At 64.9% G+C, this 55,885-nt stretch carries 56 protein-coding genes (2 of these 56 only partly in view); 32 read left to right on the forward strand and 24 right to left on the reverse strand.

Going from position 1 to position 55,885, the window contains the following annotated elements; all coding sequences use genetic code 11:
- Both ACFQU1_RS07995 and ACFQU1_RS08000 read left to right on the forward strand, forming a co-directional pair.
- Nucleotides 1–708: the 3' portion of a sugar porter family MFS transporter gene (locus tag ACFQU1_RS07995; RefSeq protein WP_378131092.1), read on the forward strand. 633 nt of this gene lie to the left of the window's left edge; 708 of the gene's 1,341 nt are visible here — the last part of the coding sequence; the start codon falls outside the window, past its left edge; its stop codon occupies nt 706–708.
- Nucleotides 705–2,090 carry a sugar porter family MFS transporter gene (locus ACFQU1_RS08000; protein WP_378131094.1) on the forward strand — a complete coding sequence of 462 codons (1,386 nt, stop codon included), beginning with the start codon at nt 705–707 and terminating at the stop codon, nt 2,088–2,090. Before ACFQU1_RS07995 ends, ACFQU1_RS08000 begins: the two co-directional genes overlap by 4 nt.
- Here ACFQU1_RS08000 and ACFQU1_RS08005 read toward each other — a convergent pair.
- On the reverse strand, nt 2,087–3,874 hold the full coding sequence (locus tag ACFQU1_RS08005; protein WP_378131096.1) for a carbamoyltransferase C-terminal domain-containing protein: 1,788 nt from the start codon (nt 3,872–3,874) through the stop codon (nt 2,087–2,089). The genes ACFQU1_RS08000 and ACFQU1_RS08005 overlap by 4 nt on opposite strands.
- Nucleotides 3,875–4,124: 250 nt before the next feature.
- On the opposite strand from ACFQU1_RS08005, the gene ACFQU1_RS08010 reads away from it, so the two are divergent.
- A complete protein-coding gene (locus ACFQU1_RS08010) occupies nt 4,125–5,210 on the forward strand; it encodes a radical SAM/SPASM domain-containing protein (RefSeq protein ID WP_378131099.1) in 1,086 nt (361 codons plus the stop codon).
- 238 nt (nt 5,211–5,448) lie between these two features.
- On the opposite strand, the gene ACFQU1_RS08015 is transcribed toward ACFQU1_RS08010, so the two are convergent.
- Nucleotides 5,449–6,483 (reverse strand): aldo/keto reductase, encoded by a 1,035-nt coding sequence (locus ACFQU1_RS08015; protein WP_378131101.1) that lies wholly within the window; start codon nt 6,481–6,483, stop codon nt 5,449–5,451.
- A gap of 253 nt (nt 6,484–6,736) precedes the next feature.
- Nucleotides 6,737–7,087: an ArsC family reductase gene (locus tag ACFQU1_RS08020; RefSeq protein ID WP_378131103.1), complete on the reverse strand. Its 351-nt coding sequence runs from the start codon at nt 7,085–7,087 to the stop codon at nt 6,737–6,739.
- Nucleotides 7,088–7,205: 118 nt separating this feature from the next.
- Between ACFQU1_RS08020 and ACFQU1_RS08025 the strand changes: the two genes are divergently transcribed.
- The 10 genes from ACFQU1_RS08025 (at nt 7,206) to ACFQU1_RS08070 (ending at nt 16,636) form a co-directional block, all read left to right on the forward strand.
- A complete protein-coding gene (locus tag ACFQU1_RS08025; protein WP_378131105.1) occupies nt 7,206–7,532 on the forward strand; it encodes an MmcQ/YjbR family DNA-binding protein in 327 nt (108 codons plus the stop codon).
- Nucleotides 7,533–7,631: 99 nt separating this feature from the next.
- Nucleotides 7,632–8,552, forward strand: a complete 921-nt coding sequence (locus ACFQU1_RS08030) for a LysR family transcriptional regulator (RefSeq protein WP_378131107.1) — start codon at nt 7,632–7,634, stop codon at nt 8,550–8,552.
- Between the two features lie 81 nt (nt 8,553–8,633).
- Nucleotides 8,634–9,332 (forward strand): GntR family transcriptional regulator, encoded by a 699-nt coding sequence (locus ACFQU1_RS08035; protein WP_378131109.1) that lies wholly within the window; start codon nt 8,634–8,636, stop codon nt 9,330–9,332.
- Nucleotides 9,329–10,255 (forward strand): dihydrodipicolinate synthase family protein, encoded by a 927-nt coding sequence (locus tag ACFQU1_RS08040; protein ID WP_378131111.1) that lies wholly within the window; start codon nt 9,329–9,331, stop codon nt 10,253–10,255. The genes ACFQU1_RS08035 and ACFQU1_RS08040 overlap by 4 nt, the downstream gene beginning before the upstream one ends.
- Nucleotides 10,256–10,336: 81 nt before the next feature.
- Entirely contained in the window at nt 10,337–11,521 is a 1,185-nt protein-coding gene (locus ACFQU1_RS08045) for an extracellular solute-binding protein (RefSeq protein ID WP_378131113.1), read from the forward strand.
- Nucleotides 11,522–11,589: 68 nt separating this feature from the next.
- Complete coding sequence (locus ACFQU1_RS08050) at nt 11,590–12,666, forward strand: ABC transporter ATP-binding protein (RefSeq protein WP_378131115.1); 1,077 nt, start codon at nt 11,590–11,592, stop codon at nt 12,664–12,666.
- Between the two features lie 20 nt (nt 12,667–12,686).
- Nucleotides 12,687–13,592, forward strand: coding sequence for an ABC transporter permease (locus ACFQU1_RS08055; RefSeq protein ID WP_378131629.1), 906 nt, complete (start codon nt 12,687–12,689; stop codon nt 13,590–13,592).
- A 3-nt stretch (nt 13,593–13,595) separates the two neighbouring features.
- Complete coding sequence (locus ACFQU1_RS08060) at nt 13,596–14,438, forward strand: ABC transporter permease (protein WP_378131117.1); 843 nt, start codon at nt 13,596–13,598, stop codon at nt 14,436–14,438.
- A gap of 61 nt (nt 14,439–14,499) precedes the next feature.
- Nucleotides 14,500–15,705 (forward strand): mandelate racemase/muconate lactonizing enzyme family protein, encoded by a 1,206-nt coding sequence (locus ACFQU1_RS08065; protein ID WP_378131119.1) that lies wholly within the window; start codon nt 14,500–14,502, stop codon nt 15,703–15,705.
- Nucleotides 15,706–15,802: 97 nt separating this feature from the next.
- A complete protein-coding gene (locus ACFQU1_RS08070) occupies nt 15,803–16,636 on the forward strand; it encodes an NAD-dependent epimerase/dehydratase family protein (RefSeq protein WP_378131121.1) in 834 nt (277 codons plus the stop codon).
- A 50-nt stretch (nt 16,637–16,686) separates the two neighbouring features.
- On the opposite strand, the gene eutC is transcribed toward ACFQU1_RS08070, so the two are convergent.
- From eutC to ACFQU1_RS08120, 10 genes are all read right to left on the reverse strand, one after another.
- Nucleotides 16,687–17,487: an ethanolamine ammonia-lyase subunit EutC gene (eutC, locus tag ACFQU1_RS08075; protein ID WP_378131123.1), complete on the reverse strand. Its 801-nt coding sequence runs from the start codon at nt 17,485–17,487 to the stop codon at nt 16,687–16,689.
- Complete coding sequence (locus ACFQU1_RS08080) at nt 17,484–18,878, reverse strand: ethanolamine ammonia-lyase subunit EutB (protein WP_378131125.1); 1,395 nt, start codon at nt 18,876–18,878, stop codon at nt 17,484–17,486. Before ACFQU1_RS08080 ends, eutC begins: the two co-directional genes overlap by 4 nt.
- A 28-nt stretch (nt 18,879–18,906) precedes the next feature.
- On the reverse strand, nt 18,907–19,701 hold the full coding sequence (locus ACFQU1_RS08085; RefSeq protein ID WP_378131127.1) for an ABC transporter permease: 795 nt from the start codon (nt 19,699–19,701) through the stop codon (nt 18,907–18,909).
- A 10-nt stretch (nt 19,702–19,711) separates the two neighbouring features.
- Nucleotides 19,712–20,581 carry an ABC transporter permease gene (locus ACFQU1_RS08090; RefSeq protein ID WP_378131631.1) on the reverse strand — a complete coding sequence of 290 codons (870 nt, stop codon included), beginning with the start codon at nt 20,579–20,581 and terminating at the stop codon, nt 19,712–19,714.
- Nucleotides 20,582–20,595: 14 nt separating this feature from the next.
- Nucleotides 20,596–21,717, reverse strand: coding sequence for an ABC transporter ATP-binding protein (locus ACFQU1_RS08095; protein ID WP_378131129.1), 1,122 nt, complete (start codon nt 21,715–21,717; stop codon nt 20,596–20,598).
- A gap of 11 nt (nt 21,718–21,728) precedes the next feature.
- A complete protein-coding gene (locus tag ACFQU1_RS08100; protein ID WP_378131131.1) occupies nt 21,729–22,772 on the reverse strand; it encodes an ABC transporter substrate-binding protein in 1,044 nt (347 codons plus the stop codon).
- A 79-nt stretch (nt 22,773–22,851) separates the two neighbouring features.
- Nucleotides 22,852–23,517: an RraA family protein gene (locus ACFQU1_RS08105; protein WP_378131133.1), complete on the reverse strand. Its 666-nt coding sequence runs from the start codon at nt 23,515–23,517 to the stop codon at nt 22,852–22,854.
- Nucleotides 23,518–23,530: 13 nt separating this feature from the next.
- On the reverse strand, nt 23,531–24,334 hold the full coding sequence (locus tag ACFQU1_RS08110) for a carbon-nitrogen hydrolase family protein (RefSeq protein ID WP_378131135.1): 804 nt from the start codon (nt 24,332–24,334) through the stop codon (nt 23,531–23,533).
- Nucleotides 24,335–24,432: 98 nt separating this feature from the next.
- The gene (locus ACFQU1_RS08115; RefSeq protein ID WP_378131137.1) at nt 24,433–25,359 is read right to left on the reverse strand and encodes a LysR family transcriptional regulator; all 927 of its coding nucleotides are present in this window, start codon (nt 25,357–25,359) and stop codon (nt 24,433–24,435) included.
- A 680-nt stretch (nt 25,360–26,039) separates the two neighbouring features.
- Nucleotides 26,040–26,969 (reverse strand): LysR family transcriptional regulator, encoded by a 930-nt coding sequence (locus ACFQU1_RS08120; protein ID WP_378131139.1) that lies wholly within the window; start codon nt 26,967–26,969, stop codon nt 26,040–26,042.
- Between the two features lie 129 nt (nt 26,970–27,098).
- Between ACFQU1_RS08120 and ACFQU1_RS08125 the strand changes: the two genes are divergently transcribed.
- The 8 genes from ACFQU1_RS08125 to ACFQU1_RS08160 all read left to right on the forward strand — a co-directional run bounded on the left by ACFQU1_RS08125 (nt 27,099) and on the right by ACFQU1_RS08160 (nt 33,835).
- Nucleotides 27,099–27,746, forward strand: a complete 648-nt coding sequence (locus tag ACFQU1_RS08125) for an isochorismatase family protein (protein WP_378131141.1) — start codon at nt 27,099–27,101, stop codon at nt 27,744–27,746.
- Between the two features lie 86 nt (nt 27,747–27,832).
- Nucleotides 27,833–28,804, forward strand: coding sequence for an ABC transporter substrate-binding protein (locus tag ACFQU1_RS08130; RefSeq protein WP_378131143.1), 972 nt, complete (start codon nt 27,833–27,835; stop codon nt 28,802–28,804).
- The gene (locus ACFQU1_RS08135; RefSeq protein ID WP_378131145.1) at nt 28,804–29,589 is read left to right on the forward strand and encodes an ABC transporter permease; all 786 of its coding nucleotides are present in this window, start codon (nt 28,804–28,806) and stop codon (nt 29,587–29,589) included. Before ACFQU1_RS08130 ends, ACFQU1_RS08135 begins: the two co-directional genes overlap by 1 nt.
- Entirely contained in the window at nt 29,589–30,443 is an 855-nt protein-coding gene (locus tag ACFQU1_RS08140) for an ABC transporter ATP-binding protein (RefSeq protein WP_378131147.1), read from the forward strand. The genes ACFQU1_RS08135 and ACFQU1_RS08140 overlap by 1 nt, the downstream gene beginning before the upstream one ends.
- A complete protein-coding gene (locus ACFQU1_RS08145) occupies nt 30,440–31,243 on the forward strand; it encodes an ABC transporter permease (RefSeq protein WP_378131149.1) in 804 nt (267 codons plus the stop codon). The genes ACFQU1_RS08140 and ACFQU1_RS08145 overlap by 4 nt, the downstream gene beginning before the upstream one ends.
- Before the next feature lie 41 nt (nt 31,244–31,284).
- On the forward strand, nt 31,285–31,929 hold the full coding sequence (locus ACFQU1_RS08150; protein WP_378131151.1) for a polysaccharide deacetylase family protein: 645 nt from the start codon (nt 31,285–31,287) through the stop codon (nt 31,927–31,929).
- A gap of 30 nt (nt 31,930–31,959) precedes the next feature.
- Nucleotides 31,960–32,805 (forward strand): fumarylacetoacetate hydrolase family protein, encoded by an 846-nt coding sequence (locus ACFQU1_RS08155; protein ID WP_378131153.1) that lies wholly within the window; start codon nt 31,960–31,962, stop codon nt 32,803–32,805.
- A 436-nt stretch (nt 32,806–33,241) separates the two neighbouring features.
- Entirely contained in the window at nt 33,242–33,835 is a 594-nt protein-coding gene (locus ACFQU1_RS08160) for a hypothetical protein (protein ID WP_378131155.1), read from the forward strand.
- Nucleotides 33,836–34,327: 492 nt separating this feature from the next.
- Here the strand turns inward: ACFQU1_RS08160 and minE are convergent, their stop codons facing one another.
- The 9 genes from minE to ACFQU1_RS08205 form a co-directional block, all read right to left on the reverse strand.
- A complete protein-coding gene (gene minE, locus ACFQU1_RS08165) occupies nt 34,328–34,603 on the reverse strand; it encodes a cell division topological specificity factor MinE (protein WP_378131157.1) in 276 nt (91 codons plus the stop codon).
- Nucleotides 34,600–35,415: a septum site-determining protein MinD gene (gene minD / locus ACFQU1_RS08170; RefSeq protein ID WP_378131159.1), complete on the reverse strand. Its 816-nt coding sequence runs from the start codon at nt 35,413–35,415 to the stop codon at nt 34,600–34,602. Before minD ends, minE begins: the two co-directional genes overlap by 4 nt.
- A 23-nt stretch (nt 35,416–35,438) precedes the next feature.
- Nucleotides 35,439–36,155, reverse strand: coding sequence for a septum site-determining protein MinC (gene minC, locus ACFQU1_RS08175; protein ID WP_378131161.1), 717 nt, complete (start codon nt 36,153–36,155; stop codon nt 35,439–35,441).
- Between the two features lie 376 nt (nt 36,156–36,531).
- Nucleotides 36,532–36,744, reverse strand: coding sequence for a hypothetical protein (locus tag ACFQU1_RS08180; protein WP_378131163.1), 213 nt, complete (start codon nt 36,742–36,744; stop codon nt 36,532–36,534).
- Nucleotides 36,741–37,496 carry a COG4280 domain-containing protein gene (locus ACFQU1_RS08185; protein ID WP_378131165.1) on the reverse strand — a complete coding sequence of 252 codons (756 nt, stop codon included), beginning with the start codon at nt 37,494–37,496 and terminating at the stop codon, nt 36,741–36,743. The genes ACFQU1_RS08180 and ACFQU1_RS08185 overlap by 4 nt, the downstream gene beginning before the upstream one ends.
- Nucleotides 37,497–37,535: 39 nt before the next feature.
- Nucleotides 37,536–38,576, reverse strand: a complete 1,041-nt coding sequence (locus ACFQU1_RS08190; protein ID WP_378131168.1) for an ABC transporter ATP-binding protein — start codon at nt 38,574–38,576, stop codon at nt 37,536–37,538.
- A complete protein-coding gene (locus tag ACFQU1_RS08195) occupies nt 38,576–40,369 on the reverse strand; it encodes an ABC transporter permease (protein ID WP_378131170.1) in 1,794 nt (597 codons plus the stop codon). The genes ACFQU1_RS08190 and ACFQU1_RS08195 overlap by 1 nt, the downstream gene beginning before the upstream one ends.
- Before the next feature lie 13 nt (nt 40,370–40,382).
- Nucleotides 40,383–41,384, reverse strand: a complete 1,002-nt coding sequence (locus tag ACFQU1_RS08200) for an ABC transporter substrate-binding protein (protein ID WP_378131172.1) — start codon at nt 41,382–41,384, stop codon at nt 40,383–40,385.
- A 56-nt stretch (nt 41,385–41,440) separates the two neighbouring features.
- Nucleotides 41,441–42,367, reverse strand: a complete 927-nt coding sequence (locus ACFQU1_RS08205; RefSeq protein ID WP_378131174.1) for a MurR/RpiR family transcriptional regulator — start codon at nt 42,365–42,367, stop codon at nt 41,441–41,443.
- Nucleotides 42,368–42,648: 281 nt separating this feature from the next.
- Between ACFQU1_RS08205 and ACFQU1_RS08210 the strand changes: the two genes are divergently transcribed.
- The 5 genes from ACFQU1_RS08210 (at nt 42,649) to ACFQU1_RS08230 (ending at nt 47,878) form a co-directional block, all read left to right on the forward strand.
- Entirely contained in the window at nt 42,649–43,308 is a 660-nt protein-coding gene (locus ACFQU1_RS08210) for a response regulator transcription factor (protein ID WP_378131176.1), read from the forward strand.
- Entirely contained in the window at nt 43,308–44,621 is a 1,314-nt protein-coding gene (locus ACFQU1_RS08215) for an ATP-binding protein (protein ID WP_378131178.1), read from the forward strand. The genes ACFQU1_RS08210 and ACFQU1_RS08215 overlap by 1 nt, the downstream gene beginning before the upstream one ends.
- A 187-nt stretch (nt 44,622–44,808) precedes the next feature.
- Complete coding sequence (locus ACFQU1_RS08220; protein WP_378131180.1) at nt 44,809–45,558, forward strand: hypothetical protein; 750 nt, start codon at nt 44,809–44,811, stop codon at nt 45,556–45,558.
- A 115-nt stretch (nt 45,559–45,673) separates the two neighbouring features.
- Nucleotides 45,674–46,252: a cytochrome b gene (locus tag ACFQU1_RS08225; protein ID WP_378131182.1), complete on the forward strand. Its 579-nt coding sequence runs from the start codon at nt 45,674–45,676 to the stop codon at nt 46,250–46,252.
- 387 nt (nt 46,253–46,639) lie between these two features.
- Nucleotides 46,640–47,878, forward strand: coding sequence for a Zn-dependent hydrolase (locus ACFQU1_RS08230; protein ID WP_378131184.1), 1,239 nt, complete (start codon nt 46,640–46,642; stop codon nt 47,876–47,878).
- Here the strand turns inward: ACFQU1_RS08230 and ACFQU1_RS08235 are convergent.
- Nucleotides 47,875–48,759 carry a MurR/RpiR family transcriptional regulator gene (locus ACFQU1_RS08235; protein ID WP_378131186.1) on the reverse strand — a complete coding sequence of 295 codons (885 nt, stop codon included), beginning with the start codon at nt 48,757–48,759 and terminating at the stop codon, nt 47,875–47,877. The genes ACFQU1_RS08230 and ACFQU1_RS08235 overlap by 4 nt on opposite strands.
- 253 nt (nt 48,760–49,012) lie before the next feature.
- On the opposite strand from ACFQU1_RS08235, the gene ACFQU1_RS08240 reads away from it, so the two are divergent.
- From ACFQU1_RS08240 to ACFQU1_RS08265, 6 genes are all read left to right on the forward strand, one after another.
- Nucleotides 49,013–50,605, forward strand: coding sequence for an ABC transporter substrate-binding protein (locus ACFQU1_RS08240; RefSeq protein WP_378131189.1), 1,593 nt, complete (start codon nt 49,013–49,015; stop codon nt 50,603–50,605).
- A 25-nt stretch (nt 50,606–50,630) separates the two neighbouring features.
- Nucleotides 50,631–51,587, forward strand: a complete 957-nt coding sequence (locus ACFQU1_RS08245) for an ABC transporter permease (protein WP_378131191.1) — start codon at nt 50,631–50,633, stop codon at nt 51,585–51,587.
- Nucleotides 51,588–51,591: 4 nt separating this feature from the next.
- Nucleotides 51,592–52,473, forward strand: a complete 882-nt coding sequence (locus ACFQU1_RS08250) for an ABC transporter permease (protein ID WP_378131194.1) — start codon at nt 51,592–51,594, stop codon at nt 52,471–52,473.
- A 35-nt stretch (nt 52,474–52,508) separates the two neighbouring features.
- Complete coding sequence (locus ACFQU1_RS08255) at nt 52,509–53,783, forward strand: M20 family metallopeptidase (RefSeq protein WP_378131196.1); 1,275 nt, start codon at nt 52,509–52,511, stop codon at nt 53,781–53,783.
- Between the two features lie 22 nt (nt 53,784–53,805).
- Nucleotides 53,806–54,168, forward strand: a complete 363-nt coding sequence (locus ACFQU1_RS08260; RefSeq protein WP_378131198.1) for a RidA family protein — start codon at nt 53,806–53,808, stop codon at nt 54,166–54,168.
- Nucleotides 54,169–54,233: 65 nt separating this feature from the next.
- Nucleotides 54,234–54,887 carry an isochorismatase family protein gene (locus ACFQU1_RS08265; RefSeq protein ID WP_378131200.1) on the forward strand — a complete coding sequence of 218 codons (654 nt, stop codon included), beginning with the start codon at nt 54,234–54,236 and terminating at the stop codon, nt 54,885–54,887.
- Nucleotides 54,888–55,186: 299 nt separating this feature from the next.
- Here ACFQU1_RS08265 and ACFQU1_RS08270 read toward each other — a convergent pair whose 3' ends face one another.
- Nucleotides 55,187–55,885, reverse strand: the 3' portion of a protein-coding gene (locus ACFQU1_RS08270) for a mandelate racemase/muconate lactonizing enzyme family protein (protein WP_378131202.1). 438 nt of this gene lie beyond the right edge of the window; only the last 699 of its 1,137 coding nucleotides appear in the window; its start codon lies beyond the right edge, outside the window; the stop codon is at nt 55,187–55,189.

The raw sequence follows: 55,885 nt of genomic DNA on the forward strand, positions 1-55,885 counted from the left end.
CTGCGCGAGGGCATCGACCGCGAAAGGATGGAGCCGGCTCCCGCTCGACCATTGCCGTTCCTGCGCTCTCCCGCCGGCATCGGCGTCGCACTGTTTTTCTTTCAGCAGCTCGGCGGCATCAACGTCGTCATCTACTTCTTCCCTACCATGATGATGCGCGTGGGGCTGTCCTGGGGGGACCATGCCCTGACCTCCGCCATCAGCCTCGGGCTCCTCAATTGCCTGCTGACGGTGGCGGCCCTCGCGCTGGTCGACCGCATCGGCCGAAGAAAGCTGGCCATGTGGAGTCTGGCCGGTATGTCCGTCAGCCTACTCATCCTCAGCCTCGGCGAATGGCTTTACGCGCGCGACATTGCGGAGGAAGCGATCGAGTTCATGCTGCTCGCGGGCTTCGTCTCATACATCGGCTGGTTCGCCGTCGGCATGGGCCCCGTGTGCTGGATCGTGATTTCCGAGCTCTACCCACTGCGCAAGCGCGGGGCGCAGATGAGCATCCCCGTCATGGCGCACTGGACGTTCAACCTCGTCGTGTCGGGCTCACTTCCTTACATTCTCAGCATCGGCATCACTGCCTACGCATTCCTCGGCTACGCTTTGATCGCCGCCTGCGGATGGTGGTGGGCGCGCAGGTTCATGCCGGAAACCATGGGACTTTCCCTGGAGAAGATTTCCGCCGGAGGCGCGGTGCACAAGGGGTTCCACCCGTGACCGACGCCGTCCAGAAGCACCGTACACGCTCCATCGTGGTGATGTGTATCGTCGCCGCCACTGGTGGATTCCTGTATGGTTTCGACATCGCCGTCATCGCCGGGGCACTACCGCAGATCTCCGCCATGTGGCGCCTCTCCTCGATCGAGGAGGGAATGCTGGCGAGCGCCATCCTTGGCGGCGGCATGGTCGGCTCGCTTATCGGCGGCGGTCTGGCCGACCGGTTCGGGCGGCGCAGCATCATGATGGGCACGGCTGCTCTTTTCGTCATCGGCGCCTTCTGGTGCGGCCTCGCATCCTCGCTCTGGCCGCTTACGGCGGGACGTGCGCTGCTCGGTGTCGCAGTCGGCATCGTGCTGGTCGCGGTGCCGCTCTATATCGCCGAGATCGCTCCGCCGAACATCCGCGGGGCGCTGGTCTCGATGCAGCAGCTCTTCCTGAGCGGCGGAGTTCTCGTAGCCTATCTCGTCAACACCCTGTTCGCGGCCGATGCGGAAGGCTGGCGCCCCATGTTCATGGCCGGCGCCCTGCCCGGGGTCCTTCTCGGCGTCGGCATGTTGTTCATGCCGGAATCACCGCGTTGGTATCTGAGCCGTGGGCGGCTTGGCAGCGCCAAGCGCATGTTGCGTCGTCTCGGCTACGCGGATGCGGAGGGGCAGGAGGAGATCGCCGCGCTTCAGGGCACGCTCGGCGAGGACAATTCGACCGCCACGTGGAAAGAGCTGTCAGAGCCATGGCTGCGGCCGGCCATGTTCATCGGCGTCGCCCTCATCTTCTATCAGCAGATGAGCGGCATCGGGTTCGTGACCTTTTACACGCCGACCATCTTCGCGTTGGCGGGCTACGAGATGAAGTCCAGCGCAATGCTGCTGACCGTCGGGGTCGGCGCGCTCAACCTCGTGATGACGGCCGTGGCCATGGCCTTGGTCGACCGCATCGGCCGCCGGCCGATGTTCATCGGGGGCCTCGTCGGGATCGTGGTGACGCTGACCGCGACGGGCCTGTCCATCTTCTATGTGGCCGACATTCCGGCCATGCGATGGCTCGTTGTCACAGCCGTCTTCCTTTATATCATCGTCTTTTCACTGAGTCTGGGCTCTGTGACCGGTGCTGTCACGTCTGAGATCTTCCCCCAGCGTGTGCGCGGGCTCGCTCTCAGCGTCGTCGTCGTGGCTGCCTGGCTGTTCGAGATCGCGGTCTCGGCCACCTTTCCGCCCTTCGTCGAGATGTTCGGCGCCTCGGCCACCTTTATCGCCTATGCTTTAGTCGGCGTGAGCGGCCTGGTATTCGGCCTGTTTTACTTACCCGAGACCAGGGGCCGGACCCTGGAGGAGATCGAGGCATTCTGGCGTTCGGGCCAGTCGCCCTCGAGGCTGCGTTAGCCTGGCGTCGCTCCTCCGCCGCGCACCACGCGCCATGGCCCGATCCAGAGGCTGTCGACCCAGCCCTGGCGTAAGTGATCCAGCGCGTCCTCCGGAGAGCCGACGATGGGCAGCCCATGACGATTGAAAGAGGTGTTGAGCACCACACCCACGCCGGTCAGCCCCCGGAAGGCGCCCAGAAGCGCATGCAGCAGCGGATTGTCACGCTCACCCATCACCTGCGGTCGCATGCTGCCGTCGACATGGACGACGGCGGGCACCGTCTCGCGCGCATACTGACTCGCCTCCACTGCGAAGGTCATATAGCGGTAGTCGGTCGGCCCCGCCCAGTGCCGCGAGGCCTCCTCCTCCATCACGATGGGGGCAAAGGGCACGAACGGATCGCGCCCCTTGAGCAGCCCGTTGATGCGGTCCTTGACCGAGGCGTGGCGCGGATCGGCCAGCACGGAACGGTTGCCGAGCGCCCGCGGACCCGCCTCCATGCGCCCTTGGAACGTGCCGATGACCTCGCCCCGCGTGAGCGCCTGGGCGATGTCCTCCGGGCCGGCCGGGCTCACCTCGATGTCGGATGACTGCATCAGGAGATGCTCCACCCGATCTGCAGTGAAGTCGTTGCCGAAATAGGGCATCGGCAACCGCAGAGGGCTCTCGAGCGCCCCCTCCAATTGCAGCGCCATCAGCGCCGCACCTGCCGCATTGCCACTGTCGGCAGCATCCGGAAAGACGAAGAAATGATCGGGCCGCAACGTATCGAGGATGCGCCGGTTAGCCTTCACATTCAGGAAGCCGCCCCCTGCCGCCGCCAGCGAACGGCACCCCGATATCGCCATGGCATCGCGCACGAAGGCGAGCATATTGTCCTCGAAATGCCGCTGTGCCTCGCCGGCAACGACGACCGGCGTCATCCGCTGCAGCAATTCGCCATAGGCGAGCGACTGCACCACCGAGTTCATCGGATTTGGCAGCCGGCGCTGGGGATTGGCCCGGTTGTAGCAGCGGAACTGCCATTTATCGGCTGCGCTGAAGACCCCGTCCCGGCAGCTCACGACGCCGTCAAATGCGTTCGGCCCCTCGCCCTGCGCATCGAGGGCGGCGAGCCCCATGGTCTTGTATTCGCTGTCGATCGGCACGAAGCCGAGTGCCTCGGTGACCGCCTGGTAGAAGCAGCCGAGACTGTCTCTCGACGCTGACGAACGCAGCATGGTGAGCGCGCCGCCCGGTGTTCCGCGATAGATCGTGGCGCTGGCCTTGTCGCCCTTGCCGTCGACCGTGAGTACGCAGGCGTCCTCCAGTCCCGAAAGCAGGAAAGCGGAGGCCGCATGCGAAAGGTGATGGTGCACATGGTAGTGCCGGAGATGCCTGCGGAAAAAGCCGAGTTCCGCCATTTCCTCGACGCGCGCATAGGGGTGTCGCTCGCCGAAGCCCGCCCATATCTCCCCGAGGCGGCGCTCGACCGAGCCGACCGGATCAGCGGCGTCGGGCTGGAAGGCCATATTCTCGGCCGACGGCACCCGAGCGCGCGCATCGAGCCCGACGACGAGGCTGTCCTCATGCTGCGGCAGCACCCCGAACTGGCTGGAGAAGGCGACGATGTCGACGTCGTCGATGGTCAGCCCGCAGTAATCGAGCACGGCGCGGACGGCGAGTGAGGGAAAGCCGCAATAGTGCTTGATGCGATTTAGGCGCTCTTCAGCAATGCTGGCGAGAATGCCGCCGCCGTCACACAGCGTTGCTGAAGCGTCGTGGGCACAGTTGATGCCCAGCGCGATCCGTCGCCCCCTCATCGTCATCCTCCGCATTGACGGCGAGGGCATCTCCCCGCCGGGCGGTTTCGCCCGATCGAAGAGAACTCGCTCCCGCTTCCCGAAAGGTAGAGCATATTCTCACCGTTTCGGATGTTTCCAGCCGTACGGGAAGGGGCCTAGACCAGATTATACTCTAATTATACCGGCAGCAGTCGGAAATATGAGTAGGTTGTCGTGTCGTCGACCGACGTGCAGCGCATACGCCGCCTGTTTACAAGGAGCCGGCCCTATGTCGAACAGATCGTCCGTGAATATCTACCATCGTAGCATCGAGAAGTTTCGTCCCATGCACGAGACGATCCCGAATGCGACGCCGTTCACGATCATGATCGAGCCGACCAATGCTTGTAACTTCCGCTGCCGCTTCTGCCCCACCTCGGACATCAAGCTGCTCAAATCGGTCGGGCGAAAGGTCGGATTCATGCCGATGGAGCTGTTCAAGAAAACCGTCGACGGCATCAACTTTCCCTCCCGCATCGGCAAGCTGAACCTCTACAAGGATGGCGAACCGCTGCTGCACAAGCAGCTTCCCGAGATGGTCGCCTATGCCAAGCAGTCCGGCGCCTTCGACGAGATCGTATTCAACAGCCAGGTCGCGCTGCTGACCGAGGACAAGGCGCGGGCGCTGATCGAGGCAGGGCTCGACACCATCCGCATCTCGGTCATCCACGTCCATGACAAGGGCTACAAGGATCTCTGCCAGACCTACGACAATTACGCGGAGGTGCGTGAGAACATTCATCGGCTCTACCGCCTGAAGCAGGAGTACAAGAGCCCGATCCGCATCCACGTGAAGACCATCGAGACCGGCCTCACCCAGGAGGAGCGCGACCAATTCTATGCCGACTTCACCGGCCATGCCGACACGGTGTTCATCGATCACCTGACCGGCTGGAGCGACTCGGAACGCCACGACTGGACGCTGGGCCTAGATCCCGACGTGGCTCCTGACGGTTTCAGTCCGGTGATCCGCAACCGCAAGGTTTGCCCGACGCCGTTTTACACTCTCTCGGTAAACTGGAATGGCGGCGTCTCGGTGTGCTGCGTCGATTGGGCCTGGCGCACCATCGTCGGCGACACGAATCACGAGACCATAACTGACATCTGGCACGGCGAGCGTCTTCGCGAGTTCCGGCTCATGCATCTACGCGGCCTGAAAGACCAGAATCCGTCGTGCCAGACCTGTCATTACATGCAGGGCCTGCTCGAAATCGACAATCTCGATGACCATACCGAGAAGCTGATCCCGATCATCGAGGCAACGGCGGGCGGCGCGCGGCCTCATAATGAGACGGTGGGGCATGCCGCGGAGTAGACCGCGCCCAAAATCCGAGCGACGGCAAATTGGCCAACCCCCCAAGTGAATTGAAGGGCGCATCGTTCGCGATGACCTGGCTGATGAACAGCGCCGGTCCGCGGATCGTGGCCGGTTGAGGCACGCCAGTCGCCTTCGGTGAGGAAGGCGATGATAGCGATTGCAGATGCTGTGCAACCGTGAAGGCGGTTCGCCGGCTCCCCCTCGGCGAACCGCCTCCGGCTCGGCTAAGGGCGCGTCAGACGGCTGGCATCTGCGGCCCGGCGCCAGCGCCCGTTTCTGCGATGGCGGCCGCGATGGCCGCGAGATCCTCACGGGTTAGCTCGATGCGCGCGGCATCGAGCCAGCCGTCCACCTGCTCCGGGCTGCGGGCGCCGACGATAGCGCCCGTGACGCCGGGCCAGGCGAGCGTCCAGGCAACGGCAACGGTCGCCACAGACGTGCCGTGCCGCTCGGCGATCGGCCTGAAGGCATCGGCGAGCGTCAGATTGCGCATGAGCTTCTCGCCCGAGAATTCCGGATTCCGCGACCGCCAGTCGTTCGCCGGCAAGGCACCCGCGCGCTGTGCGGTGAAGCGGCCGGTGAGGAGGCCGGACTGCATGGGGCTATAGACGATGACGCCGGTCTGATGCGCCGCGCACCACGGCAGCTCCGCGGCGGCGACATCGCGCCGAATGGCCGAGAACGGCGGCTGCAACGTGTCCACATGGCCGAGGCGCTCGGCCTTCTCAAGCTGATCGACCTTATGGTTGGAGAGGCCGACGGCGCGGACCTTTCCTTCCTTTTTCAGGTCGAGCAGAGTCTGCCAGTAGTCTTCCACCGGTGTGCCGTCCTCGGCCGGCCAGTGCATCTGGTAGAGGTCGATGCGCTCGACGCCGAGCCGGCGGAGCGAATTCTCAACCTCGCGCCGGATGCTCGCCCGCGCGCCGATGCGCAGCGGCAGGGCCTTGCGATCGTTCTCGTCCCAGATGAGCCCGCATTTCGTGAAGACATAAGGCCGCCGGTCGGCGGGGATGTCCGCCAGCGCCTGCCGCACGACTTCCTCGGAATGGCCGAGGCCGTAAACCGCCGCTGTGTCGATCCAATTGATCCCGCGCTCGATGGCGTGCCGGATGGCCGCCACCGAATCGCGATCATCCTGCGCGCCCCAGCCCACGGCCCAATCGCCGCCGCCGATCGCCCAGGCGCCGAAGCCGACGCGCGTGATCTCCATGTCGGTGCGGCCAAACCGACGGGTGGACAGTGCTGTGGCTGCGCCCGTTGCTGTGCTCATAAGCGTTCTCCTTGCTGGCGCGTAACCTGGACAGCGGCGGCCTATCAATCCAATAGAATGTAGAGATGCGATTGTTCTGTTGGGCAGATCAGTCCCAGTATCCGTGCTGCATGTTGACGCGGCTATGCCGCCTGTGGCTCGCACGAGCGATCAGCGCCGCTCTCTGCTCATCCCAGGATCCGACAGAAACGCGAGGCGAAGCGCTTGGTTCACGGCCAAGCAACGCGTGCAGAGGAATGGCGCCAGGGCGCTGTCAAGTCACCGCGGCCGCGTAATCAGCCGTCTTGAAGCCGACGATGAGCCGTCCGCCGATGTCGAGCACCGGCCGCTTGATCATCGAGGGCTGGGCGAGCATCAGGGCGATCGCTTTCTCTTGATCGAGGCCCTGCTTGTCATCATCCGGCAGCTTGCGGAATGTCGTGCCCGCCCGGTTCAGCAGCGTCTCCCAACCGACCGCGCCGGCCCACGCCGCCAGCCGCTCACGGTCGATGCCCTCGATCTTGTAATCATGAAATCTATAGGCGACGCCATGGTCGTCGAGCCAGGCACGCGCCTTCTTCATCGTGTCGCAGTTCTTGATGCCATAGATCGTTGCGCTGGCCATGCCGTCCCCGTCGTCACTGCTATCCGCTATAACTGAGTAGCGAGCGGGCGGCGGCATGCAAGCCGGTTCGGCACCAGGCAAATGCGGCCTATGACCACTCCGCCCTGGAGGAGCAGCGATGGCGAGCGGTGAAGATTTGCGCCTGATGGCACTGGCGTTGGAAGGCACGACCGAGGCGCCGCATTTCGAGCGCACGGCTTTCAAGGTCGCACGCACCTATGTGACGCTCGCGCCCGATGGCCGCAGCGCCAATTTCAAATTCTCGCCCGACGAGCAGGAGTTCAAATGCACGTTGGCGCCGGAGGCCTTCCACCCCGTGCCCAATGCCTGGGGCCGGCAGGGCTGGACCACGGCGAATTTTGGCGCGCTGAGCACCGCCGACCTCAAGAACGCGCTCGAGACCGCCTGGGCGCACGCACTGCCCAAAAAGCCGAAGCGGAAATGATCTGACGCCCCGCCTTTGACGAAGAGAACAGCGACCTCTTCCGGCAGGGCCGCCAAGGGTGCTATGCCGGACGCGCCGTTCGGATGATGTCGGAGTTCGATGGTTCGCCCTCATTTGCCGCTCAATGCCTTGCGCGCCTTCGAGGCCTCGGCCCGCCATCTCAGCTTCACCCGTGCGGCGATCGAGCTCTGCGTCACGCAAGCGGCGGTGAGCCACCAGGTCAAGGCGCTGGAGCAGCGCATCGGCGCGCCGCTCTTCCGGCGCCTGCCGCGCGGCCTCGCGCTCACCGACGAAGGCATCGCGCTGCTGCCGACGCTCCGCGACTCGTTCGACCGCATCGCCGATCTCCTGGAGCAGGTCGAAGGCGGCCAGGTGCGCGAGGTGCTGACGATCGGCGCGGTTGGCACCTTCACGGTCGGCTGGCTGCTTCCGCGCCTGCCCGGTTTTCGCGAGGCGCATCCCTGGATCGACCTGCGGCTGTCGACCAACAATAACCGGGTCGATATCGCGGCCGAAGGCCTCGACTACGCCATCCGCTTCGGCAATGGCGCCTGGCACGGCACCGACAGCGAAAGGCTGTTCGAGGCGCCGCTTTCGCCGCTTGCCGCACCGGCGCTCGCGGAGCGGCTGCGCGTGCCGGCGGATCTGGCTCACGAGGGCCTGCTGCGGTCTTATCGTTCGGATGAATGGCCGCGCTGGTTCGAGGCGGCCGGCATTCCCGCCCCCTCCATCAAGGGCCCGATGTTCGACTCCTCGGGACTGATGGTGGAGGCGGCGGTCCTCGGCGTCGGCATTGCACTCGCACCACCTCTGATGTTCTCGCGCCATCTCGCCGCGGGCATCATCCTGCAGCCCTTCGATATCAGCGTGTCCATGGGCTGCTACTGGCTGACCTGGCTGCAATCGCGACAGATCACGCCGGCCATGGCTGCCTTCCGCAACTGGATCCTGGCCATGTCCGCGGACCCTATGATGCGCGCTGAGGAACTCAGACGACCGCAGGAACAACCCGCATTTTGAAATCTGATACTTGATATTTCAGACATCACAGCTATGATGCGCCGATAATAGCCGTTGCAGCGGCAGGTCGGGAGGAGCGTCATGACATCGAGCGCGCGGGTCAGCCCCGTCCAGCCGATCGTCCTCGCCAGCTTGCGCGATCACGTGCATGAGCGGCTGCGGGAAGCCATTATCGCCGGCCGCTTTGCCGATGGCGAACGCATCAACGAGCGCGAACTCGCCAAGGACCTCGGCGTCAGCACCACGCCCGTAAAGGAAGCCTTGCGGCAACTCGAGACGGAAGGGCTCGTCCGCACGGAGCCGCGCCGCGGGGTGTTCATCACCTTCGGCGCGCAGCAGGCCGAGGAAATGTCGCTCGCCCGGGCCGCGCTCGAGAGCATGATCGCGCGGCTTGCGGCCAAGCGCGCCACGGCCGCTCACGTCGATGCGCTGCGCACCCATGTCGCCGAGATGGAACAGGCGACGATCGCTGGCGACGTCGAGCGCCTCATCGCGTTGAACGAGCTGTTCCACAGCCAGATCCACGAGGCCTCGGGCTGCGACTATCTCAGGCGGCTTCAAGGCAAGCAGCAAATGTATAATCACGCCACGCGCCTTGCCCTTCTCGGCGAAGCCGAGGAGCGCGGGCGGGCGCTTGCCGAGCATGGTGCCATCCTGGATGCCATCGCCGTCGGCGATCAGGATGCGGCCGAGCGCATCATGCGCGACCACGTGGTCCGCTCAGGCCAACGGCACATCGCCATCGTTTTCAAATCCGCATCGGCAGGAGAAGCGGCATGAGCATCGCGCGCGTTCGCGCATCCCTGGGTGGGATATCCGGCATTCACGTGACCCCCTATGGACCGGACGGGGCCCTCGACGAAGCTCTATTGACGAAACTGGTGCGCCGCATCGCCGATGCCGGCATTCACAACATCGTGTCGGGCGGCAATACGGGAGAGTTCTTCAGCCTGGCCTTCGAGGAGGTCGTCCGACTCCAGGCCGTTGCCATCGCCGCCATGGGCGAGGCGCCGGTGAGAACAGCCGCCGTCGGCCGCTCCCTCAAGGAGGCGCTCGCGACCGCCCGACTGGCTGTCGCTGCCGGTGCGCAGGCGGTGATGGCGCATCACCCGCTCGACCCCTTCGCGGCGCCCCAGGCGCAGGCGGACTATTTCATCGCCATTGCCGAAGGGGCCGGTGTGCCGGTGGTCGCCTATCTGCGCTCCGACGCGATGCCCGTCGACGAAGTCGTCCGCATCGCGCGACATCCGAATATCGCCGGCATCAAATTCGCCACCCCCAATCTCATGCATCTGGCCGAATGCGTCCGCGCCACGTCGGATTGCCCGGCGGTGTGGGTGTGCGGCCTTGCGGAGGGCTGGGCGCCGGCCTTCTACGCCCTTGGCGCGAAAGGCTTCACGTCCGGCCTCGTCAATGTGGCTCCGGAGCGCTCTTTGGCCATCTGGCAGGCGCTGGATGAGGGGCGATTCGAGGATGCGCGTGCGCTGATTGCTCCCATTGCTCCCTTCGAGGCTCTTAGAATGAAGTACAATAGCGGAGCCAACGTGACTGTGGTCAAAGAGGCGTTGATGTTGGGCGGATGGCCGGTCGGTCCCGTGCGGCTGCCGGGGTTGCCTCGGCTCGCCGAGGCCGATCGCGCCGCTCTCGCCCGGATCCTGTCCGCACTCGGCCAAAAGGTCGTGGCGACGGACGCCGCAGAATGATCCAGCATCCGGAAACGGATGAGACGAAAGCCTCGGGGCTGGCAAGCCTCGATGGCGGACAACAGGGGAAAGGGTGGAAACATGGCATATGACTTGACACGGCGGCACGTTCTCGGCGGTGCGCTGGGGCTGACCGGACTGGCGGGCCTGCCGTCACACGCCGCAGCGCAGGTGCCCAAGCCCGCCTCGCCGCTGACGCTCAACATCATCGATGCGGCAGGGAACCTCGCGCTGACGCAGCCCGCCTTCAACAATTACAAGACCGAGCATCCCGATCTCGTCTCCGGCTTCGCCTTCACCAAGGCACCGGCCCCAGAAATTCCGGGAAAGATCAGGGCACAGCAGTCCGCCAAGCGCGTCGACATCGACATGGTCATCGTCGGCACGGATGCGCTTTCGGCGGGCCTCGCCGACGACATCTATATCGATCTGATCGGCCAATATTCGAATGCGCTGCCCAAGCTGCAGGAGATCTATCTCGAGCCGGCCTGGCAGATGCAGGGCCTCAGCAAGGGCCGCGGCGTGGTGGTGAGCTATTATCCCTCGGGCCCGCTCATCGAATACATGCCCGACCGGGTCGCAAAGCCGCCGACGAGCGCCGAGGAACTGCTGGCCTGGGCCAAGGAAAATCCGAACAAGTTCATCTACGCCCGGCCCGCCAATTCCGGCCCGGGGCGCACCTTCCTGATGGGCCTCCCCTATCTTCTCGGCGACAGCAATCCAAAAGACCCGATGAAGGGCTGGGACAAGACCTGGGCCTATTTGAAGGAACTCACCCAGTATATCGAATACTACCCGAGCGGCACCACCAACACCATGAAGGAGCTTGGTGACGGCACCCGCGATATGATCATCTCGACGACGGGATGGGACATCAATCCGCGCGTGCTCGGCATCGTGCCCAAGGAAGCGAAAGTCGGGACCCTGAAGGGCTTCCACTGGGTGGTCGACGCCCATTATCTCGCGATCCCGAAGGGCGTGGCCGCCGAACGCCTGCCGATCCTCGTCGATCTGATCGGCTTCCTGCTGGAGAAGAAGCAGCAGGCCTATGCCTATGACGAGGGTTATTTCTATCCGGGCCCGGCCGTGAAAGACGTGCCGCTCAGCATGGCGCCGAAGGCGAGCCAGGATGCGATCGCCGAATACGGCCGGCCGGAATACGAGCAGTGGATCGCCGACAATCCGAAGGAACTTCCGCTGGAACCCGAACAGCTCGTCCAGGCTTTCCGCCGCTGGGACGAGGAGATCGGCGCGAAGAAGTCCTAAGCCGTCGCGATCGAGGCGCCCGCAATGGCGGGCGCTTCAACCCCCTCGGAACATAGGGCCTTTAAAGCATGTCCATTCAGGCCGGCCAGTTTCACGAGCTCAGGCTCGATCGCCTGGGTCGTCGCTTCGGCACAGTCAACGCGCTCAACGATGTTTCACTGACGATCCGCAAGGGCGAGTTCGTTGCCCTGCTCGGGCCGTCGGGATGCGGAAAGTCCACGACGCTCAATTGCATCGCCGGGCTTCTCGCCTCCACGTCCGGCGGCATCTGGCTGGACGAAAGGCGGATCGACCCATTGCGTCCCGAGCAGCGCGGCTTCGGGATGGTCTTCCAGAACTATGCGCTCTTCCCGCATATGAATGTCCGCAAGAATATCGCCTTCGGCTTGACCATGCGCGGTGTCGCCAAGGAGGAGATCGAGCGGCGGGTGGAGGAAGCGGTCGCTCTGGTCCGGCTGAACGGCCAGGAGGAGAAGCTGCCGGGCGAGCTCTCCGGCGGCCAGCAGCAGCGCGTGGCGATCGCCCGCGCCATCGTCATCGAGCCGCCTCTTGTTCTCATGGACGAGCCCTTGTCCAATCTCGATGCCAAGCTGCGCCTGGAGATGCGGGCCGAGATGCGGCGCATCCATAATTCGCTGGGCGCCACGACGATCTATGTGACGCATGACCAGGAAGAGGCCCTGTCGCTCGCCGACCGCATCGTGGTGATGCGCGACGGGCGCGTCCGCCAGGTCGGCACGCCGGAAGACCTCTATGCCCGTCCCGATCATCTCGACGTGGCCGACTTCATGGGTTTCCGCAACCGGCTCGATGGCGAGGTCATCGCCGTCGATGGCGAGATGGCGGAGATCGCGGTGGGCAATGCGCGCCTGCGCGGCCGGCTGCGCGAGCCGGTCAAGCTCGGCGCCAAGGCGGTCCTCGCGGTCCGTCCCGACGATTTGCTGGCGGTGCCGCCGCGCGACGGTGCGCTTGCCGCCCCGGTGATCAGTTCGGAATTCCGCGGGCGTGACCATGTCGGCTTCGCGCAGGGGCCCAATGGCCGCGACCTCGTTTTCGCCGCGCCGCGCGCGCTGGCCGCCGGCGAGGCGGTTCACCTCGAGGCGGCGCCCGACAGAGCCCTCGTCTTTGCGGGAGATCGGCCGTGACGAGCGTCGGTTCAACGGGCATGAAGGCCGCCTCCGCTCCGACCGGGGCGGATCGCCCCTCCCTCGGGCAGCGGCTGAAGGCACAAGGGCTCGACGGAACGACGCTGCTCGTCATCCCCGCCGCGGCTTTCCTCATCCTGCTCTTCGTCTATCCCTTCCTTTACGGGCTCGTCCTGTCCTTCCAGCCGCGGGAGGGCGGGACTTTCGCCAATTATGCGCGCTTCTTTTCAGACCCGTTCCTCTACGACACCGTCTCCAAGACGCTATGGCTTGCGGTGCCGGTGACGCTGCTCAATCTGGTGCTCGCGGTGCCGGTCGCGTTGCGCGTCCGCGACATGCGCTACCAGCGCGTGCTGACGACCATCCTCGTCGTGCCGATCACGCTGGGCACCGTCCTCATCGCTGAGGGCTTGCTCAATTATCTCGGCCCGCAAGGCTGGCTCAACCGGACGCTCATCACCTTCGGGATCATCGACCGCCCGGTCCGCCTGGTGCATAATTACTGGGGCGTCTTCCTGTCGCTCCTCATTACGGGCTTCCCCTTCGCCTTCCTGCTGACGCTCTCCTATGTGACCGGCATCGACCGGAACCTCGAGCGCTCGGCTGCAACGCTCGGCGCCGGTCCCCGGCAGCGCTTCCAGCGCATTCTCCTGCCGCTGATCCTGCCGGGACTGGCGATCACCTTCTGCCTCTCCTTCGTGCAGGCCTTCGCGGTCTTCCCGTCCGCGGTGCTGCTCGGGGCGCCTGCCGGCCCGACCCGGGTCATCTCGATCGCGGCCTATCAAGCGGCCTTTGAGCAGTATGACTACTCGCTGGCATCGGCCATCGCCATGGTCATGGGCGCCGTTCAGCTCGCCGTCGTGGCTGTCATCCTCGGAAGCCGCAACTTCCTCTATCGCGGCTCGACCGCCGGCGGAAAGGGCTGAGCCATGATCAAGGACACGTCCGTCTCGGCCCGTCTATGGAACACCGTCGTCTGGGTGTTGGTGGGCTTTTTCGTGCTCAACCTGGCGGCCCTGATCGCCAGCGTCGTCATGAGCTCCTTCGCGACACGCTGGCTCGGCACATGGCTGCCATCGGGATTGACGACGCGCTGGTACAGCTCCGCCTGGAGTGAATTCCAGCTCGGCCCGGTGCTCACGGTCACCTTCCAGGCAGTGTTCCTGGTCGTGTTCTTCTCAGCGGTCCTCGGGGTACCCGCGGCTTACGCGCTGGCGCGGCGCGAGTTTCCGGGCAAGCGGCTGATCATGCTGCTCTTTCTGCTGCCGCTGCTCATTCCGCCGATCACCTTCGGCATCCCGCTCGCGACCGTGCTCTACCAGACGGGCTTTGCCGGCTCGCTCAGCGGCGTCGTGCTCGCCAATCTCGTGCCGGCACTGCCCTTCGTGGTGCTCGTGATGGTGCCTTTCATCGAGCAGATCGATCCCAAGATCGAGGCCGCAGCGCGCGTCTTCGGTGCCAGCACGCCGCGGCTGTTCTTCCACGTGCTGCTGCCGCTGCTGCTGCCTGGCATGCTGGCGGCGCTCCTGCTCGTTCTGGTGCGCACCATTGCGATGTTCGAGCTCACCTTCCTGGTCTCGGGGCCGACCAGCCAGACACTGATCGTGGCGCTCTACTACGCCGTCTTCGCCGCGGGCGTCCGGGCCATGCAGTCGATCGATGCCATGGCGGTCGTCTATATGGTCACGACGCTGATCTGGCTCGTCATCGCCTTGCGCTTCGTGAACCCCACACAGCTCGTCGGACGTCCTCGCAACCAGACGGCCAACTGAGCCTCGCAATCACGCTCCCGCGCCCAGCGTGGGAGCGGCTGACCTGTCCTCACGGATCATCATGAAGATCACCGCGCTCGAAACGGTCCAGCTTCCCCATCTCGACAATATACTCTGGGTGCGGGTGCATACGGATGAGGGTCTCATCGGCTTAGGCGAGACCTTTCGCGGCGCCGATGCGGTCGCGCGCTACATTCACAAGGATGTCGCGCCGCTCCTCATCGGCCGCGATCCGCTGGCGATCGACGCGATCTCCAAGCTGCTCACCGAACCCTATGTCGGGTTCCGGTCCTCGGGCGTGGAGATGCGTGCCGCATCGGCCGTCGACATCGCGCTGTGGGATGTGTTCGGCAAGGCCGCCGGCCTGCCTGTGCACCAATTACTCGGCGGGCTCTCCAGGCCGAAGATCCGCACCTACAATACTTGCGCCGGATATACCTACAACAAGCGCGGCCAACGGCGTTACATCGGCGACAAGGACGAAGGCGCCGAGGGCCCTTACGAAGACCAGATCGCCTTCCATCGCGATGCGGGCGCCCTCGCCCAGAGCCTGCTCGAGGAAGGCATCACGGCCATGAAGATCTGGCCCTTTGATCCCTTTGCAGTGGCGAGCGGCGGCAATTTCATTCACAAGGCCGATCTCGACACGGCGCTACGCCCGTTTCGGCAGATCCGCGACGCCGTCGGCGATGCCATGGAGGTCATGGTCGAGCTCCACTCCATGTGGGATCTGCCCTCGGCGCTCGCCATCGCGCGGGGCCTGCAGGAATTCCGCCCGTTCTGGGCCGAGGATCCGATCAAGATGCAGGACCCGGATGCGCTCGCCCTCTACGCGCAGCGCTCAGGTCTGCCGGTTTGCGCCAGCGAGACGGTTGCGACGCGCTCGCAATTCTTGGAGCTCCTGCGCAAGGGTGCGGCCGATTATGTCATGCTCGACGTGTCCTGGTGCGGGGGGCTGAGCGAAGCCAAGAAGATCGCTACCATGGCCGAGGCCTTCCAGCGGCCGGTCGCTCCACACGACTGCACAGGCCCCGTGGTCTTCGCCGCCTCCATTCACCTCTCGCTCAATCTGCCGAACGCGATTTTCCAGGAATCGGTGCGCGCCTATTACAGCTCCTGGTATCGCGATCTCGTCACCGTCATGCCGCGCATCGAGGCCGGCCATATCCACCCCTTCGAAGGCGTGGGCCTCGGCCTCGAACTCACCCCCTTCGTGCTCGAGCATCCGGATGCCGTGATCCGCCAGACCGGCAAGGACGATATTTGAGCGCTGTTCCAGCTGTGCCGCGACAGCGCGCCCCGTCGATGCAGCGGAGCGGCAGCGCTAGCGTCTCACCGCGATGCCGCACCCGTGAGGTTGTGTGATGGCGATGCTTACTCAGGGAGAGCCCCGCGCCGAGCGGGTGCTGCTGACCGGTGCTTCGGGCACGCTCGGCCGGGTGCTCGCAGCTGGCCTTGCCGCGGCCGGATATCGGCTCATCTTGAGCGATCTCGTCCCCTTCCCCGATCCGCTGCCGGAGGGCGCGACCTTCGCGGCCGCCGACCTCACCGATGCCGACGCGCTGGCGGCGATCTGCCCGGAGGATGTCGGCTCGATCATCCATTTCGGCGGCATCAATACGGAAAAGTCGCTCGATCTTATCTATTCGGCCAATATTTACGGCACGACCCATGTCTTCGAGCTGGCCAAGGCACGGCGCGCACGGGTCATCTATGCGAGCTCGAACCACACCATCGGCTTCTATCCGCGGACGCAGCAGCCGGTCAGCATCGACGATCCCTACCGGCCGGACGGCTACTACGGCTTGTCGAAAGCCTATGCGGAATTGCTCGGGCGGATGTTTTTCGACAAGCACGGCATCGAGAGCATCCATCTGCGGATCGGCTCCTGCCTTCCGGAACCCACCGAGACACGGCATCTCGCGACCTGGCTCTCCTATCCCGATCTCATCCGCCTCGTCCTCGCCGCCTTGCAGGCCGGCGATCCACGCTTTGCCGTGGTCTGGGGCATCTCGCGGAATGCCCGCCGCTGGTGGAGCGGCGATGACGCGGCCCGTGTCGGCTACGAGCCGCAGGACGACGCCGAGACTTACGCCCATTCCATCCGCGAAGAGAGCGGCAGTGCCGTGGCCAGGCACTTCCAGGGTGGTTCAATGTGCAGCCGTGGCTATACCCGGCCGGACGATCCCGATCGCTGAGGGATTCCGTATCGGGGCCCGGCGCCTGATCTGCGGGCGTGGTCGCCCGCTCAGCCGATCGGCAGCGGCGAGCCGCTTTCGTCCTTGAGCGCGACGCCCGAGACGCCCCGTTGGAAAGCCATGTCGAGCAACCAGCCCAGCTTGTGGGCGGCGTCCGCGTAAGCCAGCCCCTCGCGTCGCACGTTAGAGATGCAGTTGCGTTCGGCATCCGAGCGTCCAACCTTGGGGTGGAGCGTGAGATAGAGGCCGAGGCTGTCGGGCGACGACAGGCCCGGCCGCTCGCCGATGAGCACGACGACGGCGCGTGCATTGAGGAGTGCGCCGACCTCGTCACCGAGGGCGACGCGCGCGCCGCTCGCGATGACGACCGGAGCGAGACGCAGGCCGCGCTGCTTCAGCAGCGGCGTCCATGCGGCAAGAAACGGCGCGGCATTGGCATGGATCGCCGTGGAGGAGAGCCCGTCTGCCACGACGATGGCGAGATCGGCGGGCGCCACCGGCCGCATGGAAAGCCGCTCGCGGCTTTCCTCCGCCAGTCGCCGGCCGAGGTCGGGCCGGCGCAGATAGACGTCGCGGGAGGGCGCGGCACTCGCAACCACCATGGCCTCGTGCCCGAGGGCCTCGATGGCGCGCGCGGTGCCCGCCGCATCGAAGGGCGTGTGGACGGCATCGCGCGCCTGCGCATGGGCGAGGCCGAAGCGCAGCACCTCGCGGGTCGGCAGGGACGGCCCGGCGCGTCCAAGGGCAATGCGTGCCGGCGTCAGACGCGTCAAGCGCGCCCAGGGATCGGCGAGGACGGCGCTTTCTGCCGCCGGAGCCGGCTTGCCCTGCTGCGGCTTCTCTTCGGTCATTCCGCGATGCCCTGGAAGGCGGGCGCTGCCAGCAGCGGCTGGCGGCTTTCCTGCGGAAGGAGCCGCCCGTTCACGTCGGTGATCCCCATGCGCCCGAGCCAGGCCTCGAATTCGGGCGCGCGCCTCAGGCCCATCACCTCGCGGATATAGGCCTGGTCGTGGAAGGACGTGGACTGGTAGTTCAGCATCACGTCGTCAGCTCCCGGCACGCCGATGATGAAGGTCACGCCAGCGGCAGCGAGCAGGGTGAGCAGCGTGTCCATGTCGTCTTGATCGGCCTCGGCATGGTTGGTGTAGCAGACGTCGCAGCCGAGCGGCAGGCCCATGAGCTTGCCGCAGAAGTGATCCTCCAGCCCGGCACGGATGATCTGCTTGCCGTCGTAGAGATATTCGGGGCCGATGAAGCCGACGACGGTATTGACGAGCAAGGGCTCGAAGGGGCGGCAGACGGCATAGGCGCGCGCCTCCAGCGTCTGCTGGTCGACCCCGTGATGGGCGCCGGCCGAGAGCGCGGAGCCCTGCCCCGTCTCGAAATACATGACGTTCTGCCCCAAGCTGCCACGCTTCAGCGAGCGCCCGGCCTCCATGCCTTCCTTCAGGACGGCGAGGTCGATCCCGAAGGAGCGGTTCGCCGCCTCCGTTCCGGCGACCGACTGAAAGACGAGATCGACCGGCACGCCACGCCCGATGAGATCGATCGACGTGGTCACATGGGTGAGCACGCAGGCCTGGGTCGGGATCTCGTAGCGCTGAATCAGGTCGTCGAGCAGGTGGAGGAGTTTCGTCAGCACCGGCAGGCTGTCGGAGGCAGGATTGACGCCGATCACCGCGTCGCCGCATCCATAGAGCAGCCCGTCGACGATCGAGGCGCTGATGCCGCGCGGATCGTCCGTCGGATGGTTCGGCTGCAGGCGGACGGCCATGGTACCGGGAAGGCCGATGGTGTTGCGGAAGCGCCGGACGACCCTGCACTTCCTCGCTACCAGAATGAGATCCTGATTGCGCATCAGCTTGGAAACGGCGGCGGCCATCTCGGGCGTCACGCCGGGCGCGATCCCGGCAAGCGCCGCGGGCGTAGCGAGATCGGACAAGAGCCAATCGCGGAACTCGCCGACCGTCAGATGAGCGATCGGCCGGAAGGCCTCGCCGTCATGCGTGTCGAGGATGAGGCGCGTGACCTCATCCTCCTCGTAGGGCACCAGCGCCTCTGTCAGGAATGTCTTGAGCGGCACGTCGGCCAGGCACATCTTCGCCGCCCAGCCCTCCTCGGCGCTTTCCGCCGCGATGCCCGCCAGCACATCGCCGGACCGCACCGGCGTGGCCTTCGCCATCAGCGCCTTCAGGTCCTCGAAGGTCCAATTGTGCTGGCCGACGGTATGGCGATAGGGCATCGGCGACGGGTCTCCTCTATCACGGCCCTTATTTCACGAAGGCCTTCGTGAGTCCCACGGACTTGTCGACGATGAGCACGACGGCGAGGGTCAGAACGATCAGCAGCACCGAAACCGCGGCGACCAGCGGATCGGCGTTGCTGTCCACATGCTGGTACATGGCAACAGGCAGCGTCGTGATGGCGGGGCCCGTGAGAAACAGCGAGATCACCGCCTCATCGAACGAGACGAGGAAGCTCAGCGCGCAGGTCGCGACGATGCCGGGCGTGATCAGCGGCAGTGTCATCCGGCGGAAGACCGTCAGGGGCGAAGCGCCGAGGGTGGAGGCGGCCTCCTCGACGATGATCGGCAGGCCCGCGATCGAGGTCGTCAGCACCCGCAGTGCATAGGGCAAGGTGATGACCAGATGGCCGATGACCAAGCCCGTGAAGGTGCCAAGCAGGCCATAGGCCGCGAACAGGATGAGGATCGCGAGACCGAGCACGATGGTCGGCAGCAGCAGCGGCGCCGTGAACAGGTTGAGCAGCGCTTCGGCACCCCGGAACTTCAGGCGCACGATGGCATAGGCCGCGGGCAGGCCGATGGCGAGCGACAGCGTCGTGACGACGATCGCAAGCAGCGTGCTCGTGCCGAGGGCGCCCAGCATCTTGCCGTCAGCGAAGAAGGCGCCGTACCACCTCGTGCTCCAGGTCGCGGGCGGGAACACCATGTAGTTCTCGCCCGAGAAGGAGATCGGCAAGACAAGGATCACCGGCGCGAGCAGGAAGAGGAACATCACCGTTGCGATCATCTTCAAAGTCGCGGAAATGGGCTGCTCATCCATCGCGGGCTCCTCAGGCGATGCTGCGCAGAAGGCGGGAATAGATCACGAGTGCGCCGCCGAATATGACGAGGATGATCATCGAAAGCGTGGCCGACAGCGGCCAGTTCAGCGTGACGATCGCCTGATCGTAGATCTCCGTCGCCAGCAGGAACACGCGTCCTCCGCCGAGAAGCTTGGGCGTGATGAAGGACGAGACCGCCAGGACGAAGGTGAGCAGACAGCCGAGCGCGATGCCCGGCGCGGTCAGGGGCACCACCACCCGCAGGAACACTTTCCACGGGGGCGCCCCGAGCGTCCGGGCGGCCTCCTCCACCCGCGGATCGAGCCGGCCGAACCCGGCGAGCAACGCCAGGATCATATAGGGCATCAGGATCTCGGTGAGGCCGATGACGACCCCGACCTTGTTGAACATCAGACGCATCGGCTCCGCGCCGAAGGCTCTGAGCAGGTTGTTGATGAGCCCGTCATCGGCGAGGATCGCGATCCAGCCATAGGTCCGCACCACCGCAGAGGTGAGGAGCGGCGAGATCACGAGCACGAGCAGCACCGTCTTCCAGCGCCCGGATATCCGGTGCAGCAGGAGCGCGATGGGATAGGAGGCAAGCAGCGTCAGCAGCGTGATCATCAAGCTGGTGGAGATGCTCTGCCAGATGAGGTCGAGATAGAAGCTGTCGGTGAGTGTCTTGGTCCAGGTGTCGACCGTGTAATTCTCGCCGAGCCCGCCGCCTGCCAGCGCCTCCACGAAGGACAGGCGCAGCAGGTTGAGCACGGGCACGATGAAGACGAGGCCGTTGACGAGGGCGATCGGCCCGATGAGGGCAGGCACGAGCCAGAAGTTGCTATGCGCGCGGCTCGCCTTGCCGGATCCCGCCAGCGGCATGCTGCCCACCGCACTCATGCCGTCGCCTCGAAGACCAAGGTGTCGGACACGCTCCAAGTGAGATCGACGCTCGTTCCGGCCGGCAGCACCGCCTCCTCGGCGAGGGTGCCGCGCTCCACCATGATCACCCGATCGCCGACAGCGACCTCGTATTGCAGCACGTCGCCGGAATAGATCGGCCGGCGCACCGTGCCGGACAGGCGATTGACACGTGCAGTCGGCTCGACCGCCGGGGCGGCGCCCCGCTCGCTCATCGTGATGCGGTGCGGCCGCAGGATGACCTCCACCGCGCCGCGCCGCGCCTCGGGGATCTCGACCGTCAGATCGCCGATGCGCACGCCGTGCCCTTCGGCAGCGCCGAGGAGCCGGTTGGAGCGGCCGACGAAGGAGGCGACGAAAGCGGTCGCAGGCCGCTCGTAGAGCTCGTGCGGCGTGCCGAACTGTTCCAGCCGGCCGCCGTTCAGCACGGCAACCTTGTCGCACATGCTGAGCGCCTCGACCTGGTCGTGGGTGACGAAGATCGAGGTGATGCCGAGCCGCTGCTGAAGATCGCGGATCTCGGTGCGCATCTCGTCGCGAAGCTTCGCGTCGAGATTGGACAGCGGCTCGTCGAAAAGAAGCATCGACGGCTTGATGACGAGCGCGCGCGCCAAGGCGACACGCTGCTGCTGGCCACCGGAAAGCTGCGCCGGACGACGCGTCTCGCGACCGCCGAGCTGAACGAGGGCGATCGCCTCGCGCGCCCGCTTCTCGGCCTCGGCCGCCGGCACGCCGCGCATCTCCAGGCCGAAGGTTACGTTCTTCAGAACCGAGAGATGCGGGAACAGCGCGTAGTTCTGAAAGACGAGGCCGATATCGCGCCGGTGCGGCGGCACCTGCGTGACGTCGCGCCCTGCGATCATGATCGTGCCGGACGTCGCCGGCGACAGGCCGGCGATCATCCTGAGCGAGGTGGACTTGCCGCAGCCCGAGGGTCCGAGAAAAGCGACGAGTTCGCCCTTGCCGACATCCAGATTGAGATTGTCCACCGCGATCACGCCCTGGAAGGCCTTCGTCAGGTTGCGAAGGCGCAGATAGGGATCCGCGGCGGGAGCGGCGGCCGGCGACGCGAAGGCGGACGCGGACTGCTGGATCATGCCTTCCTCCGTCAGCGGCTGAGCGGGATCACCTTGCGGCGCCACTGCTCGACGATGCTGTCGCGCACCTTGGCGAGCGCAATCCAGTCTGCATTCATCACGCGGTCCATGGCGCTTGCGGCCGTGCGCTTGAGCGCATCCTCGGAAATCTTCGCATGGGAATTGGTGGGCGCATAGTACATGGCCTCGGTGAAGGCCTTCTGCGCCTCGGCGCTCAGCGCGTAATCGACGAATTTCTTCGCCGCTTCGGAATTCGGCGCCCCCTTCACGAGATTGATGGTGTTGGTCTGGAAGAGGCTGCCTTCCTTCGGCAGCGTCACGCGCAGGCGGCCGTTGGAGGTGTCGGCGAAGACCTGGGCACGCGCATTCCAGCCGACGCCGAGCGCCACCTGCCCATTGACCACGGCCGGATAGACCTCGGGCTTCGGATCCCAGGTCTGCACGTTCGGCGCGATCTCGGCGAGCGCGGCGATGCCCTTGTCGACATTGGCCAGATAGTCCGTGCCGCCCGCCGCCTTGTCGAGCACGAGCGTGAGCCCGACGCCGACGAGATCGGGCGCGCCGAACATCGCCACCTTGCCCTTATAAGCCGGATCCTTCAGCGCATCCCAGGAGGTCGGCGGCGTCTTCACGAGTTCCGTGTTGGAGATGAGCACCAGGTTGTCAAAGGTCACCCCGACGCCGGCGACATTCGGGAACCGGGCATTGGGAAAGAGCTCGGCGACGTGCTTCGAGACGCTCTCGTCGACCTTGTCGAAGAGGGCCTCGTCCGTGCCCGTCTTGGCGACGGAGACGTCCATGATGACCACGTCGGCCTGCGGGGAGGCTTTCTGGGCGCGCAGCATTCCGAGCATCTGCGCCGAGCCCTGCAAGGGGAAGAACTCCACCTTGACATCGGGATTGGCCTTCATGAACGGCTCGATGACGGCCTTGGTGTAGCGCTCCTGGAACAGGCCGCTGTAGCCGATGAGGCGCAGCGTGCTCTCGGCGGAGGCGGGTTGCGAAATGAGGCCGATGGCGAATGCGGCCGCGGTGATCCTGGCGATCGTCTTCATGTAAACCCCTCTTGGTTGGTGATCTTGTGCGAGCGGTCCATGCGACCGCTCGCCGGTTCTTGAGACCGGTGGTGCTCCCTCAGTGCTGGCGCTTGCCCTCCACCAATGCCGTGGCGCCGGAAATGTCCGGCAGTTTTTCTCCCTTGCGCAGGCGCTCCAACAGGACGATCTCGTCCTCCTGCATCTTGATCGCGCGTTCGGCGATGGCGCGGGCCTCCCCCGGCGCCAGGACGATCACGCCGCTCTCGTCGCACAGCACGGCGTCGCCCGGCTTGACCACCTGCCCACCGACGCTGACCGGCACGTTCATCGCGCCCTCAAGCCCGAGAATCTTGGTGGTGATCGGCGACGGGCCGCGGCACCACATGGGCATGTCGACTTTGGCGATCTCTGAGAAATCGGTCGCCGGCCCATCGACCACGCCGGCCTTCACGCCGGCGAGCTTCATGGCATTGGTGATGACGCCTCCCCAGCAGGCGTGGCGGGTGTCGCCGCAGCGGTCGATCAGCACGATGTCGCCGGGGCGCACATGCGCGGTGAGGTAATGCAGCAGCGCCGAGTCGGCGTTCGGGATGCGCAGCGTCACGGCCGTGCCCGCCACCCGCTTGTTGGGAAGAACGGCACGCAGCGCCGGGTCCACGAAGCCCGAATGGAGGACATGGCCGATGGTCGCCACCTCCACCCTCTCCAGGAGCTCGACCAGCCCGGCATCGATCTGGGCCGGCATCTCATTGATAACGAACATTCTGCCGATCCGATCAGAGGACGTGGTGATTGGCGACCGGGATATTGGCCCGAACCGTCGCGGTGTAGTCGAAGTCGAGCCTGGCGCTCGCCAGGCCGACCCCGTCGGAGGCCTGGGCGGTGACGTGCCCCCAGGGATCAACCACCATGCTGTGGCCCCAGCAGGCCTTCTTGCCGCCGGCATGGGTCCCGGTCTGGCCGATCGCCAGGAAATAGGTCTGGGTTTCGATCGCGCGGGCGCGCGCCAGCACTTCCCAGTGGTCCTTGCCGGTGGCCAGCGTGAAGGCGGCGGGCAGCACGATGATGTCCGCGCCTTTGTCGCGCAGCGCCCGGAATAGTTCCGGGAAGCGGATGTCGTAGCAGATGGCGCAACCGACGGTCTTGTCGCCGACCTTGTAAGTGACGACCTCCTCACCGCGCGCCACCGAATCCGACTCGCGATAGCTCACACCGTTCGGCGTATCGACGTCGAACAGGTGGATCTTCCGATAGCGGGCAATCTCCTTGCCGGCCGGATCGAAAACGACGGTGGTGTTGTAGAAGCTGTTGCCGACCTGCTCGACCATGGATCCCGCATGCAGCGTGATCTTCAGCCGGCTCGCGACCTGCGAGAGCCGCGCATAGGTATCACCCTCGGGAAAAGTCTCGCCGCTGTCGTGCATCGCCGCGGGATTGTCGTCGAGGAAGGCGAAATATTCGGGCAGAACGACGAGATCCGGATGCTCGGTAGCGGCAGCGCGCTCGATGAACTCGATCGCCTTGTCGATATTCGCGCGCTTGTCGTTCTGCGAATTCATTTGGACGAGTGATACCTTCACGCCTCTCTCCAATTTTTATGCAGCGTGAAATTGGAGCGCGCCGGCGCGGAATCACAACCGGAAAATAGTGATTGTGACCTACAAGAAAAATCTATGGATTAATCGGCAGGCGCAAACGCCTGCTTATACGGCAACCGGCACGCGGTGGTCTCGGCGGCGATTTCGGCGGCGAGCTCCGCGATGACCCGCGCCAGCGCGTTGTCTGGCCTTTCCTGATAGACGGTGTGGAAGGTGAGCGAGGGAACGGCGGGCTTGATGGGAAGCATGCGCACGATCCCCGCCGCGACGAGATCCTCCACCAGCACCACCGGCAGCGCGCCGATGCCCACCCCGCTCGAGACCAGGCGGGACATGATGGCGAGCGAATTGGAATTATAGATGCGGATGTCGTCGACGCCGGCATCGGCCAGCAGATCGAGAAGCGCCTTGTGCGGCTGCGACCCCTTAGAGAAGGTGAGCAGCGGGAAGCCCGCGATATCGGAGAGCCCGATGTCCGTCTCCGGCAGGTCGAGACGCGTGCTCGCCACCCAGCAGGATTCGAAGGTGCAGACCTCGACGCTGCGGATATCCGGCTCCAGCACGGGCCCCATGATGATCGCGATATCGATGGAGCCGTCGCGGATCTTCTGGGCGAGCCGCACGCTGGTATCGACGTTGAGGTCGAGCTCGACGCTCGGGTAGCGGGCCTGCATGCGCTGGATCAGTTCCGGCAGCCAGCCATAGACGACGGTATCGACGGTGCCGATGCGAACCGTGCCGCCGAGCGCCGCGGGATCGCTCATCGCCTCGCGGAAATCATTGGCGAGGCGAACGATCTGGTCGGCCTGCGCGAGCGCCCGATGGCCATGGGGCGTCAGCCTGATCTGACGGGTTTCCCGGTCGAACAGGCGCACCCCGAGCTCCTGCTCGAGCGTGGCGATGCGGTTGGAGATGGCCGCCTGGGTGGTGTTCAGCTTCTCGGCAGCGCGCGAGAAGCTGCCCAGCCGGGCCGCCCACAGAAAGGTCTCGAGGAACCGAAGGTTCACATCCGCCTCCCACACTGGCCGGCTACGCATGTTAAGCTAGGCCGGCGAGCCGGAGCAACCGTCCCAAACTGGCCTGACTGGGGCGAGAAGCGTGTTGCGAGACGGCGGAGGTCGATGGGCGGAGAGCTCCCGCTTGTTAGTGGCGATTAGCTACGGGTACCGCACTCACCGCGGCTATGACGCAAAGGGACAGCATGGAACGGATGGCGCAGGGGAGCTGTCATTGTGGGGCAGTTCAAGTATCGGTGACGCGTCCAGCCGTGGAGGTAACGGAATGCCACTGCTCGATCTGCCGTCGCTATGGCGCATTATGGGCCTACTACCGAATCGAAGAAGTATCGTTTACCGGGCCTACAGTGGTCTACGTCTGGGGGCGTGGGCACGTCGCCTTTCACCGCTGCGGAAATTGTGGGTGTGTCATGGGGTGGCTGCCGCGTGGCGCCTACCCCGAATGTGCAGTGAACGCGCGAGTGCTTGACGACTTCGATCGCGCTGCAGTGACGCTCGTCGTCGAAGACGATGCGTCCCTCTGAAGGCCGCCCCGTAACGAGCAGCTGACGGCCGAGCTGGGATCCCTTGTACGGGTCCATCCGCCCATCTCGGATCGGGGCGGCGGGGAAAATCCAACGTCCCTCCCCGAATAGGGCATGGCTGGCGAGCGCCCCCGACCAGATCGGGCTCTAGTCCTTCTTCAATGCGTCGCCAGCCAAGCTGCGGGCGAAGTCGATGAAGGCTTTGGTTTGCGGCCGGACGAGCTGGCGGTGGGGGATAACCGCGTAAATGTTGCGCGGTTTCACTTCCCAATCCGGGAGCATCGGCACGAGACGGCCGTGCTGCAGGTCGTCACGTACATGGAAATAGTAGAAATTGCCGATCCCGACGCCGCGCAGGCAGGCCTGACGCAACAGCTCGCCACTGTCGGAAAGAAGGCTGCTCGTCACACGCACGCCGTGCCAGTCGTCGTCGTCGCGGCGCAGGTACCAGGTTTCCGCGAGATCGGAGAACCGCCCTGAGACGCAATCGTGGCGAGCAAGGCCGTCCGGCGAGGACGGAGCACCGCGGCGCTCGACATAACCAGGCGAGGCGCAAAGCACCCGCGGCGTCGTCGCCAGGAGAAAATGCGCGAGCTTCGTCTCCGGCTGTTCCTGGAGCGTGATGGCCACGTCGACGCGGTCGCGGATCAGATCCGGCGTGGCGCTGGTTACGATGATATCGACGGAGATGGCAGGATGCAGCTGCCGGAATTCGTGGATATGGGGCCCGAGCGCGGTGGCCGCAAAGGATGGCGGGACGGTCACGCGCAGATGCCCGCTGAGCGCCCGCTCCGCAACCATGACGGCGGCTGCCTTGTCGATTTCGGCAAGGATGGCGAGGCATTGTTCGTAAAAGCGCTCGCCTGCGTCCGTCACACTGATGCGCCGCGTGGTGCGATGGAAGAGCGCCACGTCCACCGCGCTCTCCAACAGCCGCACATGCTTCGTGACCGAGGACGCCGCGAGCCGCAGCTGGCGCGCGGCGGAGGAGAAGCTGTGCGTCTCCACCACGGCCACGAAGCAGCGCATCGAGAGCACGCTCACCTCGTTCAGCATGCCGGCCGGTAACGCAGTCATGGCCGCTCCCGATTGTTGACGTTTCGCGAATTATATTTTCTGTTAATTCCCAGTAATCGCGATCGGCGTTTTGGGCAATAGTTCGCTCCAAGAGCAGCGCTGAAGCGCGAGGCAGAGGCGAGGAAACACGTGTCCGACGAGTTGGTGCGCGCCCAGCAGCGCGGTTTCGGCAAGCGGGTGAGCTTCGGCGAAAGGCCGGCCTTGCTCGTCGTCGACTTCTCCCGCGCCTTCACCGACCCGGCGCACAGCCTGGGCGCCGATGTGACAGCTCAGATCGGCGAGGCCAATCGCTTGCTCGATGCGGCCCATGCGGCGGGCATTCCGGTCTATCTCTCCACGATCGCCTATCGCGACCCGGCCACCGAGAGCAGGGTCTGGGGAGAAAAGATCGACGGGTTGCGCGATCTCGTCCTCGGCAGCGAGGCCGTCGCGCAGGATCCGCGGCTCGCACGAGCGCCGTCGGACAACATTCTCGTCAAGCGCTTCGCCAGCTGCTTCTTCGGCACGCCGCTCGCCGAGGATCTCGCCCGCGAGGGCGTCGACACGCTCATCATTGCCGGCTGCACCACGAGCGGCTGCGTGCGCGCCAGCGCCGTCGACGCCTGCCAGCACGGCCTGCGCGCCATCGTCGCGCGGGAGGCGACCGCCGATCGGTTCGAGGCGGCCCACCAGCAGAGTCTCACGGACATCGAGGTCAAATACGGCGACGTGCTTCCGGTCACGGAGATCGTTGCTGTCCTTCGCGACTTGCCGCAGCGAGCAAGGCGGGCGGGCTGATCGAGCCAGAGCACGGGACATCCGGAGCGCAGGGCTCCCGGTACCGGACAAAAGAACGCTGGAACGCGACATTGGGGAGGACAAGAATGACCATCATGATGACCCGCCGCGGCGCCCTGGGGCTTGCCGCCGGTGCTGCCGGCCTCGCCTTCGGGGGTGCGCGAGCCCGGGCCGCGCAGACGGTTCGGATCGGCCTCGCCACCAAGACCTGGTGGCCTTCGGTGATCGCCGACACCGCAGTGAAGCAAGGCTTCTTCTCGCAGGCGGGGCTCGAGGCGGAGCTCACCGTCTACCGCAGTGGCGGCGAGGCCTTCGAGGCGCTGGCGGCCGGCGCGACGGATATGATCAACGGCCTCGTCCCGCAGATCGCGACGGGCCGCAAGCGCGGCGTCGACGGGCGGATCGTGGCGCTCGCCGCCGACGCCAATACGGGCTGGAAACTCCTGGTGAAGCAGGGCTCGCCTCTGAAGAACGTCGCCGACATCGCCGGCAAGAAGGTGGGCATCACCGCCGCCGGCTCGCTGTCGGACTTCATGGCGCTCTGGACCCGGGCGCATTACAAGATCGATTTCACGAGCGTGCCGCTCGGGGGCGGAGGTCTGGTACCGAACCTGCTTTCGGGCAATGTCGATGCGGCCGTCGTCTACTCGCCCCTGAGCTTCCAGGTTCTGCAGGCGAAGCAGGGGGTGGCATTGCTCGATTATGCGACCGCCATCCCGCCGCATCTCGCCGTCAGCTGGTCGACCACCGACGCGATCATCAAGAAAGATCCCGCGATGGTGCGCGCGGCGCTGAAGGCGCTCTATCGCGCGGTCGACTACATGCAGAAGAACCGCGAGCAGGCCATCAAGATCATCGCCGACGTCAACGGCATCACCGAGCCCGTCGCCGCGCAGGAATACGAGGAAACCTTCCTGAAGCTCTCGACCGACGGCAAGTTCACGCTGGACCAGACGAAGGTCGCGTGGGATCTCGCCAAGATCGGCGGCTTCAAGGATATGGTGCCGCCGGAGGAGATCGTGACCTTCGATTTCACCCCGGTGTCGCTGGGGGCGTGATGGCGAGCGCGGCTGAAGCATCTGGCAGGTTCGCCGGCCGCCTGCGCGGGCTTGGGGTCTGGGCGGCGGCGATCGCGCTGCTCGTCGTCGTCTGGCAGGGGAGCCTTGCTCTCGGCCTGATGACGCCGGACCTGCTGCCGTCCGTCGGCGCGGTGCTCGCAGCGGCGGGCGAGCTCATCGTGAGCCGGTCCTTCCTGATGCATGCCGGCGTGACGATGGCGGAAGTGTTGGTCGCCTTCCTCATCGCCGCGCCCCTCGGCATCGGCCTCGGCATCGCCATCGCTGAGAGCCGCTATTGGAGCGAGGTGTTGAAGCCGATCATCTTCCTGATCTTCTCGATCCCGAAGACGATCTTCCTGCCGATGTTCATCCTCGCCTTCGGCATCAACTTCGGGCAGAAGGTCGGCTTCGGCGTCTTTTCCACCATATTCATCGTGCTGATCAGCAGTTTCGCGGCGCTGGAGTCGGTGAAGAGCGAGCATGTCCGCGTGGCCCGCGCCTATGGCGCCACGCCGGCGCAGATCGCCTTCCGCGTTTACATGCCGGCCATGGCGCCCATCCTGCTCGAAGCCGTGCGGCTCGCCATGATCTTCAATCTCACGGGCATCCTGCTCGCGGAGATGTATGCCTCGCGCGCCGGGCTCGGCCAGCTCATCGCCAATTGGGGCGAGAACTTCATGCTGAAGGAGCTCATCGCCGGAATTCTGCTGATCGCGGCCGCGGCGATCCTGTTCAACGAGGCCGTGCGCTGGTTCGAAGCGCGATGCGAGCATTGGAGACGATGATGGCGAGCACGGCCGGAAGCCGGGTGACTGCAGAGCCCGCCCGCGTGGCGAGGACCCCGGTGCGTCTTGCGGCCGCGAATCCGCGCGGCGCCGTGAAGGTCAGCGGGCTCAACCATACCTATGACGTCGCAGGCCGCATCACCAAGGCGCTCGAGGACATCACCTTCGAGATCGAGCCCGGGCGCTTCGTCGTGGTGGTCGGCCCGAGCGGTTGCGGCAAGTCCTCGCTGCTCATGATGATGACGGGGCTGTTGCGGCCGACCTCGGGCGGCATCCTCTGCGGCGGCGCGCCGATGACGACACCCGATCCCGACCGGGTCGGCGTCGTCTTCCAGGAGGCAAGCCTCTATCCCTGGCTCACGGCACAGAGCAATGTGGAATTTCCGCTGTCGCTTAAGGGGGTGGCGAAGGCCGAGCGCGCCGCGCGGGCGAAGGAGAAGCTCAAGCTCGTCGGGCTCGAAGGCTTCGGAGATCGCTACCCGCACGAGCTGTCGGGCGGCATGAAGCAGCGCGTCTCGATCGCCCGCGGACTGGTGCAGGACCCGCCGATCCTGATGCTCGACGAGCCTTTCGCGGCCCTCGACGAGCAGACCCGCCTGTCCATGGGCGACGAGCTGCTGCGCATCTGGGAGGAGACGGGCAAGACCGTCGTCTTCGTCACCCACAGCCTGACCGAGGCGGCCTATCTCGCCGACGAGATTATCGTCATGTCGGCGCGCCCCGGCCGCATCATCGACCGCATCGCGGTGGACCTGCCGCGGCCGCGCACCATGGAGATGATGGCGACCGCGCAATTCGGCGCCTTGCGGGAACGCATCTGGAAGCAGATCCGGACGGAGGCGAGCCGATCATGACGATCGCTGCCGCCTCACCGCCGGCGCGGCCTCTTCGCCTCTCCCCACGGGGCCTGCGGCTCGCCATCGGCCTCGCCGTCCTGGTGCTGTGGGAAGTGCTGCCGCGCGCGGGGCTTGTGCCGTCGCTCTTCCTGCCGTCCCTGTCCGACACGCTCGCCGCACTCGTCGGCGATGCCGGGGAATACGGAACCCAGCTCCTCTACTCCCTGCGCGCCGTCGGCATCTCCATGCTGGTCGCCTGCGGCCTCGGCATCGGGCTCGGCCTCCTCGTCGGCTCGAGCGCCCGGCTGCGCCGCGCCGTCCTGCCGCTGGCCTCCGGGCTCTATGCCGTGCCTCTCGTCATGCTCTATCCGCTCTTCACGGCGTGGTTCGGCATCGGGCCGCAGTCGAAGATCGTCTTCGCCAGCATCTACGGCATCCTGCCCTCCTTCCTCGGCACGGTGGCGGGGGTGGAGACCATCGACCGGCAGTATCTCATCGTCGCCCGCAGCCTGCGGGCCACGCGCTGGCAGACCATCAGCCGCGTGCTCCTGCCGGCCGCCTTGCCGACGGTGCTCTCCTCCTTCCGTGTCGGCGGAGCCCTCGTCATCGTCGGCGTGGTCGTGGCGGAGATGCTGACTTCGGCGGAAGGCATCGGTTACCTCATCACGCGGTATCGCACGCTGCTCGACAGCCCCCACGTGTTCGCCGGCATCCTCCTTGTCGTGGCGATCGTCTTTGCCTTCGACGCGCTCGTGCGCGCGCTCGAAGCGCGTACCCGTCACTGGCGCTTTGCCACGCGTTCGGGAGAGGCGGGCTGAGCCCGTTTCTTGACCGAATCCCCAGCCCGTTGAGATCGGACATGACCACGATCACGCTTACCTTCGACAATGGTCCGGACCCGGACGTGACGCCGTCGGTGCTGTCGACGCTGCGCCGTCACGCCGTCAAGGCGACCTTCTTCGTGCTGGGCGACAAGCTGCGCGACCGCCGCGGATTGTGCGAGCAGGCGCATGCGGAAGGCCATTGGATCGGCAATCACACCTACAACCACATCGTGCCGCTCGGGCTCGCTGCCGAGCGCGGCATCGCGGCGGCCGAGATCGCGCGCACGGAGGCGCTGATCGGCGACCTCGCGCATGAGCGGAAATTCTTCCGCCCCTTCGGCGGCGGCGGGCTCCTCGACAATCGCCTGCTCAATCGCGAGGCCTTCGAGCATCTCACGACGAACGGCTATACCTGCGTCCTGTGGAACGCCATTCCCGAGGACTGGGCGCATCCGACCGGCTGGGTTGAGCGGGCCCTCGCCCAGTGCTTCGCGCAGGAGCACACCGTGCTCGTGCTGCACGATTTGCCGACCGGCGCCATGCAGCGGCTCGACGGCTTCATCGAAGCCGCCAAGGCGCGCGGCGCCGCATTCAGCCAGGATTTTCCCGCAAGCTGTGTGCCGATCGAGCGCGGCAAGCGCGTGGGCCCGGTCGAGAATTACCTCTCCGAGGCTGCCTGACCCCTTCCCCCATCCAACCCGAGTGCTACCATGAAACTCTGCCGTGTCGGCCCCAAGGGCCAGGAGAAGCCTGCCCTCGTCGATCGCGAGGGCAAGCTGCGCGACCTCTCGTCCGTTCTTCCCGATATCGACGGTGCGGCGCTCGGTCGTGCGCGGCTCGCCGAGCTCGCTGCCCTCGACACGACGCGCCTGCCCGTCGTTGAGGGCGCGCCGCGCTATGGCGCGCCGGTGAACGGCATCTCCAAATTCATCTGCATCGGCCTGAACTATTCGGAACATGCGGCGGAGGCCAATCTGAAGGTGCCTTCCGAGCCCATCATCTTCCTTAAGGCGCCGTCCGCCATCTGCGGCCCGAACGACGACACGATCATGCCGCTCAACGGAAGCCAGCTCGACTGGGAGGTCGAACTCGGCATCGTCATCGGTGAGATCGGCCGCAACGTGCCGGAGGCGGATGCGCTCGACGTGGTCGCCGGCTACTGCCTCGTCAATGATGTCTCCGAGCGCGCCTTCCAGATGCAGACCTCGCAATGGGACAAGGGCAAGGGCTGCGACAGCTTCGGCCCGATCGGCCCATGGCTCGTCACCAAGGACGAGGTGCCGGACCCGCAGGCGCTCGCCATGAAGACGACCGTGAACGGCCGGACGATGCAGGACGGCAATACGAAAACGATGATCTTCGGCGTGAAGACGCTCGTCTCCTATGTCAGCCGCTACATGACGCTGATGCCGGGCGATGTCATCGCCACGGGCACGCCGGCCGGTGTCGGCCAGGGCAAGAAGCCCGAGCCGATCTGGCTGAAGCCGGGCGACGCCGTCGAGCTGGAGATCGCCGGCCTCGGCCGCCAGCGGCAGACCGTTGTTCCCTATCGCTGACGGCTTCTGCGTGAGCTTTATGCACCCCCATTAGGCCGTAACGAACCGACCGAGCGGGGTGCGCCGCGAGCCTCGTCTTGCGAGAGCCTACCGTGAGGGGCAGGCTTCCTTTCGTCCCTCCCCTTGGTCGTTTCGTTAGTCGAACTCTAGTTCGTCGGCCAAAATGATCTGGTAGAGATCCCGAGCAATCCCCCGGATTGGCGCTGGAGACTGCCGCCGTGCCCGCGGAGGCATGGCATCTCCAGTCCCAAGCCGACATATTGCGGATCACGATCTGCGGGGCTCGTCGGCGGGCTGCGGGCTCTTGGCTGCCACCCCCGCTTCCTTCTAGGATGCGCGGGGGGGCAGATGGGGACGAGACCCCATGGTTGCCAAGCCATGCGGCCCGACGCGACTGCCTGCTGCACTTCATGCGCTATGGTTGGGGTTGGCTACCATGGCGCCGGTGGGCGCGCCCAGCCTCGCGCTCGCCGATGAACGAAACTGGCGCGCTTCGTTCTATGTCAGCCGCTGGATCGAGACGGATCTCGTCGAGCTGCCCGGCAATGTCGCAGGTGGGCGGCTCAGCTTCCGTGACACGTCCTTTGCCGGCGCGGGGCTATCGCGCGTCGTCGTGCCGAGCTTCGCGCTCACGCTGCCGGGCCTCAATCATACCTTCGCCAATAACCGCATCGAGCTGGAAGGCCAGATTCTCCGCCATTTCGGCCAGCAGCAGCATTGGGAGGGCGTTCTGGCTGTGCTGTGGCGGACGGGCAATGTCGCCCTGCCGGCGAATCTCACCATGAATTTCGGCTTCGGTATCGGCCTCTCCTACGCCTTTTCCGAGCCGAAGGTGGAGGGCGTCGGGCGCGTGGATGCCCACCGCTATCTCAACTATCTCGTCTTCGAGACCGAATTGACCCATCGCGACCTGCCGCGGAGCCATCTCGTGCTGAGGTTGCACCACCGCTCCGGCGTTTTCGGCCTCATCGCGCCCAAGCATGCAGGGTCCAACTTCATCGGCGTCGGCCTGCGCTTCGATCTGAACTAACGAAGGCAGCGGAACAGACAGGCCGAGGAGACGTTAGATCTCCACAAGATGGAGGCCACAATGAGATTTATCAGTATTGCTCTTGTGGCCGGTGTGACCTTGAGCGCGGGCGCGGCCTATGCCCAGAGTATTCACATCGGCCCAGATGGTGTTCAGCTCCGCGAGCGTGATCGCCACGAATACAGATCCAATCGGCGTGCATATGACGACGATGACATGACCACAGGTGCTATCAGGCGTGGTTGCCGGACGGTGGTTATCCGGGAACAGGACGAATACGGAGACGTGTCGACACGGCGAGTCCGGCGCTGCCGCTAGAGCGTCTCAGAGCCGGAGCAAGGCGCCCGTCGCTTGCGAGGATGGCCGCCGCCACCTGGGTATAAAGGCATTGCGACCGGCGAACGGGCGAATGCACTAAACTGCCCGCCCGTTCTCGCAAGCATCACCTTGGACCCAGCGCGGCGGTGCCGCGCAGAAGCGGAACGGCCGCGATTAAGCCCGAAGTGCGACCCGGGCCGAGGTGGTCGGGGTGGGGATCTCGATATCGACTTCGAGGATCGAGACGACGTCACCCCGCTGCATCTTCACCTCGACCTTGTCGGTGTCGATGGCGACGTGCTTACCGATGACCGCCAGGATCTCTTCGCGCAAAATGCCGACAAGATCCGAGTCGCCGGCGAAGGCACGCTCATGGGCAAGGAGTATCTGGAGCCGCTCGCGCGCAACGGAGGCGGAGCGGCGTCGGTTGAACAGATTGAGAAGGTTCATGCCGCCCTCCGTGCGAAAAACCTCCCGAACAAGCCCTTGCGCTCCGAGGGGATGGTCATTGCAACCGTCTCTCCCTTGAGGCGGCGGGCAGCATCCTGATAGGCGCGGGCGGGCACGCTCGTCGGGTTCCCGAAGGTGACCGGGGTGCCGAGATTGGAGGCGCGCAGAACTTCTTCGCTCTCGGGGACGATCCCGAGGAGCGGGATCGAGAGGATCTCGAGCACATCCTCGGTCTTCAGCATTTCGCCGCGCTCGGCGCGCGCCGGATCGTAGCGGGTGAGCAGGAGGTGCTTTTCGATTCGCTCCCCCTTCTCGGCCGCCTCGGTCTTGGAGTCGAGCAGCCCGATGATGCGATCGGAATCGCGAACGGAGGACACCTCCGGGTTGGTGACCACGACGGCGACGTCGGCGTGGCGCATGGCGAGGGTCGCCCCGCGCTCGATGCCTGCCGGGCTGTCGCAGATGATCCAGTCGAACTTCTCGCGCAACTCACCGATGACCCGCGCGACGCCGTCTTCCGTCAGGGCGTCCTTGTCGCGCGTCTGCGAGGCGGGCAGCAGGAAGAGATTCTCGAGCCGCTTGTCGCGAATGAGCGCCTGGGTGAGCTTGGCGTCGCCCTGGACCACGTTGATGAGGTCGTAGACGACCCGACGCTCCGCGCCCATGATGAGGTCGAGGTTGCGCAGGCCGACATCGAAATCGACCACCACGACCTTCTGTCCGTCCATCGCCAATGCGGCGCCCAGCGCAGCCGTCGTCGTGGTCTTGCCCACGCCGCCCTTGCCGGATGTCACGACCAAAACCTTGGCCATCTGTCTCACCCTCCTCTGCTGCCTCAGCCCAGGGCTGCCATTCTGATCACGTCGCCTTCGAGCCAGATCTGGGCCGGTCGGCCTCGGTATTGCGAATCCATGTCGTCCGCCGTCCGGTATAGCCCGTCGATCGCCAAAAGCTCCGCCTCGAGTTTCTGGCAGAAGATGCGGGCCTTGGCATTGCCGGCCGAGCCGGCAAGCGCCCGGCCCCGCAGCGCGCCATAGATATGGATGGAGCCTCCGGCGATCACTTCCGCGCCGGATGCGACCGAACCCAGAACGGTGACGTCGCCTTGCGGGAAAATGATCGATTGGCCCGAGCGGACAGGGTTCTCGAGCATGAGCGATCCCGGCGCGGCGGTCCGCGGCTCCGTTTTCAATCCGGCTTTCTGCCGCTCAGCTGAGCTGAGCAGTTCGGCGAGGTCGGTGTCCCGTCCCCCGTTCACCGCCGGCGGCATGCCGAGCCCCAGCGAGGCCGGCTCAGTGCCTTCGATGGCCATGATTCGAATGCCACGCGTGCTCAGATCGGAAAGCAGGGTGGTCAGTCCAGCCTTGTCCAGGTTGAGAGCCGACACGTCCAGAATGACCGCCCGCCCGGCAAAGAACCCCTGCGAGCGACCGACGAGGTTGTCCAGTTCGGCCATCCAATCGGCCAGAGGCGGTTCCGGCGCGAGCACGAGCGCCAGGAACGAACGGCCCCGAAACCGAAGTGAACTGCGTGTGCGCACTGCGACTGTCACGGTTTCCATCATTCCCTGCTTCGATCGATTTGGTCGTCTTATAGTTAACAAAGTCCTAATGAAATCCCGCTTTCCCCGGCTCTGAGGAGCCGCCGCCGCCGCGGGGTGCGACGCGCCTGGTCTTGCGGCGGTAGAGCGGTACGCATTAGGCGATCGATGCGGGGATTAAATCTCAGTGCTTGGGAGGAAGCGCAGCGCCACGACGCGGTTGGCGGTCAGCCAATGCAAAGCGACAATAAAGGCATCGTGGCAACACCGGGCCGTCTGCGCCCTGCACCTCGCCGGCCGCAACCATCCCGGTGTTCAATTGGACGTCGGAGTTTTCGGTAGGGCTTGGCGTCTCGACACCCGCAGCGGTCGTATGCCGAGGGCTCCGTTACCGCTTGGCCCTGACCGCTCTGTGCAGGCTCTCGATCAGCAGAACGATGCAGCCGATGAGAAGGGCCATGCCGGCGAGAAGCGGCGGAACGGAGGCTTCCTTCACCGCCGCCGTGACCAACGCGATCAGGATGATCACGAACAGCGCCAGGCTGCCGTCGTCGATGAAGAGGCCAAGGAATTCCCGGATCACTGTGCGGAGGGCGCTCATCGTGGGCTGACCTCGAACTTGGCGGCGGAGGCGTTGCGCAGGATGCGCACGGCGAAGATTGAGACGACGACAAGCACAACCAGGATGGCAAGGATCGCGAGATCGGCGCCCGGCCAGTCGACGCCCAGGCCCTCGCCGGTCCAGAAGATGCCGAAAGCGGTGAGCATCAGCCCGACAACGAATTTCAGCGTATTCTCCGGCACGCGCGCCAACGGCCGGTGCAGCGCGAGCCCGAGTGCGATGACGAGCAGGCAGGCGGCCGCCGCCCCGAGGCTCGCATAGCCCAACAAGCCGTTGCCCGCGCTGACGGCGATAACGATGAAGACCACCTCGACCCCTTCGAGCAGCACGGCCTTGAAGGCGGCGAGCCCCGCGAGAAAATTGGCGCGCCGGTCGAGCGCCCGACGCTTGAGTGCATCAGTCTCGGACGCGAATGCCTTTTCCTCGTCGTGCAGGGCGATATACCCCGCCGCGCGCAGGATCGCCTTGCGCAGCCAACGAATGCCGAACAGGATCAGCAGCACGCCGACCACATATTGCAGCAGCTCGATCGGGACGAGGCCAAGAAGCGGCCCGAACACGGCGACGAGAACCGCGAGCAGTGCCAGCGCCAGCGCCGTCCCGGTGAAAGCCGCGCGCCAGCTTTGCGAGAGCCCGACGGCGAGGATAATGGTGAAGGCCTCGACGACCTCGACAAAGGACCCGAGGAAGGAAGCGATGACCGTCGAGGCGGTCGTGGTAAGGCCGGTCATGTCGTCGTGAGCTTTCCTGAACCGTGTTGTTGGTACTACTCAGCACGCAAGAATCGTGCACCGCTCGGGTGGCAATGAAAAGGCGAGCTGCTCTCCGACCGCTGGCGCCTCCGGCCAATCGATACGGACCCGATGGGCGCCCAGCCCGACCACGAGGCGCCAGCAGCGGCCCTGAAAGGCCCGGGACAGCACCGTCCCGCAGAGACTGTTAGTGGACGATTGGTCCGTCGCGCGTGCGTCCTCCGGGCGCACCACCAAAAGACCGGGGCCGGCGTGATGGCTCGCCGTCCGGAGCGGGGGCGCACCGTCCTGCGCGATGGCGAACAGGCCGTTGTTGGCGGCGCCTGGAACCAGCGAGAACCCGCCGATGAAGCCGGCGACGAAAGCATCCGCAGGTGCGTCGTAGATGCGTTGCGGCGTGTCGAACTGGGCGATCGTGCCCGCCCGCATAACGGCGATGCGATCGGAGACGGCCATGGCCTCGGCCTGGTCATGCGTGACATAGACCACCGTGATGCCTTCGCGGCGTACGAGGTCCATCATCTCGACGCGCATGTCCTCGCGCAGCGCTGCGTCGAGGTTGCTGAGCGGCTCGTCGAACAGCATCAGTGCCGGCCGCATGGCGAGGCAGCGCGCGATGGCCACACGCTGCTGCTGGCCGCCCGATAGCTCGCTGGGATAGCGGCCGCGCAGCGGCGCAAGCCGAGTCACGTCCAGCGCATGCGCGACGCGGCTTGCAATCTCCTCCGCCGGCAAGCGCTGCGACTTCAGCCCGAAGCCGAGATTCTCGCTGACCGTCATATGCGGCCAGAGCGCGTAGTCCTGAAAGACCATGCCGATGCGCCGCCGTTCCGGCGGCACGACCTGCCGGCCGTCGAAGATGATGCAGTTATCGAGGGTAATGGTGCCCGCATCGGGCGAATCGAGCCCGGCGATAATGCGCAGAAGCGTCGTCTTGCCGGATCCGCTTGCGCCGATCAGCGAGACCACTTCGCCCGGCGCGACGTCGAAATCGAGGCCACTCAGGACGAGCCGGCCGCCAAGGGTCTTCGACAGCGCCGCGCAATGGAGCGCCGCCATCACAACGCCCTCCGCGAGCCGGTTGCCCCACCGGCAAAAAGCATCCTGCGGGCGGCGGACCAGATCAGGGCCGCTGCTCCGCCGGCAATCACCATGGAGGCGAGCGACAGGGCCGAGGCGGGCCCTTCACGCTCGTCATTGAAGTACCGGAGGATCATTGTCGGCGCCGGGGGCCCGTCGAGCGGGATGAGCATCTGCGACATCGGGAGCTCGAAGATGGTGTGAATGAATGTCATCAGCAGAGCCGTCACGACGCTCACCGCGATGAGCGGCAGGGTAAGCCGCAAGAGCCGCGCCGTGGGGCCGACGCCGAAGAGGCGAGCGGCATCGCCGAGATTCGGCGCGAGTTGGCCGATCGCCGACAGGATGATCACGAGGCAATAGGGCAGCGCCGCGGCCACATAGCCGAGGATGAGGAGCGAGCCCTCGCCGTACCGGGGAAACGGCAGGTCGCGGAAGCCCGGCAGGCGGTTCCACACGAGGATATAGCCGAAGCCGAGCACGATACCGGGAATGGCGACGGTGCCGAGGGCAAGGCCAAGCACGACCGGGCGCATGGCCTTGTCGCGCTCGAGCCGCAGCGCCAGGAGGAGCGCGAGGCTGCAGGCGAGGACTGCGGCAAGGCTGGCGTAGCCGAGGCTGCGCAGCAGGGCCGCATGGGCGTCACCCGCTGAGGTCGCGACCTCAGCCAAATTGTCGAGCGTGAACGTTTCCCATGTAAGGCTGGCGCCGATCGTGCGTGTAAGCGCACGCAGCGCTATGGCTCCGAGCGGCAGGACGAGCGCAGCGAAGGTGATCACCGCGACGAAGCCCATGGCGAAAGGGCTCCAGCGCTTCAGGTCGTAGATCCGCGGCGGCTTCGACCGCCCGGAGATGAGGCGCGCCGCCACCTGCCGGCGAAGCAACCTGTCAGCACCCACGACGATGGCGACGAGCAGGATGAGCACAAAGGCCTGCGTGCCGGCCATGGGAAAGTCGATGGGGTAATCGCTGGTTGCCGCATAGATGCCGTAGGTCAGGACGGAGAAATTCGACATCCGCGCGATCGTCGTGGCCATTCCGAAATCCGCGAGCACCTCCGCGAAGGTGGCGATGGCGCTGAGCGCGATGGCGGGTGCGATGAGGGGCGCGTTGATCTTCATCCACACGCGGAACGGCGCAGCTCCCGAGAGCCGCCCGGCATCTTCCATGTCGCTGCCGAGCCCGACAAGGGCGCTGCCGATGATGAAGAACGCGAGCGGAAACAGGCTGAGCGTGTGGACGAAGACGAGGCCCGGCAGCGAGAAGAAGGCTGCCGCCACACGCGCCGGCAGCCCGAGTTGCACGAGATAGCCGCCCGGCGCCATGAGGAGCGCCCAAGCGAGCGCCTTCAAATAAGACGGCGTCAGAAAGACGAGCCAGGGCACCACGGCGATGGCGCCGCGAAGCGGCAGCCGGCAGCGCCGCACCAGGAAGGCAAAGGCGCCGCCGAGGGCCGTCGCGGTGACCGCGACAGTTGCGGCGAGCGCCAGGGAATTGACGACCGACCGGGCAACACGCGCCGACGCGAAAGTCTGAGCAAGCGCCCGAACGCTGAAGGCGGCGCTGCTGGCCCGGTGATCGAAGAGGTCGGGCAGCACCGCCTGCACCAGCACCAGCGCAAGCGGCAAGCCGATCAGCAGAGCGAAGACGGCATAGAACAGAAGGTCGAGGGCTTTGACGTGCGGCCGTCGGACGGCCGCACCCTGGAGACGACCGAGCAGTAAGCCACGGTCGACCGCCACGGCACCACTCTGCGGAAGGATAACGGTCATCGTGCGGCGCCGACTACGGGATGAAATGGTCGCGATACCAGGTCTTCCATTCGCTCTCGTGCGCCGAAGCCGCCTTATCGTCGAGGAGAACGAAATTGATGTCTGTGACCCGCCCCGGCTTTGCTTTCACGCCTTCGATGATTGGCAGGAAGTAGAAGTCGGTGCCGTTGCCGGCCTGCATGGCGGCCTGGCCATTCGCGCTCATCACGAAAGCCACGAATTTTCGCGCAGCCTCCATATGCCTCGTTCGCGCGCTGATGCCGAGCCCCTGCGGCAGAGCGATGGAGCCTTCGCTCGGATAAACCGCAACGACGGGCTCACCCTTGGCCTTCTCGGAGAAGATACTGCTGTCCTGGTTGATGCCGATCTCGGCGTCGCCGGTCAGCAAGGCCTTGTTCACCTTGCCGGCCCCGGAAAAGCCGGAGAGGCTCCTGTTGGTGAGCACGTCCGCGAGCAGCGCCTTGCCCTTTTCGACGCCATTCGTCTGGAAGAGGCCGGCGAGCCACTGGTAGGACGGACCCGAGAGATTGGGGTCTTTAGCCGCGACATGTCCTGCAAATCTGGAGAGATCGCTCCAGGATTTCGGCATCTGGCCAGCCGGCACCTTCTTGGTATTGACCTCGATGGCGGTCGTGCTCGCACCGGTCGGCATGAAGGAGCGGCTTGCGGGCAGGAGTGTCTTGCCGAGCGCCGTGAAATCGGCCTGTTCGTAGAGATCGCCCGGGATGGGCTGCAGCACGTGATCCTGCGCCATGCGCTCCATGACGGCGGAACCGTCCAGCCAGACGACGTCGAATTGTGGGTTGTCACCCTCTGCGGCGATCTTGCCGAGCGTTTCGCCCGAGCTGCCGGGCTCGACCACATTGACGCTGATCCCCGTTTTGGCCGTGAAGGCCTTGGCGACCGGCCCCGCAAAATCGAGCGCGTCGTAAAGAACGAGGTCGGCGGCAGAGGCCCTTCCTCCTACGGCAACACTCATGAAAAGTGCCATGCCGAGCAATGTGCGTATTCTCATGTAAGCCCCCTTCATCATGATTTTCGATACGAATGTCCGCTGCGCCAAGGGCCGCGTTACCGCTTTGGCTGCGGTCGCCTGACACCGCGTTTCAACCAGTCCTTGTCGAGCGCCCCGCGAAGCCCTGCGAGGTCCTCGAGGCTCGCCAGCGCGCCATCCGGAGAACCCGAAGCGAGCGCAGTAACGAGGGCCTCGATGACCACGAGTGTCGCGCCATGCATGGCGAGATTGCCCGCCCGCCCACGCGGGACCGGGAGGACCTCGCGCACCTGGCCCCCGACGAAGGGTCCGAGGCTGTCGCTCACGAGTATCGTTGGCAGGGCGAGGCGTTCAGCGACATCGAGGGTGACTGCCACCTCGCGATAGATCGGCGCATAGGCGATCATCAGAAGGGCGTCGCCGCTCTTCAGGCCGAGCAGGCGGTCTGCGAGGCCGATGCCGGTGGTCGACAAGGCTGTGGTCGCAAACCCGATGCGGTTCATCTGCAGCGTGGCATATTCGGCCATGGCGCTGGATGGACCTATGCCGAAGACATGACGCCTCTCGGCGCAGCGCAGGTATTCGACCGCTCGGATGAAGCCCGCTTCGAAAGCTTCGTCGCGCAGAACGGCAAGGCTTTCCTCATGCGCCGCCAGCGTGTGCCGCAACGCATCGGCAGCGCCATCACCCGTCTCTTCCAAAGTCCGCTTCAAGCGACCGCTAGGGCTCGCGGCATCATTCGCGAGGTCCGTCAACACCGCCTCGCGCAGGTCCGCCAGGCCGCTGAATCCGAGCGAGCGAGCGGTTCGCACGACGGTTGCGTCGCTTGCCCCGGCAAGGGCGGCGATCTCGACGGCCGAGGCGAGCAACACGGCCTCCCGACGATCGAGGAAGAACCGCGCCACACGCTGTTCCGCGGGCGAGAGCGTCGGGATGAGAGGCGCGATACGGCCCTCGAAGGTGGGGGACTCCGCCTCGACGGCCATGGGCGAGAATTGGGACACCGGCAGCTCATGTTGTGTTCACGACATGCGGTGATTGTCTGAAGTGACTGTTACATCCTGATGACATCCGGCGATTTCGATGTGCCGAGCATCGCCTCCGCCTGCTCGCGTTGGTCCCTAATTTGCCCATAAGGTGGGTGTGTCATGCTGCGTCTCGAATCCCGTGATGCCGCGGGATCGGCACTTCTGGCGGTTCACATCGGCGGCCAACGGGAGTCCCGAGGACGAGGGCTGGCGGGAGACGTCGAAATGCATCAAAGGGATGGAGCGGCGCAGACGACATGCGGGTTCTGCTGATCGAAGATGACCCTATGGTCGGAAAGGGACTCGTTGTCGCTCTGACTGATGCCGGACTGAGCGTCGATTGGTGCCGCGACGGCTCCGCAGGGGCCGAAGCGCTAGCGGTCGGCGGCCACGCAATTGTCCTGCTCGATCTCGGTTTACCCGGAAAGGATGGCCTCACCGTCCTGCAGGAGGCGCGCCAACTTGGCAATCACACGCCTCTTCTCGTCATCACGGCGCGTGACGAAATCGAGGATCGCATCAAGGGTCTCGATCTGGGCGCTGACGACTATCTGGTGAAGCCATTCGATCCCGGTGAACTCCTCGCGCGGATCCGTGCTGTGAGCCGCCGCCAGAGCGGCCAAACCACCTCGGTGATCGAGGCAGGGGCGATCGCGCTCAATCTCGCTACCCACGAGGTGAGTTATCGCGGGAAGAGCGACTTTTTGCCGGCTCGAGAATTCGCGCTACTGCGCGCGCTCGCCGAGCGGGCCGGCACTATCCTCTCTCGCACGCAACTCGAAGAGCGGCTCTACGGCTGGGGAGAAGAAGTCGAGAGCAATGCCGTCGATGTGCTGATCCACTATGTGCGTAGACGCTTCGACAAGGACATCATTCGGAACGTGCGCGGCGCCGGCTGGATGGTGGCAAGGTCCTGATGTCGCTGCGCCGTGCGACAACGCTCATTCTCGCAGCCGTCCTGGCCGTTCTTGCGGCCGCCGGCAGCCTCGCCGCCTATATCTCTGCGCGGGCGGAGGCCAATGAGTTTCTCGATCGACAGCAGCAACAGGTTGCGCGCTACGTCGGCGACCCTAGCCCCTCCCCCGCGGGAGGCTCGGCTTTGCCCAGGCACCACGACAAGGACGCTTACGTCATCAAGGTGACCTATCCTGATGGCCGGCCAACCGTGACCTCGCACCCCCATACCGCGATACCCGATCGGTCGGTCACCGGCTTTTCCGAATTCGACGATGACAAGGGCCATTGGCGCCTCTTCTCGCTCGTCACGCCAACGCGCATCGTCTATGTCGCCCAGCGGACGCACATGCGTGACGACATCGCAGCCGATGCGGCCATTCAGGCAACCTTGCCTTTTGTGTTCGCGATACCCCTCTCCTGGATCGTGCTCGAAATCGTCGTCAGCCGGCTGTTTCGACCGTTGGAAAGGCTGGCCGACGAGGTCGGACAGCGTAAAGCGACCGATCTGACCTCTCTGTCGATGGTCGGCGTCCCGCGGGAGGTGCTGCCGCTCGTTTCCGCCATGAACGAACTGCTGGACCGGCTTCAGCAGGCCATGATGCGCCAGCGCGATTTTTTGTCCAACGCGGCCCACGAACTCCGGACGCCGCTGATGGCGCTAACCCTGCAAGTAAGCAATCTGCGGCGCGCCTCCACCGATCCGGCCCTGGAGCCCTCGTTCGAGGAACTCGCTGCCGGCGCGCGGCGGGCATCCGCCTTGACGTCTCAACTCTTGCGCATCGCCCGCTACGACAGGCTGGAAACGCCCCCTGCACATGAAACGGTGCGGCTGGACGAAACGGCCATCGAGGTCATTGCGGGAATGCTCGTCTTTGCCGAAGAACGTGGCGTCGACCTCGGCATCGCCGAGCGTAATCCAGCGACGGTTTTCGGTTCGGTTGCAGAACTTCGGGTGCTCTTGGAGGCGCTCGTCGACAATGCCGTGCGCTACACGCCCGCCGGCGGTGCAGTCGACGTTTCCATCATGTGCGAGCCCGGAACGGCAATCCTGACGGTCGCCGATACCGGACCGGGGGTGGCGCCGGCCCTCCTGCCACGACTGACCGAGCGCTTTTTTCGAGCGGCTGGACAGGAAACGGATGGCAGCGGCCTCGGTCTCGCAATCGCGCAGACCATCGCTGAACGCCACCAGGGCACGCTGCGCCTCGGCAATCGTGAGGATGGTCACGGGTTTCTCGCGACGATCAGCCTGCCGCTTACCGCGCAAGCCTAGCCATAGCAGCGTGGTGCCGTGCAGGGCCTGCAACGCGACTGCGGCTGCGCGTTCTAATTCGCTCCTAAACAACGTGAGCTACAAGCCGGCGGGTCGCGAGATTTCGATCGCGTTTCGCTCGAGGCACGGTCCGCGCAGTGTCGCGGGCCGTCTTCGATACACGTGTTTATCTATAATGGCGGAAAGCATGTCTAAAGAAATGGTGAGCAAGGTTCCCGAGGTCAGCTTGATCTTCTGGATCATAAAGATCGCGGCGACCACCTTGGGAGAAACCGGCGGCGACGCAATGTCGATGTCGCTCGGGCTCGGTTACCTCGTCAGCACAGGGATATTCGCGGCCATTTTTCTCGCCTTCGTGATCGTGCAGATGACGGCAAAGCGATTTCATCCGCTCCTCTACTGGGCAACCATCATCGCGACCACGACAGTCGGAACAACTTTGGCCGATTTTGCCGACCGGTCGCTTGGCATCGGCTATGCCGGTGGCACCTCTCTCTTGCTTGCATTGCTTATGACGTCGCTGATCATCTGGCATCAGTCCTTAGGTACGGTGGCAGTGAATTCCGTCAGTTCACCTAAAGCCGAAATATTCTATTGGGTCACGATCATGTTTTCGCAGACGCTCGGAACGGCGCTCGGCGACTGGACGGCCGACTCGGCTTCTCTGGGCTATGGCGGCGGTATGATCGTTTTTGCCGCTCTGCTCGCCTTCATCGCTGCCCTGTACTACACGACCAATGTTTCGCGAACACTTCTGTTCTGGGCAGCATTCATCCTAACGCGTCCACTTGGCGCGGTGGTCGGCGACTTCCTTGATAAACCGCTTTCCGACGGCGGGTTGGCGCTAAGCCGCTATATGGCATCTGCCGTTCTACTCGCCTTCATTGTCGGCTGCATTCTGGCCGTTCCACAACGCGCAGCGGCAAGGGCACATTGATGATCCGGCTTCATATGCTGCAGCCTGAAAAGCCTCGTGATCCACGTCCACCTGCCTCGGCCCGAACGTGAACAGCCGGCCAACACACCGTCCGCGAGATGCAGAAGGAAAGATGATGTCCAAAGCGGGCAATGCCGCGGCCACAGGCGACGCCGCACCTGGCGTTGATGTCGGCCGATACGACAAAGCGACGATAGCGCTGCACTGGTTGACAGCGATCCTTGTGATCGCACAATTCGGCTTGGCCGAGCTGTGGGGGCTACCGCCGCGGCCGATCGGCTCGCTCATGATTGGCACGCACATGTCCCTGGGCGTTCTGCTCACGCTGGTCGTGGCTCTACGGATTGGCTGGAGGCTGATACGAGGACATCGGTCGCATCATGCTTCGGTGGGGTGGGCGGAACGCGGGGCGCAAGGCGTTCACTACCTGCTCTATGCGCTACTCGCGACCGAAGCGGTCCTCGGGTTTGTGCTGCGTTGGTCGGGCAATGAAGCCATGACCTTCTTCGGCCTCCTGATCCCGCCTCCCTTTGCGCCGTTCTCCAGGCCGGCCCACCATCTCGTCGGCGAGGCGCATAACGTCCTGGCGTGGATGATCATCGTCGTCGCTACGGCCCACGCGCTGGCGGCGCTCTTCCACCATTACGTGCTTCGCGATGACATCCTGCAAAGCATGCTGCCGGGGCGAAAATGACGTTAAGCCGCCATCATGCTGGTTGGCTATGCCTGACAGCATGGGTAGCCGTCGTGAGAGATGCCCTGATCGACGACCGTGTTCCGAACTTCGCGCCGGGAGCGGTTCCGAGGCGGGAGAAGACGTATCGTCGGCGTAATCCCACCCTTAAAGCGTGCCGCGAGGGGTGAAAGCCCGCATGGCTCGTGCCCGGCTGGGGGTCGGGGTGGCCGGCGAGATGCGACGAGGCCTTTAGGCGAAGTCCAAAAAATATGAAGCAAATACCTCAACTGAATTCGCTCACTATTTGACGACGGTTCGTGTAACAAGACGGAAGCTTGATCTGCCACTCGGCTTCGAATGTCCGACTGGCGCCCGCAAGATATCCGATCATCCGGAGATGTGCCCATGACAGACGAGATTGCCATCGATCCCGCGCTCGTCGAGCGCTTCATCATGGAAATGGCGCGCTTCGGTGCCCATAGCGATACGGGTGTTTGGCGCACCGTCTACTCGCCCGAGTGGGTCGGCGCCACGGATCTCTATGCCCGCTGGTGCGAGGACGCAGGTCTCAAGGTGAAGCGCGACGCCGTCGGCAATGTCTGGGGGCGGCTCGACGGCACCGATGGCGGCAAGGCGATCGTCTCCGGCTCGCATATCGATACGCAGGCGCCCGGCGGACGCTATGATGGCACGCTCGGCGCCCTCGCCGGCCTCATCGCGCTTCGGGCGCTGAAGGAAAAATACGGCGCGCCACGGCGTCCGCTCGAGGCGGTCGCGCTCTGCGAGGAGGAAGGTAGCCGCTTTCCTGCCGCAAGCTGGTGGGGCTCCCGCGCCATCATCGGCCGCATCAGCCCCGAGGACCCGGGCCGCATTCGTGGGCTCGCGAACGAGACCATCGCCCAGGCGATGCGCGAGGTCGGCCTTGATCCGGCGCGCATTCCGGAAGCCCGCCGCCACGACATCGATTCCTTTATCGAACTCCACATCGAGCAAGGTCCAATCTTGGAGCAGGCGGGCCTTCCGGTGGCGGTGGTGACCGGCATCACCGGCATTCGCCATTACCTCGTCACGCTAGAGGGTACGCAAAACCATGCCGGCGCCTTTCCCATGGACTTGCGACGCGACCCCATGGCGGGCTTCGCCGAGATCGCGTCGGGCGTGGTCGACACGGCACATCGTTGGGGCAGGCCGGCGGTGACGACGGTCGGGCGCGTGGAGGCCGAGCCCAACATGCCGGCGGTTATTCCGCGACGCGTCCATTTCACGATCGACGCGCGCCATCCCGATCCGGAAGCTTGCGCGCGGCTACACGCCTCACACGAGCGCCTGATGCAAGAGGTCGCGGCGCGCCGCGGGCTCGACCTCTCCTGGGAGGTGCTCATTGATCACCGGGCCTGCCCCAGCGATCCGGGGCTTTTGGGAACTCTGCAGGCGGCTGCCCGCAGCCAGGAGGTACCATTCATGCTGATGGCGAGCGGCGCGGGACACGATTCCCAGCAGATGGCCGCGGTGGCCAAGGTGGCGATGATCTTCGTCCGCAGCAAGGATGGTCGCAGTCACACGCCGGAGGAATTCTCCTCGATCGACGATATCGTCGCCGGCATCAAGGTTTTAGCGGCATCGCTCTACAAGCTCGCCTACTAATCGCCGATCGGCTGCTCGTCCGTGGGGCCGTTCATCTTGAGGAGAAGAGCCCTCAAGCCGCGCAACTTGTCGGCTGAGCTGTTCAGCCTCTCCGTGGCTACGAGCGTGGCCAGGCAATCGAGAATGAAGAGCTGGCCGTAACGGCTGCGATGGGGGATCTGAAAATGACGCTGATGGTCGGGAATGTCGAGCGGCAGCACGATAGTGCTGGCGCGCGCCAGTCGCGACGTTGGACGGGTCACCGCAATGACCACGGCGCCGAGTTCCCGCGCGATTTCCACCGATTCGACGAGTGCCGGTGGCTGGCCGGTAACGGAAAAGGCGAGGATGACGTCGCCGGGCTCGCACAGACCTGCGATCATACGCTGGTGATAGTGATCGCTGCTCGCCGTGGCATGTACATCGTAGCGAAAGAGCCGCGTCGTCGCCTCGATCGCCAGATTGGCGGAGCTGCCGCCGATGCCGAAGCAGAACACGCGGGAGGACGCGAGGATGGCGTCCGCAGCAGCCTGCAGGGCTTCCGGATCACGCTGCGAGAAGCTGTGGGACAGGGCTTGCGCCGCCGATTGATAAACCCTCTCGGCCACCTCGGCGGCAGCGCGCGGCGGCGCATCGCTCTCAGAGAAAACAAACATCTCGCTGACTGCGAGGTCCTGACTGAGCCGCAGCTTGAAGTCGGAAAAACCGCCACAACCGAGCCTGCGCACGAGCCGCAGCACGGTCGGCTCGCTCGCTTCGGACGCGCTCGCCAATTCGCCGATCGACATGCCGGTGGCAGCATGAGGGTTGGCCAGCACCACATCGGCGACGCGTCGCTCGGCCCTGTTCAGCTTTGCGAGCTCGATCTGCATGCGGTTGAAGATGCCGGGTGAAATTCGCATCGCGTTAGACCCCATGCCTCCGGACGGCGACAGCGCCCGACAGCAGCCGTTGTGCAGGAGTGGCCGGGTCGCTGTCAACGCAAGCCAACACCCGGCAGCATAGTAAAACTACGCCAGCTAATTCGCCATTTTGTCGAACTTATAAGCGGTGCAGCACAATTTTCAGACAGGCGTCGAAAATTTCGCGTTGCAAAACTACGTTCCAGGAGTAGCATGATCGGCAACAAAACCCGCCTTGAGCGTGGAGGGGAACATGACCGGGATCGATCGTCGCCAGCTTCTTGTCCACACCGCGGCCGCAGCCGCCTTGGGAGCCTTCACTCCGGGCCTCGTGCCTTCGCCGGCTTCGGCGCAGGCGAAAGGCGGCGTCAACCGCATCACTCATGCCATTTCCGCCGGCGATATCAGTTCGCTCGATCCGATACTCGCCTGGGTCTCGGCGGAAGTGCCCATCGTTACCGTCGTCATGGAAGGGCTCGTCGCCTATCCACCGGGAACGGTCTCGACGGATTTTGTGCCGGCGTTGGCCGAATCCTGGACGGTGTCCGAGGACGGCAAGGTATATACCTTCGCCTTGCGCAAAGGGGTGCAGTGGCACGGCGGTTTCGGGGAATTCACCGCCGAGGACGTCAAGTTTTCACTCGATCGCTATATGGACCCCAAGGTCTCGCCTTGGTCGGCCAATTACGCGAATGTGGACTCGGTCACGATTGTTGACCCGCACAGCCTGCGCATTACCTTGAAGTCTGCAGACCCGTTCTTTCTCTCGACGGTCGCGTCGGACACCGAATCCGTTGGACTCATGGTCTCCAGGAAGGCTTTCGAGACACGTGGCGCGGCTGCGATGCGCCTCAATCCGATCGGCACCGGCCCCTTCCAGTTCAAGGACTATGTGTCGAAGGACAAGGTCGTCATGGTGCGCAACGACGCCTATTGGGGCGGCAAGCCGCATGTCGACGAAGTCGTCATCCGGTTTATGCCGAGTTCGGCGGCTCGCGAACTCGCGATGCGCACGGGCGAGATCGACAGCATGCGCGCCGCTCTCGACGGGCAGGTGCTCGAGCGGCTCGCGAGCCAGGGCTACATCATCGACAACAAGGGTCCCGAGATCAATTGGTGGCTCCATATCAACACGCGCATGAAGCCGCTCGACGACATCCGCGTGCGCCAGGCGATCGCCCATGCCATCAACTCGGCTGATCTGAAGACGTTGCTTGGCCCGGTCGCGACGGTTCCGACGCAGATGATCGGCCCCGCCTATTTCGGCGCCGCCACACCAAGCGATTTCTCGGACGCGCAGAAGTGGACCTACGATCCCGACCAATCGAAGAAGTTGCTCGCCGACGCCGGCCATCGGTCCGGCATCACGCTCGACATGATCATCAGCGAACGCGACGACTATCGCCAAATGATGGTGCTCATGCAGGAGCAACTGAAGCAGGTTGGCATCACGGTCAATCTCAACCGTGTCGACCACGCCTACTACCACAGTCAGATCGTTAAATTCGTCAATCCGCTCGTTCTCTTCGGCGACATTACTTATCCCAACGCCGAGATCCTGCTGTCGCGCGCCTTCCGCACGGGCGCGACGCGCAACTTCTCGGGGTGGCACGATCCCTCCTTCGATGCCCTGCTCGACAAGGTGAGCGCGAGCCCAGAGATCGAGACCCGGCGCAAGCTCCTTGTCGAGGCGCAGCAGCGCGTGGCCGATCAGTTCGTCCTTGTGCCGGCGATCTTCACGGGCCAGCCGCTCGTGCGGAGCAAGCGCGTAGACCTAGGCTATGAGCTCAAATCCTCGCTGGCGCTCGAATATCGCTACAGCCAGCTCACGCGGCTGAAGGACTGAGTGGCCGCTAGCGCGAGGGCTCTCCATGCAACAGCTCAGCTCCGCCATGCTGGCCAAACGCGCCCTGCGGGCGGTCGTCACCCTCTGGCTGGCGGTGACGTTCGTCTTTCTCGCGCTGAGGACTATTCCCGGTGACGCCGCGGACGCGCTCATGGGCCAGCAGATGAGCGCCGAAGGCGTGGAGTTGTTGCGCCGGCAGATGGGCCTCGATCAACCACTGCTGACGCAATATCTCGTTTTCATCGGCGATGTCCTGCGCGGGGACCTTGGGCTTTCGCTCGCCCTCGGCAAGCCCGTCTCGGAGCTCATCCTGCAGGTCGCGCCCTTCACGGCGGCGGTCGTGATCGGGGCGCTTGTCATCGGCTCCGCCATTGGTGTGCCGCTGGGCATCCTGGCGGGACGGCGGCAAAACTCCTGGATCGATGCGGTGGCGCGGACGATCTCGCTGACCGGCCTGGTCATTCCCGGCTTCGTCATCGGCATCCTGTTGATGATCCCCTTTGCCGTCTGGCTCGGCTGGTTTCCGGTCGTCGGCGGCGGCGATGCCGGCAACCTGGGGAGCCTTCTCTATTACGCGATCCTGCCGTCGCTCGCCGGCGGGCTCGGCATGGCCGCCTATCTGACGCGACTGACGCGCGCGGTGGTGCTCGATCTCATCCGTGAGGATTTCGTGCGAACCGCGCGCGCCAAGGGCGTGGCGGAAGGAACGATCTTCTACAGGCACGTGTTGCGCAACGCGCTCGTACCGATCGTCACCTTTCTCGGCCTCTATGCCATCGTCATGATCGGCGATTCCATCGCCATCGAAATCGTCTTCTCGCGGCCGGGCTTCGGCCGGCTGATCATGGGCGGCATCGCCCAGCGGGACTATACTGTGCTGCAATCGGTGCTGCTCGTCTATGTGCTGACAGCCATCATCATCAATTTCGCGGTCGATCTCCTCTATTCCTGGATCGATCCGCGTATCCGCCTGACGGCTTGACGCCATGTCCGCCGCAGATATCGATACCTCCGGCATTCAGCTGCGCTCACGCAGCCGGCGCGCCTTGCGGGCGGCGCTCGGTAATCCGCTCGCCATGGTCGGTACGGCAGGCTGCTGCATTCTTCTGCTGCTCGCCTGCTTCGGGCCGTGGCTCGCGCCCTATGATCCGCTGGCACAGAGAATGCTGTCGCGCTTCGCAGCTTCGAGCGCGAGCCACTGGCTCGGCGCCGATGAATACGGCCGCGACATGCTTTCGCGCCTTCTTTATGCGAGCCGCGCCTCCATCATCATCTCGCTCGCGTCGGTGATCGCCGGCATCGCGATCGGCGTCGCGATCGGCATCGTCTCCGCCTATCGCGGCGGGCTCGTAGACGCGGTCGTGTCCGAGATCGCTAATATGCTGCTGGCGTTTCCGACTGTCGTTGTCGGCATCCTGGTGCTGGTCGCGCTCGGCCCGGGCGCACAGAACGTGGTCATCGCGCTCGCTCTCTCGTTTATTCCCCGTTTCATTCGCCTCGCCCGCGCCGAGACGCTCGCAGTCAAGGAGCGCCCCTTCGTCGAAGCCGCGCGGGTGACCGGCGCCACCGATTGGCAGATCATGACGCGGCACATCCTGCCGAATGTCATCGGTACGGCCATTGTCAGCGGTGCGCTGTGGACCGCTACCGCGCTACGCGCCGAGGCGACGCTCAGTTTCCTCGGGCTCGGCGTGCAACTGCCGTTCCCAAGCTGGGGCAATCTCATCTCCGACGGCATGCCCTATATCTTCAGCAATCCCGAGCTCGTCGTCTATCCCTGTCTTGCGATCGTCTTCGCCGTCGTCTCCTTCAATATTCTCGGTGACGCGCTGCGCGATTACTTCGATCCCCATTCCGGACATCATTGATCATCCATCCGTCGAGGTCACCACAGAACATGCCTATGTCATCCGCCTCAATACCCGCTTCGGCGCGGGGCCTCGACGAGCTCCTCGAGCGCTTCCGCGAAGACGAGATCCTGCGCATCTCGCGCGACATTCTCGCCATCGAATCCCACCGCAACGCCCCCGGTCACGAGACGCCCGTCGCGACGCATATTCGCGACCTGCTGGCCGCCGAGGGCATCGCGGTGGAATTGCGCGAGGTACGCGACGGCCGCTGCAACGTGATCGCGGTGCTGCCCGGCACAGGCGGCGGCCCGCGGCTCATGTTCAACGGCCACACCGATACGGTGCCGCCGGGCGAGATGCCGCAACCCTTCGCGCCGCGCATTATCGACGGCCAGCTCTTCGCGCGCGGCGCCTGCGACATGAAGGCGGGGCTCGCCGCCCAGCTCTATGCGATGATCGGCCTGAAGCGCGCAGGCGTGCCGCTCGCCGGCGATCTCATCTTCACCGGCGTCATCGCCGAGGAGGATGGCACCAGCCTCGGCACGCTGGACGTGATTGAAAATGGTCCGCGCGCCGACATGGTGGTGGTCGCCGAGCCGAGCGACCTCAAGGTCATCGTCGCCCACAAGGGCTTCGATTATTACCGCGTCGAGGTGGAGGGCGTCGCCGCGCATTCGAGCGCACCGCATAATGGTGTCAGCGCCATCTATCACGCGGCGCGCATCGTCACGGCTGTCGAGGAGGATCTCCTGCTGCGCGGCCTGACGCGCTCCCACCCACTGCTGGGCTCCGCCTCGCTCAATGTCGGAGCCATCATCGGCCACGCCCGCAACGAGGCTGGCACGGTGCTGCGCCAGGGGCCGGGGGTCAAGCCGCCGGGCGCCACGGTACCGGACACCTGCACCGTCTATATGGATCGGCGCCGGATTCCGGGCGAGACGCTTGAACTCGTCAAGGCTGAGATCGATAGCTGGCTCGCCGACGTCAGAGGGCAGTTGCCGGGGCTCAAGGCCGAGGCTCACTTCACACCCGCCTGCCCGGAACTGCCGTCGCATCCGCCGCTCGATACCGACCCTACCCATCCTCTTGTGCGGGAATGCCTGCGCCACGCGGAGGCGATCGCCGGAATCGCACCGAAGGCGACGGGCGTTCCCTTCTGGTCGGATGCCGCCCTGTTCAACGACAGGCTCGGCATTCCGGCGATCGTTTTCGGTCCCGGCAATATCGCCGTCGCCCATTCGGACGGTGAATGCGTGCCGGTGCACGAGCTCATCAAGGCCACCCGCATCAATGCCGCGCTTGCGCTGTCGCTGCTCGGCTCCGTCTAACTCAACCGCCAAGGATATCATCATGAAGCGCTTTATCGGCGAGCCTCTGCCCGTACCGCTCACGCCGGCCGTGCAATGCGGCTCCATGCTCTTCCTCTCCGGCCAGGTTCCGACCCGCCCTGACGGCTCGATCCCCGAAGGCATTGCCGCGCAGACCGAACTCGTGCTGCAGAAGCTCGGCGCGCTCGCCAAGGAGGCCGGCTATGACTACGGCGATATCGTCAAGACGACCGTATTCCTCCGCGACATGAAAGATTTCGATGCCGTGAACGACGTCTATCGGAAGTTCTTCCCAAAAGACCCGCCGGCCCGCTCCTGCGTGCGCGCCGAGGTGGCCATTGCCGCCGATGTCGAGATCGAAGCGATCGCAATGAAAGATCAATGAGGGGAACGGGCTCGGCCGTTCATCGGCCGGGCCCGAAATTCCACCGCCATCATGTGAGGTGAATAGTGGACTACGAAGAGGTACGTACCTTTTACCTAAGCCGGGGTTTCGGCGGCCGCGTCGGCTATGGCGAGCGGCCGGCGGTCGTCGTGATCGACATGGCGCGCTCCTGGCTCGACGAGAGTTCGCCGCTCGGCTCGGCCAATGTGGCCGGCGTCATGGAGCCGATCCTCTCCATCCTGGAGACGGCGCGCAGCCGTTCCGTGCCCATATTCTTCACCACGATGGCCTTCGATGCCGCCGGCGAGGAAGCAGCAGGTCCGGTCGGCCGCAAGCTTCTGCACACCTCTGCGCAAGGAGCGCTTGAACGCGACAGCGCCCGGCCCGAGCTCGATCCGAGGCTGGCGCGCCGCGACAATGAGATCCTCATCGAGAAGCAGCGCGCCTCAGCCTTTTGGGGAACGGCCTTCCAGGGCCACCTCATCGCGCGCAGGGTCGACACCCTGATCATCACCGGCTGCAGTACGAGCGGCTGTGTACGCTCCACCGCTGAAAGCGCCCATAATGCCGGTTATCATACGATCGTCGCGAAGGAAGCGGTCGGCGACCGCTCACCGCTCGCCCACCAATGCAATCTCATCGATATCGATATGCGCTATGCCGATGTCGAGCCCACCGGGAATGTCGTGCGTTATCTTGGAGGCCTCCGAGAGCGCTAGGTGAGGCGCGCCGACCAAGTCGCATATATGCCCCACCCGAGCCTAGCCGCAAGAATGGAGGCTTGGCGGCACCTCTCCAAGGTTGCGGCGCTTAGGAAGCTGGATTGGTTCCGGGCGCAACCGTGAGTCCACTCACCACACGGGCGAGTACTCCATACCGCTTGCCAACCTTCCCAACAGTCTCGCATTGGAGCGTCACCGACCAGTCGACCACCACAGGTCGGGGGTCAAGCGAACCGGAAGATGAGAACCACCCGAACAGAACAGTAGGTTGCGATCCGAGCGCCCCCTAGCTCTCCTCAGATGTAGCCCGGCCCTGAGGCGCCGGGATGCCGGCGAATAAAGTCCTCGTTCACCTCAATACCCAGTCCAGGAGCATCAGGGGCACTCACCGTGCCGTCGGCCGCGACACGCGCGGGCGGATGGACGAGCTCGTCGCGCAATGGATTATCAATAGAGCAGTCCGCCTCGAAATAGCCGGCGTTGTCGATGGCGCTCATCACATGCATCGTCGCCGCCATATTGATGCCCATACTGGAATGGCAGTGGACCGGCAGCTTCTGTGCCGAAGCCATGGCGGCGATCCTGAGCGTTTCCGTGATGCCTCCGGCCTTTGAAATATCCGGCTGGAGAATGGTGACCGACTCTGCCTCGATCAGGCGACTGAACTCGAACCGCGTATAATGGTTCTCGCCGGCAGCAAGCGGCACGCGCGACAGCGCCTTCGCCTCGCGATAGAGGCGGTCGTCGTGGGCCGGGAACGGTTCTTCCAGCCAACCGACGCGACATTCCTCGAAATAGGGCAGCACGCGACGCGCGTCTCTCAAGCTGTAGGCAGCATTGGCGTCGGTCAGAATATCGAGTTCGTCGCCGAACCTGGCGCGCACGGCCCGGACCCGCTCCACATCCGCCTCCGGCGTGTCGCCGATCCGCAACTTCACCGCCTTGTACCCTTCTTCGACGAAGCCGCCGACCTCCGCGACGAGGTCCTCCGCCGC

Source organism: Chelatococcus sp. GCM10030263 (assembly GCF_042666455.1).
Classification (GTDB): Bacteria; Pseudomonadota; Alphaproteobacteria; order Rhizobiales; family Beijerinckiaceae; genus Chelatococcus.

Excerpts from the sequence above, each read along its gene's own strand:
- ACFQU1_RS08140 (WP_378131147.1), top strand. The coding sequence starts at position 29,589 with ATGGCGAGCACGGCCGGAAGCCGGGTGACTGCAGAGCCCGCCCGCGTG.
- ACFQU1_RS08090 (WP_378131631.1), bottom strand. The coding sequence starts at position 20,581 with ATGCCGCTGGCGGGATCCGGCAAGGCGAGCCGCGCGCATAGCAACTTC.
- ACFQU1_RS08135 (WP_378131145.1), top strand. The coding sequence starts at position 28,804 with ATGGCGAGCGCGGCTGAAGCATCTGGCAGGTTCGCCGGCCGCCTGCGC.
- ACFQU1_RS08020 (WP_378131103.1), bottom strand. The coding sequence starts at position 7,087 with ATGGCCAGCGCAACGATCTATGGCATCAAGAACTGCGACACGATGAAG.
- ACFQU1_RS08160 (WP_378131155.1), top strand. The coding sequence starts at position 33,242 with ATGGCGCCGGTGGGCGCGCCCAGCCTCGCGCTCGCCGATGAACGAAAC.
- ACFQU1_RS08040 (WP_378131111.1), top strand. The coding sequence starts at position 9,329 with ATGAGCATCGCGCGCGTTCGCGCATCCCTGGGTGGGATATCCGGCATT.
- ACFQU1_RS08045 (WP_378131113.1), top strand. The coding sequence starts at position 10,337 with ATGGCATATGACTTGACACGGCGGCACGTTCTCGGCGGTGCGCTGGGG.
- ACFQU1_RS08240 (WP_378131189.1), top strand. The coding sequence starts at position 49,013 with ATGACCGGGATCGATCGTCGCCAGCTTCTTGTCCACACCGCGGCCGCA.
- ACFQU1_RS08200 (WP_378131172.1), bottom strand. The coding sequence starts at position 41,384 with ATGAGAATACGCACATTGCTCGGCATGGCACTTTTCATGAGTGTTGCC.
- ACFQU1_RS08235 (WP_378131186.1), bottom strand. The coding sequence starts at position 48,759 with ATGCGAATTTCACCCGGCATCTTCAACCGCATGCAGATCGAGCTCGCA.
- ACFQU1_RS08145 (WP_378131149.1), top strand. The coding sequence starts at position 30,440 with ATGACGATCGCTGCCGCCTCACCGCCGGCGCGGCCTCTTCGCCTCTCC.
- ACFQU1_RS08015 (WP_378131101.1), bottom strand. The coding sequence starts at position 6,483 with ATGAGCACAGCAACGGGCGCAGCCACAGCACTGTCCACCCGTCGGTTT.
- ACFQU1_RS08155 (WP_378131153.1), top strand. The coding sequence starts at position 31,960 with ATGAAACTCTGCCGTGTCGGCCCCAAGGGCCAGGAGAAGCCTGCCCTC.
- ACFQU1_RS08185 (WP_378131165.1), bottom strand. The coding sequence starts at position 37,496 with ATGACCGGCCTTACCACGACCGCCTCGACGGTCATCGCTTCCTTCCTC.
- ACFQU1_RS08005 (WP_378131096.1), bottom strand. The coding sequence starts at position 3,874 with ATGAGGGGGCGACGGATCGCGCTGGGCATCAACTGTGCCCACGACGCT.
- ACFQU1_RS08035 (WP_378131109.1), top strand. The coding sequence starts at position 8,634 with ATGACATCGAGCGCGCGGGTCAGCCCCGTCCAGCCGATCGTCCTCGCC.
- ACFQU1_RS08180 (WP_378131163.1), bottom strand. The coding sequence starts at position 36,744 with ATGAGCGCCCTCCGCACAGTGATCCGGGAATTCCTTGGCCTCTTCATC.
- ACFQU1_RS08190 (WP_378131168.1), bottom strand. The coding sequence starts at position 38,576 with ATGGCGGCGCTCCATTGCGCGGCGCTGTCGAAGACCCTTGGCGGCCGG.
- ACFQU1_RS08250 (WP_378131194.1), top strand. The coding sequence starts at position 51,592 with ATGTCCGCCGCAGATATCGATACCTCCGGCATTCAGCTGCGCTCACGC.
- ACFQU1_RS08230 (WP_378131184.1), top strand. The coding sequence starts at position 46,640 with ATGACAGACGAGATTGCCATCGATCCCGCGCTCGTCGAGCGCTTCATC.
- ACFQU1_RS08025 (WP_378131105.1), top strand. The coding sequence starts at position 7,206 with ATGGCGAGCGGTGAAGATTTGCGCCTGATGGCACTGGCGTTGGAAGGC.
- ACFQU1_RS08095 (WP_378131129.1), bottom strand. The coding sequence starts at position 21,717 with ATGATCCAGCAGTCCGCGTCCGCCTTCGCGTCGCCGGCCGCCGCTCCC.
- ACFQU1_RS08030 (WP_378131107.1), top strand. The coding sequence starts at position 7,632 with ATGGTTCGCCCTCATTTGCCGCTCAATGCCTTGCGCGCCTTCGAGGCC.
- minE (WP_378131157.1), bottom strand. The coding sequence starts at position 34,603 with ATGAACCTTCTCAATCTGTTCAACCGACGCCGCTCCGCCTCCGTTGCG.
- ACFQU1_RS08085 (WP_378131127.1), bottom strand. The coding sequence starts at position 19,701 with ATGGATGAGCAGCCCATTTCCGCGACTTTGAAGATGATCGCAACGGTG.
- ACFQU1_RS08050 (WP_378131115.1), top strand. The coding sequence starts at position 11,590 with ATGTCCATTCAGGCCGGCCAGTTTCACGAGCTCAGGCTCGATCGCCTG.
- ACFQU1_RS08010 (WP_378131099.1), top strand. The coding sequence starts at position 4,125 with ATGTCGAACAGATCGTCCGTGAATATCTACCATCGTAGCATCGAGAAG.
- ACFQU1_RS08195 (WP_378131170.1), bottom strand. The coding sequence starts at position 40,369 with ATGACCGTTATCCTTCCGCAGAGTGGTGCCGTGGCGGTCGACCGTGGC.
- ACFQU1_RS08210 (WP_378131176.1), top strand. The coding sequence starts at position 42,649 with ATGCGGGTTCTGCTGATCGAAGATGACCCTATGGTCGGAAAGGGACTC.
- ACFQU1_RS08150 (WP_378131151.1), top strand. The coding sequence starts at position 31,285 with ATGACCACGATCACGCTTACCTTCGACAATGGTCCGGACCCGGACGTG.
- ACFQU1_RS08080 (WP_378131125.1), bottom strand. The coding sequence starts at position 18,878 with ATGCCCTATCGCCATACCGTCGGCCAGCACAATTGGACCTTCGAGGAC.
- ACFQU1_RS08130 (WP_378131143.1), top strand. The coding sequence starts at position 27,833 with ATGACCATCATGATGACCCGCCGCGGCGCCCTGGGGCTTGCCGCCGGT.
- ACFQU1_RS08255 (WP_378131196.1), top strand. The coding sequence starts at position 52,509 with ATGTCATCCGCCTCAATACCCGCTTCGGCGCGGGGCCTCGACGAGCTC.
- ACFQU1_RS08070 (WP_378131121.1), top strand. The coding sequence starts at position 15,803 with ATGGCGATGCTTACTCAGGGAGAGCCCCGCGCCGAGCGGGTGCTGCTG.
- minD (WP_378131159.1), bottom strand. The coding sequence starts at position 35,415 with ATGGCCAAGGTTTTGGTCGTGACATCCGGCAAGGGCGGCGTGGGCAAG.
- ACFQU1_RS08260 (WP_378131198.1), top strand. The coding sequence starts at position 53,806 with ATGAAGCGCTTTATCGGCGAGCCTCTGCCCGTACCGCTCACGCCGGCC.
- ACFQU1_RS08225 (WP_378131182.1), top strand. The coding sequence starts at position 45,674 with ATGTCCAAAGCGGGCAATGCCGCGGCCACAGGCGACGCCGCACCTGGC.
- ACFQU1_RS08215 (WP_378131178.1), top strand. The coding sequence starts at position 43,308 with ATGTCGCTGCGCCGTGCGACAACGCTCATTCTCGCAGCCGTCCTGGCC.
- ACFQU1_RS08120 (WP_378131139.1), bottom strand. The coding sequence starts at position 26,969 with ATGACTGCGTTACCGGCCGGCATGCTGAACGAGGTGAGCGTGCTCTCG.
- ACFQU1_RS08065 (WP_378131119.1), top strand. The coding sequence starts at position 14,500 with ATGAAGATCACCGCGCTCGAAACGGTCCAGCTTCCCCATCTCGACAAT.
- ACFQU1_RS08105 (WP_378131133.1), bottom strand. The coding sequence starts at position 23,517 with ATGTTCGTTATCAATGAGATGCCGGCCCAGATCGATGCCGGGCTGGTC.
- ACFQU1_RS08245 (WP_378131191.1), top strand. The coding sequence starts at position 50,631 with ATGCAACAGCTCAGCTCCGCCATGCTGGCCAAACGCGCCCTGCGGGCG.
- ACFQU1_RS08060 (WP_378131117.1), top strand. The coding sequence starts at position 13,596 with ATGATCAAGGACACGTCCGTCTCGGCCCGTCTATGGAACACCGTCGTC.
- ACFQU1_RS08055 (WP_378131629.1), top strand. The coding sequence starts at position 12,687 with ATGAAGGCCGCCTCCGCTCCGACCGGGGCGGATCGCCCCTCCCTCGGG.
- eutC (WP_378131123.1), bottom strand. The coding sequence starts at position 17,487 with ATGACCGAAGAGAAGCCGCAGCAGGGCAAGCCGGCTCCGGCGGCAGAA.
- ACFQU1_RS08100 (WP_378131131.1), bottom strand. The coding sequence starts at position 22,772 with ATGAAGACGATCGCCAGGATCACCGCGGCCGCATTCGCCATCGGCCTC.
- ACFQU1_RS08220 (WP_378131180.1), top strand. The coding sequence starts at position 44,809 with ATGTCTAAAGAAATGGTGAGCAAGGTTCCCGAGGTCAGCTTGATCTTC.